At 64.1% G+C, this 55,003-nt stretch carries 58 protein-coding genes and 1 tRNA gene (2 of these 59 running past the window's edge); 37 read left to right on the top strand and 22 right to left on the bottom strand.

The window, feature by feature from the left end:
• The 4 genes from AB7G19_RS36440 to AB7G19_RS36425 form a co-directional block, all read right to left on the bottom strand.
• Positions 1–593 carry the 5' portion of an HAD family hydrolase gene (locus AB7G19_RS36440; protein ID WP_085399298.1) on the bottom strand. It extends 304 nt beyond the left edge of the window, so 593 of the gene's 897 nt are visible here — the first part of the coding sequence; the start codon lies at positions 591–593; its stop codon lies off the left edge, out of view.
• A gap of 104 nt (positions 594–697) precedes the next feature.
• Positions 698–928, bottom strand: coding sequence for a hypothetical protein (locus AB7G19_RS36435; RefSeq protein ID WP_063985544.1), 231 nt, complete (start codon positions 926–928; stop codon positions 698–700).
• A 54-nt stretch (positions 929–982) separates the two neighbouring features.
• Complete coding sequence (locus AB7G19_RS36430; RefSeq protein WP_071909573.1) at positions 983–1,210, bottom strand: hypothetical protein; 228 nt, start codon at positions 1,208–1,210, stop codon at positions 983–985.
• Positions 1,211–1,334: 124 nt separating this feature from the next.
• Positions 1,335–2,252 (bottom strand): LysR substrate-binding domain-containing protein, encoded by a 918-nt coding sequence (locus tag AB7G19_RS36425; protein WP_063985542.1) that lies wholly within the window; start codon positions 2,250–2,252, stop codon positions 1,335–1,337.
• Between the two features lie 307 nt (positions 2,253–2,559).
• On the opposite strand from AB7G19_RS36425, the gene AB7G19_RS36420 reads away from it, so the two are divergent.
• The 3 genes from AB7G19_RS36420 (at position 2,560) to AB7G19_RS36410 (ending at position 4,447) form a co-directional block, all read left to right on the top strand.
• A complete protein-coding gene (locus AB7G19_RS36420; RefSeq protein WP_085399299.1) occupies positions 2,560–3,339 on the top strand; it encodes a sulfite exporter TauE/SafE family protein in 780 nt (259 codons plus the stop codon).
• The gene (locus AB7G19_RS36415) at positions 3,336–3,566 is read left to right on the top strand and encodes a hypothetical protein (protein ID WP_085399300.1); all 231 of its coding nucleotides are present in this window, start codon (positions 3,336–3,338) and stop codon (positions 3,564–3,566) included. The genes AB7G19_RS36420 and AB7G19_RS36415 overlap by 4 nt, the downstream gene beginning before the upstream one ends.
• A 185-nt stretch (positions 3,567–3,751) precedes the next feature.
• On the top strand, positions 3,752–4,447 hold the full coding sequence (locus tag AB7G19_RS36410) for a glutathione S-transferase family protein (RefSeq protein ID WP_063985539.1): 696 nt from the start codon (positions 3,752–3,754) through the stop codon (positions 4,445–4,447).
• Between the two features lie 172 nt (positions 4,448–4,619).
• Here AB7G19_RS36410 and AB7G19_RS36405 read toward each other — a convergent pair whose 3' ends face one another.
• Positions 4,620–4,838, bottom strand: a complete 219-nt coding sequence (locus AB7G19_RS36405; protein WP_085399301.1) for a cysteine-rich CWC family protein — start codon at positions 4,836–4,838, stop codon at positions 4,620–4,622.
• A 114-nt stretch (positions 4,839–4,952) separates the two neighbouring features.
• Between AB7G19_RS36405 and AB7G19_RS36400 the strand changes: the two genes are divergently transcribed.
• The 3 genes from AB7G19_RS36400 to AB7G19_RS36390 all read left to right on the top strand — a co-directional run bounded on the left by AB7G19_RS36400 (position 4,953) and on the right by AB7G19_RS36390 (position 8,139).
• Entirely contained in the window at positions 4,953–6,509 is a 1,557-nt protein-coding gene (locus AB7G19_RS36400; protein WP_135216026.1) for a DUF1800 domain-containing protein, read from the top strand.
• A 2-nt stretch (positions 6,510–6,511) separates the two neighbouring features.
• Positions 6,512–7,729: a DUF1501 domain-containing protein gene (locus tag AB7G19_RS36395; protein WP_167768214.1), complete on the top strand. Its 1,218-nt coding sequence runs from the start codon at positions 6,512–6,514 to the stop codon at positions 7,727–7,729.
• Between the two features lie 86 nt (positions 7,730–7,815).
• Complete coding sequence (locus AB7G19_RS36390) at positions 7,816–8,139, top strand: antibiotic biosynthesis monooxygenase family protein (protein WP_085399303.1); 324 nt, start codon at positions 7,816–7,818, stop codon at positions 8,137–8,139.
• Between the two features lie 18 nt (positions 8,140–8,157).
• Here AB7G19_RS36390 and AB7G19_RS36385 read toward each other — a convergent pair whose 3' ends face one another.
• The 6 genes from AB7G19_RS36385 to AB7G19_RS36360 all read right to left on the bottom strand — a co-directional run bounded on the left by AB7G19_RS36385 (position 8,158) and on the right by AB7G19_RS36360 (position 12,058).
• A complete protein-coding gene (locus tag AB7G19_RS36385) occupies positions 8,158–9,099 on the bottom strand; it encodes an aldo/keto reductase (RefSeq protein ID WP_028151823.1) in 942 nt (313 codons plus the stop codon).
• 263 nt (positions 9,100–9,362) lie between these two features.
• Positions 9,363–9,818 (bottom strand): GNAT family N-acetyltransferase, encoded by a 456-nt coding sequence (locus AB7G19_RS36380; protein WP_085399304.1) that lies wholly within the window; start codon positions 9,816–9,818, stop codon positions 9,363–9,365.
• Positions 9,819–9,905: 87 nt separating this feature from the next.
• The gene (locus AB7G19_RS36375; protein WP_085399305.1) at positions 9,906–10,718 is read right to left on the bottom strand and encodes a PAS-domain containing protein; all 813 of its coding nucleotides are present in this window, start codon (positions 10,716–10,718) and stop codon (positions 9,906–9,908) included.
• Between the two features lie 128 nt (positions 10,719–10,846).
• Positions 10,847–11,005, bottom strand: coding sequence for a hypothetical protein (locus AB7G19_RS36370; RefSeq protein ID WP_085965621.1), 159 nt, complete (start codon positions 11,003–11,005; stop codon positions 10,847–10,849).
• A 73-nt stretch (positions 11,006–11,078) separates the two neighbouring features.
• Positions 11,079–11,255, bottom strand: coding sequence for a hypothetical protein (locus AB7G19_RS36365; RefSeq protein WP_167768215.1), 177 nt, complete (start codon positions 11,253–11,255; stop codon positions 11,079–11,081).
• 152 nt (positions 11,256–11,407) lie between these two features.
• A complete protein-coding gene (locus AB7G19_RS36360) occupies positions 11,408–12,058 on the bottom strand; it encodes a glutathione S-transferase family protein (protein ID WP_071909583.1) in 651 nt (216 codons plus the stop codon).
• A gap of 561 nt (positions 12,059–12,619) precedes the next feature.
• Between AB7G19_RS36360 and AB7G19_RS36355 the strand changes: the two genes are divergently transcribed.
• The 9 genes from AB7G19_RS36355 to AB7G19_RS36315 all read left to right on the top strand — a co-directional run bounded on the left by AB7G19_RS36355 (position 12,620) and on the right by AB7G19_RS36315 (position 22,043).
• Entirely contained in the window at positions 12,620–13,822 is a 1,203-nt protein-coding gene (locus AB7G19_RS36355) for a pyridoxal phosphate-dependent aminotransferase (RefSeq protein ID WP_039157959.1), read from the top strand.
• 172 nt (positions 13,823–13,994) lie between these two features.
• The gene (locus tag AB7G19_RS36350) at positions 13,995–14,477 is read left to right on the top strand and encodes a DUF992 domain-containing protein (protein ID WP_085399306.1); all 483 of its coding nucleotides are present in this window, start codon (positions 13,995–13,997) and stop codon (positions 14,475–14,477) included.
• Positions 14,478–14,630: 153 nt separating this feature from the next.
• Complete coding sequence (locus AB7G19_RS36345) at positions 14,631–16,679, top strand: elongation factor G (protein ID WP_085399307.1); 2,049 nt, start codon at positions 14,631–14,633, stop codon at positions 16,677–16,679.
• Between the two features lie 307 nt (positions 16,680–16,986).
• Positions 16,987–17,259 (top strand): helix-turn-helix domain-containing protein, encoded by a 273-nt coding sequence (locus AB7G19_RS36340; protein ID WP_014492044.1) that lies wholly within the window; start codon positions 16,987–16,989, stop codon positions 17,257–17,259.
• 96 nt (positions 17,260–17,355) lie between these two features.
• On the top strand, positions 17,356–19,110 hold the full coding sequence (locus AB7G19_RS36335; protein WP_085399308.1) for a SulP family inorganic anion transporter: 1,755 nt from the start codon (positions 17,356–17,358) through the stop codon (positions 19,108–19,110).
• Positions 19,111–19,176: 66 nt separating this feature from the next.
• Positions 19,177–19,821 carry a YoaK family protein gene (locus AB7G19_RS36330; protein ID WP_085399309.1) on the top strand — a complete coding sequence of 215 codons (645 nt, stop codon included), beginning with the start codon at positions 19,177–19,179 and terminating at the stop codon, positions 19,819–19,821.
• A gap of 53 nt (positions 19,822–19,874) precedes the next feature.
• Entirely contained in the window at positions 19,875–20,714 is an 840-nt protein-coding gene (locus tag AB7G19_RS36325; protein WP_441268763.1) for a shikimate dehydrogenase, read from the top strand.
• Between the two features lie 67 nt (positions 20,715–20,781).
• Positions 20,782–21,408, top strand: coding sequence for a hypothetical protein (locus AB7G19_RS36320; protein WP_085399311.1), 627 nt, complete (start codon positions 20,782–20,784; stop codon positions 21,406–21,408).
• Between the two features lie 14 nt (positions 21,409–21,422).
• Positions 21,423–22,043: a hypothetical protein gene (locus tag AB7G19_RS36315; protein ID WP_085399319.1), complete on the top strand. Its 621-nt coding sequence runs from the start codon at positions 21,423–21,425 to the stop codon at positions 22,041–22,043.
• 125 nt (positions 22,044–22,168) lie between these two features.
• On the opposite strand, the gene AB7G19_RS36310 is transcribed toward AB7G19_RS36315, so the two are convergent.
• Entirely contained in the window at positions 22,169–23,305 is a 1,137-nt protein-coding gene (locus tag AB7G19_RS36310) for an alpha-hydroxy acid oxidase (RefSeq protein WP_014492050.1), read from the bottom strand.
• Between the two features lie 119 nt (positions 23,306–23,424).
• Between AB7G19_RS36310 and AB7G19_RS36305 the strand changes: the two genes are divergently transcribed.
• The 12 genes from AB7G19_RS36305 to AB7G19_RS36250 all read left to right on the top strand — a co-directional run bounded on the left by AB7G19_RS36305 (position 23,425) and on the right by AB7G19_RS36250 (position 36,537).
• Positions 23,425–23,592 carry a hypothetical protein gene (locus AB7G19_RS36305; protein WP_166103414.1) on the top strand — a complete coding sequence of 56 codons (168 nt, stop codon included), beginning with the start codon at positions 23,425–23,427 and terminating at the stop codon, positions 23,590–23,592.
• A 218-nt stretch (positions 23,593–23,810) separates the two neighbouring features.
• Positions 23,811–25,154 carry a phosphoglucosamine mutase gene (gene glmM / locus AB7G19_RS36300; protein WP_063985528.1) on the top strand — a complete coding sequence of 448 codons (1,344 nt, stop codon included), beginning with the start codon at positions 23,811–23,813 and terminating at the stop codon, positions 25,152–25,154.
• Positions 25,155–25,451: 297 nt separating this feature from the next.
• Positions 25,452–26,702 (top strand): MFS transporter, encoded by a 1,251-nt coding sequence (locus AB7G19_RS36295; protein ID WP_063985527.1) that lies wholly within the window; start codon positions 25,452–25,454, stop codon positions 26,700–26,702.
• A 220-nt stretch (positions 26,703–26,922) separates the two neighbouring features.
• On the top strand, positions 26,923–27,759 hold the full coding sequence (locus AB7G19_RS36290; RefSeq protein WP_028151808.1) for an outer membrane protein: 837 nt from the start codon (positions 26,923–26,925) through the stop codon (positions 27,757–27,759).
• 168 nt (positions 27,760–27,927) lie between these two features.
• Positions 27,928–28,737 (top strand): outer membrane protein, encoded by an 810-nt coding sequence (locus AB7G19_RS36285; protein WP_193560917.1) that lies wholly within the window; start codon positions 27,928–27,930, stop codon positions 28,735–28,737.
• Between the two features lie 72 nt (positions 28,738–28,809).
• On the top strand, positions 28,810–29,400 hold the full coding sequence (locus AB7G19_RS36280) for a glutathione S-transferase family protein (protein ID WP_085399312.1): 591 nt from the start codon (positions 28,810–28,812) through the stop codon (positions 29,398–29,400).
• A gap of 30 nt (positions 29,401–29,430) precedes the next feature.
• Positions 29,431–29,895, top strand: coding sequence for a GNAT family N-acetyltransferase (locus AB7G19_RS36275; protein ID WP_085399313.1), 465 nt, complete (start codon positions 29,431–29,433; stop codon positions 29,893–29,895).
• A gap of 173 nt (positions 29,896–30,068) precedes the next feature.
• A complete protein-coding gene (locus AB7G19_RS36270) occupies positions 30,069–30,260 on the top strand; it encodes a hypothetical protein (protein WP_014492058.1) in 192 nt (63 codons plus the stop codon).
• A 79-nt stretch (positions 30,261–30,339) separates the two neighbouring features.
• Complete coding sequence (locus tag AB7G19_RS36265; RefSeq protein WP_085399314.1) at positions 30,340–31,512, top strand: phosphoserine transaminase; 1,173 nt, start codon at positions 30,340–30,342, stop codon at positions 31,510–31,512.
• A gap of 238 nt (positions 31,513–31,750) precedes the next feature.
• A complete protein-coding gene (gene serA, locus AB7G19_RS36260; RefSeq protein ID WP_085399315.1) occupies positions 31,751–33,340 on the top strand; it encodes a phosphoglycerate dehydrogenase in 1,590 nt (529 codons plus the stop codon).
• A 201-nt stretch (positions 33,341–33,541) separates the two neighbouring features.
• Positions 33,542–34,714: a thiolase family protein gene (locus AB7G19_RS36255; protein WP_085399316.1), complete on the top strand. Its 1,173-nt coding sequence runs from the start codon at positions 33,542–33,544 to the stop codon at positions 34,712–34,714.
• Positions 34,715–34,989: 275 nt separating this feature from the next.
• Positions 34,990–36,537, top strand: a complete 1,548-nt coding sequence (locus tag AB7G19_RS36250; protein WP_085399317.1) for an FAD-dependent monooxygenase — start codon at positions 34,990–34,992, stop codon at positions 36,535–36,537.
• 79 nt (positions 36,538–36,616) lie between these two features.
• Here AB7G19_RS36250 and AB7G19_RS36245 read toward each other — a convergent pair whose 3' ends face one another.
• Positions 36,617–40,069: a PAS domain-containing protein gene (locus AB7G19_RS36245; RefSeq protein ID WP_354080188.1), complete on the bottom strand. Its 3,453-nt coding sequence runs from the start codon at positions 40,067–40,069 to the stop codon at positions 36,617–36,619.
• A 730-nt stretch (positions 40,070–40,799) separates the two neighbouring features.
• Between AB7G19_RS36245 and AB7G19_RS36240 the strand changes: the two genes are divergently transcribed.
• The 7 genes from AB7G19_RS36240 (at position 40,800) to AB7G19_RS36210 (ending at position 46,755) form a co-directional block, all read left to right on the top strand.
• Positions 40,800–41,234 (top strand): phasin, encoded by a 435-nt coding sequence (locus AB7G19_RS36240; protein ID WP_063985516.1) that lies wholly within the window; start codon positions 40,800–40,802, stop codon positions 41,232–41,234.
• Between the two features lie 191 nt (positions 41,235–41,425).
• Positions 41,426–41,502, top strand: a tRNA-His gene (locus AB7G19_RS36235).
• Positions 41,503–41,879: 377 nt separating this feature from the next.
• On the top strand, positions 41,880–42,407 hold the full coding sequence (locus AB7G19_RS36230; protein WP_441268762.1) for a hypothetical protein: 528 nt from the start codon (positions 41,880–41,882) through the stop codon (positions 42,405–42,407).
• 584 nt (positions 42,408–42,991) lie between these two features.
• Entirely contained in the window at positions 42,992–43,429 is a 438-nt protein-coding gene (locus tag AB7G19_RS36225) for a hypothetical protein (protein ID WP_135216032.1), read from the top strand.
• A 36-nt stretch (positions 43,430–43,465) separates the two neighbouring features.
• Positions 43,466–44,932 (top strand): tetratricopeptide repeat protein, encoded by a 1,467-nt coding sequence (locus AB7G19_RS36220; RefSeq protein ID WP_144030685.1) that lies wholly within the window; start codon positions 43,466–43,468, stop codon positions 44,930–44,932.
• Positions 44,933–45,517: 585 nt separating this feature from the next.
• Positions 45,518–46,006 carry a hypothetical protein gene (locus AB7G19_RS36215; protein ID WP_085400403.1) on the top strand — a complete coding sequence of 163 codons (489 nt, stop codon included), beginning with the start codon at positions 45,518–45,520 and terminating at the stop codon, positions 46,004–46,006.
• Positions 46,003–46,755, top strand: a complete 753-nt coding sequence (locus AB7G19_RS36210) for a hypothetical protein (RefSeq protein ID WP_085400405.1) — start codon at positions 46,003–46,005, stop codon at positions 46,753–46,755. The genes AB7G19_RS36215 and AB7G19_RS36210 overlap by 4 nt, the downstream gene beginning before the upstream one ends.
• 170 nt (positions 46,756–46,925) lie before the next feature.
• Here AB7G19_RS36210 and AB7G19_RS36205 read toward each other — a convergent pair whose 3' ends face one another.
• The 4 genes from AB7G19_RS36205 to AB7G19_RS36190 are packed head-to-tail and all read right to left on the bottom strand — an operon-like array spanning position 46,926 to position 48,682.
• On the bottom strand, positions 46,926–47,573 hold the full coding sequence (locus AB7G19_RS36205; RefSeq protein WP_135215184.1) for a hypothetical protein: 648 nt from the start codon (positions 47,571–47,573) through the stop codon (positions 46,926–46,928).
• Positions 47,570–47,788, bottom strand: a complete 219-nt coding sequence (locus tag AB7G19_RS36200; RefSeq protein ID WP_085400407.1) for a hypothetical protein — start codon at positions 47,786–47,788, stop codon at positions 47,570–47,572. The genes AB7G19_RS36205 and AB7G19_RS36200 overlap by 4 nt, the downstream gene beginning before the upstream one ends.
• 51 nt (positions 47,789–47,839) lie before the next feature.
• Entirely contained in the window at positions 47,840–48,244 is a 405-nt protein-coding gene (locus AB7G19_RS36195) for a nuclear transport factor 2 family protein (protein WP_085400409.1), read from the bottom strand.
• A 21-nt stretch (positions 48,245–48,265) separates the two neighbouring features.
• On the bottom strand, positions 48,266–48,682 hold the full coding sequence (locus AB7G19_RS36190) for an AEC family transporter (protein WP_244623201.1): 417 nt from the start codon (positions 48,680–48,682) through the stop codon (positions 48,266–48,268).
• Positions 48,683–48,774: 92 nt separating this feature from the next.
• Between AB7G19_RS36190 and AB7G19_RS36185 the strand changes: the two genes are divergently transcribed.
• Positions 48,775–49,341 carry a DUF4126 domain-containing protein gene (locus AB7G19_RS36185; RefSeq protein WP_441268761.1) on the top strand — a complete coding sequence of 189 codons (567 nt, stop codon included), beginning with the start codon at positions 48,775–48,777 and terminating at the stop codon, positions 49,339–49,341.
• 20 nt (positions 49,342–49,361) lie between these two features.
• Here AB7G19_RS36185 and AB7G19_RS36180 read toward each other — a convergent pair whose 3' ends face one another.
• Positions 49,362–50,306: an AEC family transporter gene (locus tag AB7G19_RS36180; protein WP_038932208.1), complete on the bottom strand. Its 945-nt coding sequence runs from the start codon at positions 50,304–50,306 to the stop codon at positions 49,362–49,364.
• A gap of 372 nt (positions 50,307–50,678) precedes the next feature.
• Between AB7G19_RS36180 and AB7G19_RS36175 the strand changes: the two genes are divergently transcribed.
• Both AB7G19_RS36175 and AB7G19_RS36170 read left to right on the top strand, forming a co-directional pair.
• Complete coding sequence (locus AB7G19_RS36175) at positions 50,679–51,014, top strand: hypothetical protein (RefSeq protein WP_085400415.1); 336 nt, start codon at positions 50,679–50,681, stop codon at positions 51,012–51,014.
• 432 nt (positions 51,015–51,446) lie between these two features.
• Positions 51,447–52,124 (top strand): ParA family protein, encoded by a 678-nt coding sequence (locus tag AB7G19_RS36170; RefSeq protein ID WP_028150667.1) that lies wholly within the window; start codon positions 51,447–51,449, stop codon positions 52,122–52,124.
• A 75-nt stretch (positions 52,125–52,199) separates the two neighbouring features.
• Here the strand turns inward: AB7G19_RS36170 and AB7G19_RS36165 are convergent, their stop codons facing one another.
• From AB7G19_RS36165 to AB7G19_RS36150, 4 genes are all read right to left on the bottom strand, one after another.
• Complete coding sequence (locus tag AB7G19_RS36165) at positions 52,200–52,346, bottom strand: hypothetical protein (protein WP_014492080.1); 147 nt, start codon at positions 52,344–52,346, stop codon at positions 52,200–52,202.
• Positions 52,347–52,640: 294 nt separating this feature from the next.
• Entirely contained in the window at positions 52,641–52,811 is a 171-nt protein-coding gene (locus tag AB7G19_RS36160) for a hypothetical protein (RefSeq protein WP_161495798.1), read from the bottom strand.
• A gap of 115 nt (positions 52,812–52,926) precedes the next feature.
• Positions 52,927–53,835: a 4-hydroxy-tetrahydrodipicolinate synthase family protein gene (locus AB7G19_RS36155; protein WP_085400417.1), complete on the bottom strand. Its 909-nt coding sequence runs from the start codon at positions 53,833–53,835 to the stop codon at positions 52,927–52,929.
• A gap of 463 nt (positions 53,836–54,298) precedes the next feature.
• A protein-coding gene (locus AB7G19_RS36150; protein ID WP_027534296.1) for a LysR family transcriptional regulator crosses the window boundary here: on the bottom strand, positions 54,299–55,003 show its 3' portion. The gene runs 219 nt beyond the window's last position; only the last 705 of its 924 coding nucleotides appear in the window; its start codon lies beyond the right edge, outside the window; it ends in the stop codon at positions 54,299–54,301.

Below are 55,003 nucleotides of genomic sequence, written 5' to 3'. Positions count from 1 at the left end.
CCGCGGAGCTTGTTCGGGCTGAGGTCCTCGATGGATTGAAGCTTCAGGCCACGGTCGGCCAAAGCGGGTCTGAACACCGCTTCGCTGTTCTTGAAACCGGCGGCGCCAATGTCCTGCGAGATCAGCAAGGGGGCCTGCGACCAGGATGTGAAATCGGTGCCATATCGCAGGGTCTTCATCCCAAGTTTGCGGCAGGCCGCTATATGCTCGGCATTTTCCGTGATGAACAGCGCCTGATTCAAGCCGCCATCGACACCGGCGCGCTTAAAGGCTGTCTCGAACACCAAGGCATCGGGCTTTCTCGCGCCGGCATGGGTCGACAGCGTCACGCGTTCCTCGACCGGTTCGAAGAAGCGCCGCAGGCCGGTCCTGTCGAGCAACTCAAGGTATTCGGCAAAGGTCGCAGCGATCGCCCGTGATGTCCGCGGTTCAGGCATCGTGTAGTCCGAGACCAGGCACACGACCAGCGGCGCGTGGTCCGCCGTCTCGAAGGTCTCGATCACGCCGAGCGCGTCCTCGACGCCGGGAAACGGTTTTTCACTGGCGGAGTCGATCAGTGTATCGCCGAGATCGAGCAGCAGAGCCTTGATCATCCGTCATGCCTCGCCTGCGCGCGCGGTTGCTGCGCCAGCATAGCAGTTGCAGGGGCCGGATGGAATTGCGATTGCGAGCGTGCGACCGGATCGCCGGTCGCGCCTTACGCCGCCGGCGGCGGGGCCTCGTCGTCGTTGCTCGCCCGGTGCGGCTCGAGGATGTCGAGATGGATCCCGCCGCAATCGGTGCAGCGCATGGTCCAGTACTCGCACCCGGCGCGGCCGCCGATCACGCGAAGCACCGCGAGATCGCCATCGCATTCGGGACATTTCGACAGCACATTGCGGGCATAGATTCTCGGCCGCGGCGTGTCTTCGAATTCGATGACTGACATGACCGGTTCCCCCTTTATGCTGCGCTGTCCCTTGGTTCGCTTGGAGTCCCGCGCTTATTCGTCGTCGTGGTCGTCGGCCCGCCGGCGGAAGCGGTCGATGTGGTGCTTGGCATCGGCGATCGCCGCGTTCTGATCCGGCCAGGCGAAACCGACTTCCATGGCCGGAAACAGCACGCCGTCGATGGCGAGGGGGCTGAGATCGGCGCGGCGGATGCGGGCATGCCAGAGGCCTTTGCCGGCCTCGAAGGATTCGATGTCAAAGCCGTCGTAGATGGTCGTCATTGTAGTCCCCAAATGTTCCGTAAGTGTCTTGTTGAAGGGTCAGGGGACCACGTTTGGCGGGTTCAGTATGTGAAGCCATTCACAAGCGGCCGGCTTTTTTGCCCAGGGCCTCGTGGAACGGGCGTCAGTTCCGCGGCGCGGCGCGGCCGATCCGCCTGGCGGGGCGTGCGGCGGGCTCCGAGGCCGCCCGCATGATCCAGCGCCGGAACGCGGCGAAGTCGCGCTGCTCGGTCTGAAAACTGCGATACAGCAGGTACCAGCGCATGCCCTTGGGAACCGAGAGATCGAACGGCGCGACCAGCCGGCCGGCGGCGAGATCGTCGTCGATATAGGGCCGGATGCCCATGGCGATGCCGAGGCCGTCGGCGGCGGCCTGGAGCGCCTGGCCGTAGAACTGGAATTCCGGTCCGCGCGCGTTGATGCGGGTGAGGTTCGCCGCCTTGAGCCAGATCGGCCAATCCTCCGGCGAATGCGTGACGCGGATCAGGCCTGGCCCTTTGAGGTCGGCGGGCCGCTTCAGGCCGGTGGCGAGGCGAGGCACGCAGACCGGCGTGAGGTCGCCGGCGAATAGCGGCTCGGCGACCAGGCCGGGCCAGTCGCCGGTGCCGAGCTTGATGCCGCAGCTCCAGTCCTCGCCGAATGGGACCTCGGCACCACCGGTGGTGAAGCGCACCTCGATGTCGGGCTCCTCGCTGCGAAACTCCGACAGGCGCGGGATCAGCCAGCGCATCGCAAAGGTGTGGCCGACGCCGATGGTGAGCACGCGGACGCTGGAGGGCGCCGTCACCTGCGCGGTGAGGCTTGCCAGCGCGTCGAAGATCGGCGTCAGCCCGCCTTGATAGGCGCGGCCTGCCTGCGTCAGCACGAGCTTGTTGGCCTTGCGCTCGAACAGCGCGACGCCAAGACGTTCCTCCAGCAGATGCACCATGCGGCTGACGGCCGCCGCCGACACGCTGAGCTCGAGCCCGGCCGCCGCAAAACTGCCGGTCCGCGCCGCCGCCTCGAATGCCTTGATGCCGTTGAGAAACAGCAGCCGCCGCAAATGACCCACCCTCAGGAAAGCTGATGCAAGGCCAAGATAACTCAGTTTGCGCAGCCGGGGCAAGCGAGGCACAAGAATGAGAGTAATTCCAAGTTGTGTTTCGGGGCCGCCGCCGCGTTCTTCGCCTCTCCCCGCACGCGGGGAGAGGCCGGAGTTTGCGAGAGCAAATTCCGGGTGAGGGGGACTCTCCGCGAGTCCCTCTGCCACCTTCCTTGCGGAGACTCCCCCTCACCCCACCCTCTCCCCGCAAGCTGGGCGAGGGAGTGATGCAGCCTTCGTCCCTTACGTGCTTGCAGGAGAATCTCTCGTGACGCCCATCATGATCGCTGCCCTTGGATTGCTGATGGTCACCACCGCGTTCCTGTCGGGGCTGTTCGGCATGGCGGGCGGGCTGATCCTGATCGGCGTGCTGCTGGCGCTGATGCCGCTGCCGACCGCGATGGTGCTGCATGCGATCACGCAGATGGCCTCGAACGGCTGGCGCGCGTTCCTGTGGCGCGCGCATATCCGCTGGCGGCCGGTCGCGAACTACATGGTCGGCGCTGCCGTCGCGCTCGCGGCCTGGTCGCTCACCCGCTATGTGCCGGACAAGCCGATGGCGCTGCTGCTGCTCGGCATCACCCCGTTCATGGCGCGGCTGCTGCCGTCGAACATCAAGCCGGATCCCGACCGTCTCTGGCAGGGCACCGTCTATGGCACGATCTGCATGGGCTTGATGCTGATGACCGGCGTGTCCGGCCCGTTGCTCGACACCTTCTTCCTCGGCGGCGATTTCGGCCGGCGCGAGAAGGTGGCGACGAAGGCGATGTGCCAGCTCGTCAGCCATTTCACCAAGCTCGTCTATTTCGGCCGCATCATCGACCAGGCCGCGAGCCTCGATCCCGTGCTCGCCGGCGTCGCGATCGCAGCCTCTATGCTCGGCACCACGCTGGCGCGGCGCATCCTCGAAGCCATGACCGACCAGCAATTCGTGGCCTGGTCGAACAAGCTGATCACCACCATCGCTTGCTACTACATCGCCTATGGCGGCTGGCTCCTGCTTCGTACCCCGGTGCTGGCGGCTTTCGACAAGGGAGGTTTGCAATGAGCGAGATGGCCGACCCGCTGGTGCTGGACTTCGTCGAATGGATCGCGCGCGAGCCGCGCGCCTATGCCGAGGTGATCGCGACCTGGAAGACCTCATGCCCGCGTCTCACGATCTGGGAAGACGCCGCCGAGCGCGGCTACGTCACCCGCGAAACGATTGCAGGCGTGGGGCTGATCATCGCGGTGACGACGGACGGCGAGAAGTTGCTGCGCACGAACGGGCGGTGACACACACCTCCGCCGCCACATCGTCATTGCGAGCGCAAGCGAAGCAATCCAGAATGGGAGACCCTCACCCTGAGGAGCGCGCATCTTGCGCGCGTCTCGAAGGGCGAGGCCGAGATCGGGCCTTCATCCTTCGAGACGCGCGTTCCGCGCTCCTCAGGATGAGGCTCTGGCAGGGAAGGCCTTTCATGTCGCTCAAGCTCTTCGAACTCGTCGGTACCGATGCCGCGCGCCCGTTCAGCCCATATTGCTGGCGCACGCGGATGGCGCTGGCGCACAAGGGGCTGTCGGCGGAATCGCTGCCCTGGCGCTTCACCGAGAAGGGCGCGATTTCGCCGCACGGCTCGGAGAAGGTCCCGGTGCTCCTGCATCATGACAAGCCCGTGATCGATTCCTGGGCGATCGCGAACTATCTCGAAGACAATTTTCCAGACCAGCCGTCGCTGTTCGGCGGCGAGGGCGGCCGCGCCATGGCGCGCATGCTCAATGCCTGGGGCGACATCGCCATCGTCGGCGGCCTCTCTCTGCTGATCGTCGCCGACATCCCGAAAAACCTCGGCCAGGTCGACGCCGCCTATTTCCGCCAGTCGCGTGAGGCGCGGTTCGGCAAGCCCCTGGAAGAGGTCCAGGCGAGCCGCGAGACCGGCGTCGTCGCGTTCCGCAAGTCGCTCGAAGTAATGCGGCAGACGTTCAAGACGCAGGCCTATCTCGGCGGCAGCGCGCCGAACTATGCCGACTATATCGTGTTCGGCGGTTTTCAATGGGCGCGTGTGGTGAGCCCGTTCAGGCTGCTGGAAGTGGATGATCCCGTCTATGCGTGGCGCGAAAAACTGCTCGACGCGTTCGACGGCATGGCGCGGAAGTCGCCGGGGCACGCGGTGTAAGGCAGGCTCTCTCGACACCGTCGTCCCTGCGAACGCAGGGACCCATACCGCGTGATCTGAATGTTGCGGATGGTCGCATACCGAACGACGAGTCTTCGCCAAACGCCTTCCTGTGGTTATGGGTCCCTGCGTCCGCAGGGACGACACCGAGGTTGTGGCGATCCTCTCACGCTTAACGAGCCGCGCTCACCGCCTCCGCCGCCGCCTTCCTCAGACACTCCCGGCACAAACAATCCTCGCCCTTGACCGGCATCGGCAGGCGCGCCGTTTCCTCCGCGCACCAGCAGGTGCCCGAGAGATCGCAGCCGAATTCGGTGCCGCAACGGGAGCAGGCGAGGCGGCGCGGTTCCGGCAAGGGAAATTCGGAGGGAAATTCTTTCGGATTTGTCATGATTTGCCCAAAGGCTTCGCCGTCATTTTCATGCCGGGTTCATCTCCCGCTACGGTATATTAGGCGCTGCGCTCAGACTCGGAAAGCGGTTGGCAACGCGCGAAGGACACATCGATGGCCCGCGATTCGCAAGCTGCCCTCGTCGCGCTCAACCGTTTCGGTTTCGGAGCGCGCGGCGGGGCGTCCGGCGATCTCATCAACGCGGCCTCCGATCCGCGCGGCTTCGTGAAGGCGGAACTCGCGCGCCCCAACGGCGTGCTGCTGGAGGCGCCGGGCCTGCAATCGACACCGCAGCTGGGCCAGGCCGTGTTCGCCTATCAGGACCAGGTCAAGCAGGCGCGCGAGGCCGCAAAGGCTGCTGCGCCCGCTGAAGGGGCGCAGCAGGCACCGGCCGATCCGAAGCCGGGGCTGCGCCGCAATCTCTCGCTCAATGCGGCCGCGACCGAGATCGCCGGCCAGATGGCGGAGGCCAAGCCCGCCGACAATGCGGCGAAACCGGACGCCATGCAGCCCAACGCTGCCGCGCCCCCTGCCGCCAAGCCCGCGCCGCAGCCGCTCAACGTGATCCAGAAAACCTTTCGTGCCGAGGCGCTGGCGCGGTTGCAGCGCGCGACGCTGGTCGAGTGCGGCTTCACCGAGCGGCTGGTGGTGTTCTGGTCCAACCATTTCTGCATCTCCGCGAGCAAGGGCGAGCTGGCGCGGATCTGGGCCGGCGCGTTCGAGCGCGAGGCGATCCGGCCGCATGTGCTCGGGCGCTTCGCCGACATGCTGAGGGCGGTCGAGCAGCATCCGGCGATGCTGTTCTTCCTCGACAACCAGCAATCGCTCGGGCCGGACTCGCGCGCCGGGCAAAACCGCAAGCGCGGGCTGAACGAAAATCTCGCGCGCGAGATCATGGAGCTGCATACGCTCGGCGTCGGCGGCGGCTACACACAGGACGACGTCACCTCGCTCGCGCGCATCATCACCGGCTGGACCTTTGCCGGAAGGCAGGGGCAGCTCGGCACGCCCGGCTCCTTCGCGTTCAACGCCAACGCGCATCAGCCCGGGCCGCAGATGTTGCTCGGCAAGACCTACGAGCCGACCGGACTCGCGCAAGGCGAGGCCGCGCTCGCCGACATCGCGCGCCACCCTTCGACCGCCAATTTCATCGCCACCAAATTCGTCCGCCATTTCGTTGCCGACGATCCGCCGCCGGCCCTCGTGGCGCGATTGCGCGACGTCTTCGTCAAGACCGACGGTGATCTCAAGGCGATGGCGACGGCGCTCGTCGATTCCGACGAAGCGTGGAAGGCGCCGCTGACCAAGATGCGCTCGCCCTACGACTTCGTGGTCGCGAGTGGCCGGCTGCTCGCGCGCGTGCCGGAGGATCCCGGCGGCTATCTCAACAATCTCAATCTGCTCGGCCAGCCACTGTGGTCGCCGGCCGGTCCCAATGGCTTCCCGGATACCAGCGCGGCCTGGGCCGCACCCGAAGGCATCAAGCTCCGGCTCGACATCGCGGCACAAATGGGCGCGCGGCTTGGGCCCAATATCGATCCGCTCGACTTGCTCGAATTCGCCGCCGCTGATGCGGCGTCCATCGAGACGCGCAAAACCATCGAACGGGCGGAATCGCGCCAACAGGCATTGGCGCTGCTGCTGATGTCGCCGGAAATGCAGAGGAGATGATGATGATCGACTGCGTCGAGAACCGGCTCCTCACCTCGCGCCGCGGCCTCCTGCTCGGCGGCGCATCCTTCGCGGCATGGGCTTATTTGCCGAAATTCGCGCGCGCGGCCGGCGGGCGCGATCCGCGCTTGATCGTGGTGATCCTGCGCGGCGCGCTCGACGGGCTCTCGACCGTCGCGCCGCTCGGTGACCCCGATTATGCCGGCCTGCACGGCTCGATCGCGCTTGCCGCCGACGGCGCGCATCCCGCCATCATGCTCGATCCTTTCTTCGCGCTGCATCCGGCGATGCCGGAATTCGCGCGCATGTATCGCGACATGCATGCCGCGGTGATCCATGCTGTTGCGACGCCCTATCGCGACCGCTCGCATTTCGATGGCCAGGACGTGCTCGAAAGCGGCTATACCGGCCCCGGCCGCGTGCAATCCGGCTGGCTCAATCGCGCGCTCGAAGCGCTGCCGCGCGGCGAGCGTGTGTCGAGCGGGCTCGCGGTCGGGCCGACCACGCCACTGGTGCTGCGCGGCAATGCGCCGACCGTCGGCTGGGCGCCGGTGGCGCTGCCGCAAGCCGACGACGACACCGCGATGCGGCTGGTCGATCTCTATCGCCACCGCGATCCCGCGCTGGCTTCCGCGCTGTCGCAGGGCCTCCAGCTAGAGAAGGCCGCGAGTGGCGACGACATGAAGCCGAAGCCCGGCAATCAGGTCGCGCAGATGCGCCAGGTCGCGCGCGGCGCCGCAAAACTGATGGCGGCCGACGACGGCCCTCGCATTGCCGCGCTCGCCTTCGACGGCTGGGACACGCATGCCAATGAAGGCGGTCCGGTCGGGCGTCTGGCCTTCCTGCTCGGCGGCCTCGATGGCGCGCTTGCCGAGTTCGAAAGCGGCCTCGGCGAGCGCTGGCGCGACACCGCAATCGTCGTCGCCACCGAGTTCGGCCGCACCGCGCGCATCAACGGCACCGACGGCACCGATCACGGCACCGGAACGATCGCGCTGCTCGCCGGCGGCGCAGTGAAAGGCGGCCGCGTCATCTCCGACTGGCCCGGCCTCAAGCTCGCCAACCTCTACGAAGGCCGCGACCTCAAGCCGACCACGGATTTGCGCTCGGTAATCAAGGGCGTGCTGCAGGGACAGTTCGGCCTGTCCGATCGCGTGCTGGCGGAGACGGTGTTCCCGGACAGCGCCGCTGCGCGGCCGATGAAGGGACTGGTGGTGTAATAACAGCCACCGTCATTCCGGGCCCGCGCCTTGCGGTGTGTCCCGGAATGACGACATGATGAGCCGAGCATCAGGAGATCACCCCCATGTACATCGCCATGAACCGCTTCCGCGTCACCAAGGGCTCTGAAACCGCTTTCGAACAGGTCTGGCTCTCGCGCGACACGTTTCTCGACGGGGTGCCGGGCTTCGTCGAATTCCATTTGCTGCGCGGCCCCGAGCTCGAGGACCACACGCTTTATGCCTCACACACGATCTGGGCGAACCACGCCGCGTTCGAGGCCTGGACCAAGTCGGAGGCGTTTCGCGCGGCGCATCAGCGCGCTGGCGATAACAAGCCACTCTATCTCGGCCATCCCCAGTTCGAAGGCTTTGAGGTGATGCAGACGGTGGGACGCGGCGCGAAGTAACGCGCCGCGCTTTAAACATCAGCCCTGCGTGATCTTGTCGATCTCCGCCATCTCATCGGCGCTGAGCTTCCACGCGATCGCCTTGACGTTCTGCTCGATCTGCTCGACGCGGGTGGCGCCCGCGATGACGCTCGAGACCTGCGGGCGGCCGGCGAGCCACGAGAAGGCGAGCTCGAGCATCGAGTGTCCGCGCGCTTGCGCAAAGGCCTGCAGCTTCTCGACGATCGCCTCGTTGCGCGGGGTGACGTAGCGGTCGCGCAGTCGCGGAGTTTGGCCAAAGCGGGTGTCGCCGGGTGCGGACTCACCCTTTTTGTATTTGCCAGTCAGAAGTCCGCTTGCGAGCGGGAAGAACGGCAACAGGCCGAGCTTGTATTCCGTTGCTGCCGGCAGCAGGTCCTTCTCGATGTCGCGCACGACCAGGGAATATTCGTCCTGGCAGGAGACGAAGCGGCTGACATTCATCGCGCGCGCGACGTACTCGGCCTCGGCGATCCGCCACGCGGGAAAGTTCGAATTGCCGATGTAGCGGACCTTGCCCTGGCGGACGAGATCGTCGAGCGCGCGGAGACTCTCCTCGATCGGCGTCAGCGGGTCATAATCGTGCTGCTGGTAGAGATCGATGTAATCGGTCTTCAGCCGCTTCAGGCTCGCGTCCACGGCCGCCATGATGTAGCGGCGCGAAGCGCCCTGCTTGGTTCCGTCCTCCGCCATCGGCTTCGAGTATTTCGTCGCCAGCACGATGTCCTTGCGGCGATCGCCCAACACGGCGCCGAGCACGTTTTCCGAGCCGCCCATGGCCGAATAGATGTCGGCGGTGTCGAACAGCGTGATGCCGAGATCGAGCGCGCGATGGATCACCTTGCGCGAGGCCTCCAGGTCGATGCGCTGGCCAAAATTGTTGCAGCCGAGCCCGACCGCGGACACGCGCAGGCCGGAGGCGCCGAGATTACGAATTTCCATGGGAGGTCCTGTCAGGAGAAAGCGGGCCATTGTGGCTGCGCTGCCCGCTAGCGGCAAGGCGTCGCCTTGCGTTGCTGCCATGCTGCCGGGAACTGAAGCCAAAAAAAATGCGGCCCCTGTCAGACGCGGCGACTGACGGGGACCGCTTTGGGGCGCTTGATCGGTGACGGGGGGCCTGATCAGACGCAGGTGCAACGTAGTCCCGCTATGTTACGCGCGGGTGACAGGCAGAGTTATCCACAGGGACTGCGCGACTGCCGCGATCAGAAGATCTTGCGATAGACGATGAAGCCGGAGCGCTCGGCGACCTTGTCGTACAGGCTCTGCGCCGTGACGTTGGTCTCGTGCGTCTGCCAGTAGACCCGCGGGGACCCCGCGAGCTTTGCGCGCTCGTAGACGTCGTAGATCAGCGCCGAGGCGACGCCCTTGCCGCGCGAGGCCTCCAGCGTGAACAGGTCCTGCAGATAGCAGGACGGTTCGATCGCCGTGGTGCTGCGGTGAAACAGATAGTTCGTCATGCCGAGCAGCTTGCCGTCGCTCTCGGCGACCAGCCCATGCACCGGTTCATAGCCATCGAAGAAGCGCTGCCACGTCATCCGCGTGATTTCGGGGGCCAGCGCGGTCGGGCCGGAGCGGCCGTAGAAAGCGTTATAGCCATCCCACAACGGCAGCCATTGATCGTAGTCCTGTTTCGTGACGGAGCGAATGGTGAGCGACATGTGGGTTTCCGCGATCTCGGAGGACGCAAGGCGATGAAGCGTCCTTCATACGTGATGATCGCACTGCCGATCAATCGCGCCGTCGCATCACTCCGCGACGCGCAAGTACCGCATCAGCCTGCGGCCCGCGGGATCGCGCAGCGAGCGGTAGTACTCGGCGCGCGCGGGCGGGTCGGTGTGGCGCACGAGGTCGGTCACGGGCGTGTAGCCCAGCATGCGCCCGCCATCGGGCAGGACGGCGCAGACGAAGCGCAGCACCTCGCCATTGCGCAAGGCGATGTTGATCGGCGTGGCATCGCCGATCCGCACCATTTGCATCCGCTGCGCGATGAAGGTGCCGAGCTCATCCTCGGGCAGCTCGAACGCGCCGGTGTCGCGACCGTGATACATCAGCGCAATGAAGGGCGGCTTGCCGTCGGCCACTTCGTCCGGCAGCGCAAAATAGTCGCGAAATGCGCGGTTGATGAATTCGGCACGCGTTTCGGCGTCGAGCAGCACGATGCCGATATCGACCTGGTCGAGCGCGGCCGACAGCCGCGCGGCGGTGGCGTGGCTCTGGCGCTCGGCGGCGAATGTGCCGAGCAGCCGCTCGCGCATCAGGCCGGTGATTGCGGCCGTGCCGGCAGTCGTCACGGCGAGGAGGCCGAGCCGGACCAGATCCGCCGCCGCATAGCCCGGCAGGGCCCGATGGGCCAGAAAGAACAACGCCGCGCCGATCACCGCGACGGCGGCGCTGGTCATGGCGGAAGCGAGACCCGACAGTGAGCCGGCGAGCGCCACGATGCAGACGAACAGGGGCGCAGGCGAGGGAACATGGATATAGCGATCGAGCAGGATCGCCAGCAGCGCAATTGCCGCTGTCAGCGCCGGACCGGAGATCGCACGCCATCCGAACCGCATGGGCCAGTCTCGCTCCTCCCGAACGAGGTAAGGCCGCAACACTGGCCGATCGTTGCGCCCATGCGATGCGATTTCATGCGGTGCGCTTAAGGAGCACTTGCCGGCAAGGGCAAAGCTTTCGGATGATTTTAGGCCAAATGCGCGTGCCTGAGGCGCTGCTGCTGCGCCGGCGCATTCAGCGTCGACGTCCCCGAGCTCTTGCGCACGCCGGTGAAAATCAACAGCGATGCCGCGACCAGGATGGCCGCAGTCAGGGTGATTGCAACGACTACCACAGGCGATTTCATCGGTGTCCTGTCGCGATGCCGGTCGGCGCGGGCCGCGTGGCACCTTGAAGGCGGGTCCGGGATGAAACGGGGATCAGACCGGCAGACCCATCGCCATGGTCGCCTTGGTCGACAGCACAGTCAGGGTGACGATCAGGCACAGCGAGAGCGCGGCGACGGCGAGCGAGGCCACGACCGCGTTGGTCAGCCGGGAAGACGAAACGGTAGCGGTTTGGCCCCGAAAGCCTGCCGTGCCGGACGCCCGAATCATGGTCTAAATCCTTCAACGTGCGAGCGAATCACCCGCGACTCGAACAATTTCCCCGTTTCAACCGGCAATATTGGGGCGGCCATAGCGTCGAAAATGGCGAGAATGCGGCATAGGCTGTCCTTATGCCCGCTATTCCCGGAGCCAGCGCGCCGTCAGGCGCCCGCCGCGATACTGGCGGGGTCGTCGACGTCGGCGGGCCGCCAGTCCATCGCCACGAAGCCGGGTGCAGCTTCCACGCGCTTCAGCCAGTCCCGGATCGCCGGGAAGGTCGAGAGGTCGTAGTCGCAGCGCTCGGCGAGGTGGGTGTAGCCGTAGAGCGCGATGTCGGCGACCGTGAGCTGGCGGGCGGCGAAATAGGCGTTGGTCTTGAGGTGGTTCTCCATCACCTGGAGCGCGCCATAGCCGCGCTCCATCCAGTCTTCCAGGGAGTGGGTCTGGAGATCGCGGCCGCCCTTGACCAGCGACAGCCAGAAATAGGCGGCGCCGATGTTCGGCTCGAGCGCGTGCTGCTCGAAGAACATCCATTGCAGCGCCTCGGCGCGGTCAATGCGGTTCTCGGGCGCAAGCGGCGTGCCGACCGCGACGTACCAGAGGATGGCGTTGGACTCGGCGAGATAGCGGTCGTCGCCGACCTCGAGCAGCGGCACCTGTCCCGACGGGTTCTTGGTCAGAAAGTCGGGCGTGCGACTCTCGCCGCGCAGAATGTCCACCTCGACTGCTTCGTAAGGCACGCTCAACAGGGCCAGCGCAAGGCGGACCTTGTAGCTGTTGCCGGAGCGTTGCATCGAATAGAGCTTGTACATTCTGGAGTTCGTTCCGAGGACGGGAAGGCGCGGTGTTCGTTGCCCCGCACCGCGGCTAAACAATGATGCCGTTGCGAATCCGCCGCAAGACCCGCGCCATAGAAAAACTCGAAAACCCTACCGCACCGCAATGCCGCGAAAGATCATTTTCGTGCGACGCTGCAAATCAGATCACGCTTGCGTTAGCGCGCGGCCGCACGTTCGTGCGGGACGGTTGAACGATCGTGATCGCCTCGGCCGCTGACGGCCAAAGTCTTTCAAAGCAAATCGCTCAAAGGTTGTCTCAAGCGTCCTGTCGAGCGTCAGACTGCCGTCAGCTTCATGGCGGCGCGCAACGCGCAAAATTGCTCCGAGGACAGGCCTTGCCGGATATGAGGGATTCCGGCGGCAAAGTTACGGAAAATTGCGGGAAATCGCGCCTTGAAACGCTCCAGATCCGTAAACTTTTTCGAGATCGGACCGAAGTTTCTTGCAGCGCAGCGGCACACGTTTTAGGGTGGCTCATTCCCACAATCGGAGTCGTGAGGCCAAAGGGTTCACGACGCTTGTCAGGAGATGACGATGTCCTTCCTTGCCGCTGCGCTCGACCGTGTGAAGCCGTCCGCGACCATCGCGGTCACGGATAAAGCACGTGCGCTGAAAGCGGCGGGCCGCAACGTCATCGGCCTCGGCGCCGGCGAGCCCGACTTCGACACGCCCGCCAACATCAAGCTGGCTGCGATCCATGCCATCGAAGCCGGCAAGACCAAGTACACCGCCGTCGACGGCATTCCCGAGCTGAAGGAAGCCATCATCGGCAAGTTTCAGCGCGAGAACGGCGTGGCCTACAAGCCGAACCAGATCATCGTCGGCACCGGCGGCAAGCAGGTGCTGTACAACGCGCTGATGGCGACCATCAATCCGGGCGACGAGGTGATCATCCCCGCGCCGTACTGGGTCAGCTATCCCGAGATGGTGGCGCTCGCCGGCGGCGAGCCGGTGCCGGTGGTCTGCACCGCCGCGACCGGCTTCAAGCTGCAGGCCGAGGCGCTCGAGCGCGCGATCACGCCGAAGACCAAATGGGTGATCCTGTGCTCGCCGTCGAACCCGACCGGCGCGGCCTACACCAGGACCGAGCTGAAGGCGCTCACCGACGTGCTGGTCAGGCATCCGCATGTGTGGGTGATGACCGACGACATGTACGAGCACCTCGTCTATGACGACTTCCAGTTCACCACGGTCGCGCAGGTCGAGCCGAAACTCTACGACCGCACGCTCACCGTGAACGGCGTGTCGAAGGCCTATTGCATGACCGGCTGGCGCATCGGTTACGCCGGCGGTCCGGCGCAGCTGATCAAGGCGATGTCGACGATCCAGTCGCAGTCGACCTCGAACCCGTCGTCGATCGCACAATGGGCCGCGGTGGAAGCGCTGAACGGTCCGCAGGACTTCATCCCCGCCAACAACAAGGTGTTCAAGGAGCGCCGCGACCTCGTGGTCTCCATGCTCAACCAGGCCAAGGGCATCGAGTGCCCGCGTCCCGAAGGCGCGTTCTACGTCTATCCCTCCTGCGCCGGCACCATCGGCAAGACCGCACCGTCGGGCAAGGTGATCGACAATGACGAGACCTTCGTGACCGAGTTGCTGGAGACCGAAGGCGTCGCCGTGGTGCAGGGTTCGGCCTTCGGCCTCGGCCCGGCGTTCCGCATCTCCTACGCGACCAAGACCTCGGATCTCGAAGACGCCTGCAAGCGCATCCAGCGCTTCTGCGGTAATCTCCGCTGAGCCTGTCGCGAATACCTATCGAAAAGGCCCGCCTCCGGCGGGCCTTTTTATTGTTTGCACGCTTATCGTCACGCGTGATCTGGCACCACCACGGCTGTTGTGGCATAGACCATCGCGCAACACGGGTGGGGCGCTCTCTCTGCTCGCATCACATTCATCGCCGGAGATATTCATGCGCCGTTCGTTCATCCTCGCCGGGCTCGCCGCGGCCAGCCTCGTTGCCTCCGTCGCAAACAGCAGCGCGCAGCAGCAGCGGATGGTCCGGGTCGGCGTGCTCGAATGCCGCGGCGGCGCCAGCGTCGGCTTCATCGTGGGATCGGTGACCCATCTCGGCTGCGTCCTGCGTGCCGACGGTTTGCCGGAGGATCGCTACGTCGCGACCATCCGTAAAGTGGGCCTCGACATCGGCATCACCCAGGAGACCACGCTTGCATGGGGCGTGTTCGCGCCGGTCGATCGGCTCGGCCCCGGTGATCTCTCGGGCAACTATGCCGGCGCGCAGGGCAGCGCCTCAGTCGGCGTCGGTATCGGTGGCAACGCGCTGGTCGGTGGCTCCAACAATTCGATCGCGCTCCAGCCGCTCAGCGTACAGGGCCAGGTCGGCCTCAACGTCGCCGCCGGCCTCGAGAGTCTGGAACTCCGTCCGGGTCGTTGACAATTTCGCGTGTGCAGATCGCGTCGGTCCGACGCGATCTCGGCAACGACGCACCGCAGCGATTTTTGATGCTTGCCAAATCTCGGGGACGGGCAGAGCATCGGCGTTTGCCGACCCAATCATGGGCCGAGCTCCACACCAAGGAGGCGGCGAATGGGACAAGACGTCAGAAGTCCCCGAGGTCCACGGTGCATCGCACTGGTGGGCCCATTCCAAAGCGGTAAAACCACACTTCTCGAAGCAATACTGGCGCGAACGGGCGCAATCCCCCGCGCCGGCAGCGTCGACGCCGGAACATCCGTCGGCGACGCCTTCCCGGAGGCCCGTCATCACAAGATGACCGTCGGCCTGACTGCCGCCACCACGAGTTTCATGGGCGACAGCTACACCTTCCTCGATTGTCCCGGTTCCGTTGAGTTCGCCCACGACATGCGCGCAGCGCTTCCCGCTGTCGACGCCGCGGTCGTGGTCTGCGAGGCCGACGAGAAGAAGCTGCCGCAGCTTCAGATCATCCTGCGCGAGCTTGAGGAGCTGAAGATCCCGCGTTTCCTGTTCCTCAACAAGATCGACCGCGCCAACAAGCGCATCCGCGAGACGCTGGCGACACTCCAGCCCGCCTCGCGCGTACCGCTGGTGCTGCGCCAGATCCCGATCTGGAAGGGTGAGCTGATCGAGGGCTTCGTCGATCTCGCGCTGGAACGTGCGTTCGTCTACCGCGAGCACAAGGCCTCCGAGGTGGTCGCGCTCGAAGGCGGAGATCTCGATCGTGAGAAGGAGGCCCGCTTCTCGATGCTGGAGAAGCTCGCCGATCACGACGACGCGCTGATGGAGCAACTGCTCGAGGACATCCAGCCCCCGCGCGATGCGGTGTTCGACGATCTCGCCCGCGAATTGCGCGAGGGGCAGATCTGCCCCGTGCTGCTGGGTGCCGCCGCGCGCGAAAACGGCGTGCTGCGCCTGATGAAGGCCCTGCGCCACGAGGCGCCCGGCATCGAGGAGACTGCAAAGCGTCTCGGTGTGCCGGCCAGCAAGGAGGCGCTCGGCTACGTCTTCAAGACGCTGCATTCGCAGCACGGCGGAAAGCTGTCGCTGACGCGATTGCTCGCCGGCCATCTCGACGACGGAGCCACGCTGCAATCCGCCTCCGGCGGGAGCGGTCGCATCTCCGGCATCCTCGCCGTCAACGGCGCCTACGATACCAAGCGTGCCGCGGCCGAAGCCGGCGACACGGTTGCGCTCGCCAAGGTCGACCCGATCAAGACCGGCGACACGGTCTCGAGCGGCAAGTCCCCGCCGGCTGCGCTGTTCGCCCCGGAGCCGACGCCGCCGGTGCTCGCGATCTCGGTCGCCGCTACCGATCGCAAGGACGACGTCAAGCTCGGCCAGGCCCTTGCCCGGCTGCATGAGGAGGATCCTTCGCTCGGCGTCGTGATGAACGCCCAGACCCACGACACCGTGCTGTGGGGCCAGGGCGAAATGCATCTGCGCGTGGCGAGCGAGCGGCTGCGCGACCGCTTCGGCGTCAAGATCACCTCGCATCCACCCGCGATCGGCTACCAGGAGACCATCCGCAAGCCGATCGTTCAGCGCGGCCGCCACAAGAAGCAGTCCGGCGGTCACGGTCAGTTCGGCGATGTCGTGCTCGACATCAAGCCGCTGCCGCGCGGCGAGGGCTTCAAGTTCACCGAGAAGGTGGTCGGCGGCGCGGTGCCGCGCAACTATATCGGCGCGGTGGAAGAGGGTGTTGTCGACGGGCTCACACGCGGCCCACTCGGTTTCCCCGTCACCGATCTGCAGGTGACGCTGACCGACGGCTCCTATCACAGCGTCGACTCCTCCGACCTCGCCTTCCGGACGGCGGCGCGGGTCGGACTCAACGAAGGCCTGCCGCAATGCCAGTCGGTGCTGCTGGAGCCGATCCACGTGGTCGAGATCGTCTGCCCGACCGACGCCACCGCCAAGATCAACGCGATCCTGTCGGCGCGGCGCGGCCAGATCCTCGGCTTCGACACCCGTGACGGCTGGAGCGGATGGGACTGCGTCCGCGCCATGATGCCAGAAGCGGAGATCGGCGAGCTGATCGTCGAGCTGCGTTCGGCCACGGCTGGAGCCGGCAGCTTCACCCGTCAGTTCGACCACATGGCCGAGGTGACCGGCCGCGCCGCCGACCAGATCATCGCCGCGCATCAGCACGCGGCGTGATGTAAGGGAAGCACGGCTCTCTCACTCCCTCTCCCCGTTCTTTACGGGGAGAGGGGCTGTTTCCGCGCGCACCGTGAAAACTGGACTCACACAGCCTCCTCCTCTCCGTCATTGCGAGCGCAGCGAAGCAATCCAGAGTCTTTCCGCGGAGGGATTCTGGATTGCTTCGTCGCTTCGCTCCTCGCAATGACGGTGGAGACGGACGGGTCGTACGGCAAACTCCCTTGCGTTCGCCTTGCAATGATGTATTTTACATCATTGTACATGCTCCAGATATCACTTATAAACTCTGATACGTGAGGCCACGGTGATCACGTCGTTCCAGATGCGGGCAGCCCGCGCGCTGCTTGGCATTGACCAGAAAGCCCTGGCCGAGCTCGCCGGCGTTTCGCTGCCGACCATCCAGCGGATGGAGGCCAGCACCGGCAATGTGCGCGGAGTGGTCGAGACCTTGATCAAGGTGGTCGAGGCGTTCGACCGGGCCGGCGTCGAGCTGATCGGCGAGCAGGCCCGCAGCGACAGCGGCGGGCGGGGCGTTCGCCTGAAGGAGCCGGGACCGCCGCGCCGCGTGGGAGCATGATCGCGTTGATCGTGCTCGGGATGAGCTAGCGCATCGTCGCACGCGCGCGCTGCACGATGCACCGGAGCATTGTGGGCAGCGGAGCACTCTGCGGACATGAGCATCACTGGCGAACACGCAGGCAAGCTGCATCAGCTGCGTCGACCGACCTTTGCCGAACTCTATCTCCCCAAGCTCGTCACCGTCTGGCGCGAAGGCTACGGCCTCGCGGATCTCCGCGCCGATGTGTTCGCGGGCCTGACGGTTGCCATCGTCGCGCTGCCGCTGTCGATGGCGATCGCAATCGCCTCGGGCGTGACGCCGGACCGCGGGCTCTACACCGCTGTCGTCGGTGGCTTCATCGTGTCGCTGCTCGGCGGCAGTCGCTTCCAGATCGGCGGGCCCGCCGGCGCCTTCATCGTGCTGGTCGCGGTCACCGCGGAGCGGCACGGCGTCGACGGCGTCATCCTCGCCACCCTGATGGCGGGCATGGTCCTGATCGCCGCGGGCCTGTTGCGGATCGGCACCTACATCAAGTTCATTCCCTACCCCGTCACGGTCGGCTTCACCGCGGGCATCGCCGTGATCATCTTCGCCAGCCAGCTCCGCGATCTCGGCGGGATCACGCTGGCCGGGAAAGAGCCCAGCGAATTCGTGCCGAAACTCGTTGCGCTCGCCGCAGGCCTGCACACGATCAATCCCTCCGCCGTCGCGGTCGCGATCGTCAGCATTGCCGTCATCGCCGGCCTGCGGCGCTGGCGGCCGTCCTGGCCCGGCATCCTGATCGCGGTCGTGCTCGCGGCGGTCGCGACTGCCGTGCTGTCGCTGCCGGTCGAAACCATCGGCAGCCGGTTCGGCGGCATTCCGCGCGAATTGCCGTCGCCGGCTCTGCCGGCGTTCTCGTTTGCGAAGGCGATGGCCGTGCTGCCGGATGCGATCTCGTTCGCGCTGCTCGCCGCCATCGAATCGCTGCTGTCGGCGGTGGTGGCCGACGGCATGACCGGTCGCCGCCACCGCTCCAATTGCGAGCTGGTGGCGCAAGGCGCGGCCAACATCGGCTCGGCGTTGTTCGGCGGCATCTGCGTCACCGGCCTGATCGCGCGCACCGCCACCAACATCCGCGCCGGCGGACGCGGGCCGCTCGCGGGCATGCTGCATTCGGTCTTCCTGCTGCTGTTCATGCTGATCGCAGCGCCGCTCGCGAGCTACATCCCGCTGGCCGCGCTGGCCGCCGTGCTCGTCGTCGTCGCCTGGACCATGGCGGAGAAGCACGAATTCGCAACGCTCTTGCGCTCATCTTGGGGCGATGCCGTCGTACTGCTTGCGACCTTCCTGCTCACCATCTTCCGCGACCTGACCGAAGGCATCCTGGTCGGGTTCGCGCTCGGCGCGGTGCTGTTCATCCACCGCATGGCGGAGATGACGGGCATCGAGGAGCGCTCCCCGCTGGTGGCCGCCGATCGTCCCGATGACGGCAATGGCGAGCGCGTGCCTTACGATCCCGCGCTCGCCATCGATCGCGACGTGCTGGTCTACCGCATCACCGGCGCGTTCTTCTTCGGTGCCGCCTCGGCAATCGGAAACGTGCTCGACGGCATCGCCGACCAGCGCAAGGGTCTTGTGGTCGATTTCGCCGCGGTGCCGTTCCTGGATTCGACGGCCGCCAACGTGCTCGGTCGCGTCGCCGTCAAGGCGCACCGCCACGGCATCCGGCTGTTCATCACGGGGGCGTCGCCCGCGGTTCGCCGCGCGCTGCTCACCCACGGCGTGACGCCGCCGCGTGCGCGCTATCGCGCGACGATCGCGCGTGCCGTCGCCGACATCAAGGGAGGCGCGGCGCGGCCCGTGGCCGATGACGCGGCCGCGACCTGACGGCAGCGCACTTCTCAAGCCGGCCGATTTGATCGAGACTGCCGCGTCACGGCGGTGGTGCAGGGAATGCTGGATTCGCGTCGCAATATTGCGCTGGCCTGCACGCTCAGCATGCTGGCGGGCTATGTCGACGGCATCGGCTTCCTGCATCTCGGCGGCCTGTTCGTCTCGTTCATGAGCGGCAACTCCACGCGTCTCGGCGTCAGCCTTGCCGAAGCGCAGTGGTGGCAGGCCGCCAGCGCCCTGGGCCTGATCGCGCTGTTCGTGGCCGGAGCTGCGGCCGGCAGCCTCGTCGTGCTCGGCGGCGGGGCCGAGCGGCAGCCCTGGCTGCTCCTCATTGAAACCGGGCTGCTTGCGGGTGCCGGACTTTGCCATGCCTACGGCCTGTCGAACCTCGCGATCGCGGCCATCGTGCTCGCGATGGGCCTGGAGAACGCCGTGTTCCAGATCGACGGCGGCGCGGGCCTCGGCCTCACCTACGTCACGGGCGCGCTGGTCAAGGTCGGCCAGTTCCTCGCGGTAAGCCTCACCGGCGGGCCGCGCTGGAATTGGGCGCCGAACCTGCTGTTGTGGGCGGCGCTCGTTGCGGGCTCGGCGAGCGGCGCGCTCGGCTATGCCTGGATCAACCTCGCCGCGATCTGGTTCGCCGCCGCCGCGGCGCTGGCTTTGGCTGCGATCGCGGCCGCGGCGATGCGGCGGCCGCGCGCTTGACAGAGCCGGCGGGACGCGAAATGGATCGGCCTCGAACACGACCCGAGGGACAGATGACCGCGCTCAGGACTCCCGCAGCCTGTTTGATCGGATGGCCGGCCGCGCATTCGCGCTCGCCGCTGATCCATCGTTACTGGCTGCGCACGCTCGGGATCGAGGGAGGCTACGTCATCGAGGCGGTCCCGCCCGAGGATCTGCGCGACTTCGTGCTGCGGCTGTCGCTGCGCGGCTTCGTCGGCGCCAACGTCACCATCCCGCACAAGGAAGACGTGCTGGCGCTGTCCACGCCCGATGCGCGTGCCAGGGCCGTCGGCGCTGCGAACACGCTTTGGTTTGCCGACGGCGAGCTGCGCTCGACCAATACCGATGTCGAAGGCTTCATCGGCAATCTCGATGCCGGAGCGGCCGGTTGGGACGGCGCGGAAGAGGCATTGGTGCTCGGGGCCGGCGGTTCCTCGCGCGCGGTCGTGTTCGGCCTGCTCGAACGCGGCATCAAGCGCATCCACCTCGCCAACCGCACCGTCGCGCGCGCCGAGACGCTGGCAAAGCAATTCGGGCCGAACGTGCATCCGATTCCCTGGGACGGCATCAACGACGTGCTGCCGCGCGCAAGACTTCTCGTCAACACGACCTCGCTCGGCATGCACGGCCAGCCTTCACTCGATGTCGACGTGGCGCGCCTGCCGGACGGGGCGGTCGTCGCCGACCTCGTCTATGTTCCCCTGGTGACGCCGCTGCTGGCGGCTGCGAAGGCGCGCGGCCTGAACACCGCCGACGGTCTCGGCATGCTCCTGCATCAGGCGGTGCGCGGCTTCGAGCTGTGGTTCGGCCAAAGGCCTGCTGTCACGGCCGAGCTGCGTGCACTGGTCGAGGCCGATCTCACAAAGACTTGAAAGGGTAACGGCGAATAGCACCCCACCTCCGGAGTTCTATCCCCGTGGGGACAATCCGGAGACCGTCATGCCTGTTCAACGTGCAACTTTCACACGTCCGCTCATCGCCGTCGCGATGGTGGCCGCTTCCACCCTCTATGCCGTCGCGCAGAGGGCGCCGGTGCCGACGCGCGTGCGCGGCACGATCGAGAGCGTCAATGGCGACACCATGCAGGTCAAGTCGCGCAGCGGCGAGGACGTCAAGCTTCGCATCGCCTCTGACGTGAATGTGTCGGGCGTTACCAAAATTTCACTCGCCGACATCAAGGTCGGCTCCTTCGTCGGCGCCACCACGGTGCCGGGTCCGGACGGCGGCCAGAACGCGGTCGAGGTCCACGTGTTTCCGGAGAGCATGCGCGGCACCGGCGAGGGCTCGCGGCCCTATGACCTCAAGCCGAACTCCACCATGACCAACGCCACGGTGTCGGAGAGCGTGGTCGGCAATGACGGCCATACGCTGCTGGTGAAATACAAGGACGGCGAGAAGAAGGTGTTCGTGGCCGACAACACGCCGGTCGTGACCTTCGTGCCCGGCGACAAATCCGAGCTGAAGGCCGGGGCAAAAGTCGTCGCCTTCATGAAGCAGCTGCCGGACGGCTCGTTTGAAACCAACCGCGTCAGTGTCGGCCTCGACGGCCTGACACCGCCGATGTGAAGGAGAATCGCAACATGTCGAAATCAAGCTGGATGCCGCGCCTGTTCGTAGCGGCGTTCGCCGTCGCTTCCATGTTCTCCGCCTCGGCGCAGCAGTCGCCGACGGTCCGCATCCGCGGCACCATCGAGAGCGTCGACGGCAACACCCTCGGCATCAAGACGCGCGAAGGCAGCGACGTCAAGGTGCGCATGACCGACAACGTCGCGGTCTTCGCCGTGGTGAAGACCTCACTGTCGGAGATCAAGGAAGGCTCCTATATCGGCGTCACCGGCATGCCCCAGCCCGACGGCACGCAGAAGGCGATCGCGGTGCACATCTTCCCCGAGAACCAGCGCGGCGCGGCCGAAGGTTTTCGTCCCTGGGATGCGCGCGCCAACTCGACCATGACCAACGCGACCGTGGCGCAGACGGTGGAAGGCACCGACGGCCAGAACATCACCGTCAAGTACAAGGACGGCGAGAAGAAAGTGGTGGTGCCGCCGGATACGCCGATCGTCACCTTTGTCGCCAGCGACAAATCCGAGATCAAGCCCGGCGCCAAGCTGATCATCTTCGGCGCGGCGAAGAAGGAGGACGGCTCGCTCGAGGCCAACCGGGTCAATGTCGGTCGCGACGGGATTACGCCGCCGATGTGAGGGACTAGCGCTGAACTCGTAGGGTGGGCAAAGGCGCACTTGCGCCGTGCCCACCACTTTCCCGCGTTTCGCGAAATTGGTGGGCACGCTTCGCTTTGCCCACCCTACGGCGCTGCCGCTACGCCTCACACCGCAATGATGTGATCGTCGATCTCGTCGATCCTGTTGACGCCGCACAGGCCCATGGTCGTGAGCAGCTCCTTCTGGATGATGTCGATCGCCTTGGCGACGCCGGCCTGGCCGCCGGCACCGAGGCCATGGGCGTAGGCGCGGCCGATCATGCAGGACTTTGCGCCGAGCGCGAGCGCGCGCATCACGTCCTGGCCGGAGCGGACACCGCCGTCGAACATGATCTCCATCTGCGAGCCGACTGCGTCGACGATCTCCGGCAGCGCCTCGATCGAGGACGGTGCGCCGTCGAGCTGACGGCCGCCATGGTTGGAGACGACCAGCGCCTGGGCGCCCGTCTTCGCAGCGAGCTCGGCGTCCTCGACGTCGAGGATGCCCTTCAGGATCAGCTTGCCCGGCCAGATGCTGCGGATCCACTCGATGTCGTTCCAGTTCAGCGAGGTGTCGAACTGCGAGTTGATCCAGGTCGACAGCGAGGTGATGTCGTCGCTGACCTTCAGATGACCGGCGAGATTGCCGAAGGTGCGGCGCTTGCCCTGCAGCACGCCCGACACCCAGGCCGGCTTGGTGGCGAAATCGATCAGCTTCGACAGCGACCATTCCGGCGGCACCGTCATGCCGTTCTTGATGTCCTGGTGGCGCTGGCCGATCACCTGGAGATCGACGGTCAGCACGAGCGCGCTGCATTTCGCCGCCATCGCGCGCTGGATCAATTCCTTGATGAAGCCGCGGTCCTTCATCACGTAGAGCTGGAACCAGAACGGCTTCTCGACATTGGCGGCGATGTCCTCGATCGAGCAGATCGACATCGTCGACTGCGTGAACGGGATGCCGGCGGCCTGCGCGGCGCGGCAGGCGTGAATCTCGCCGTCGCCATGCTGCATGCCCAGGAGGCCGACGGGCGCCAATATCAACGGCATGGTCGAGGACTCGCCGAGGATCATGGTCGAGGTGTCGCGCCTGGAGACGTCGACAAGGACGCGCTGGCGGAACTTGATCGCCTGCATGTCCTCGCGGTTGGCGCGCAGCGTTTCCTCGGCATAGGAGCCGCGGTCGCAATAGTCGAAGAACGCCTTCGGCACGCGGCGCTGATGCAGCGTGCGAAGATCGTCGATACAGGTGATGTGCTTCATGAACGTTTCCCCGGCCCGTCTTGCATCAGAAGTCTTGCTTCAGAAGTCTTGCATCGGAAGATCGAGGGGTCATCTAGCATGGTTGGATGCACAGCCAAATCGTTTGGGAGGAGGGCGCCATGAGCAAACCGCGCGGCCAGCCGACACCGGAAGAGATCAAGGAGAAGCAGGATCTCGACGACGCGCTGGAGGAGGGTCTGGAAGAGACCTTCCCGGGGTCCGATCCCGTCAACGTCACCCAGCCGGCGCCGAGCCGCCAGGACGGCCATGTGAAGCGCTCCGACTAGGGGCGGGTTCCGCTCCGTTCCGCCCTGTCGGCCGGAAATATAGTGCTAACAATAAGTTACCGGGGCGCCTTGGGCCCGGTCCCGTAATGATTAATCACATTTTTTGAAGCCAAGTTGGCCGCGAAGGCATTATAACGTCTCAGCAAATCAGGGATGCGGGTCCCTTTCGGGCATCCCGTAGTTGTAGAGGGGTCCCTGGTTGTTGCGTGGGGGACGATATGAGCCGCAAATATTTCGGGACGGACGGGATCCGGGGCCGCGCCAACGGACTGATCACGCCGGAGCTCGCGCTCAAGGTCGGCCAGGCCGCAGGCCTTGCGTTTCAGCGTGGTGACCATCGCCACCGGGTCGTGATCGGCAAGGACACGCGTCTGTCCGGCTACATGATCGAATATGCGATGGTCGCGGGTTTTACCTCGGTCGGCATGGACGTGCTGCTGGTCGGCCCGATGCCGACGCCGGCGGTGGCGATGCTGACCAAGTCGATGCGCGCCGATCTCGGCGTGATGATCTCGGCCTCGCACAATCTGTTCGAGGACAACGGCATCAAGCTGTTCGGCCCGCAGGGCTTCAAGCTCTCCGACGACGTCGAGAAGCAGATCGAGCAGCTGCTCGACGAATCCCTCGACAAGCGGCTCGCTCAGAGCGCGAGCCTCGGCCGCGCCCGCCGTATCGACGGCGTGCATGACCGCTACATCGAATTCGCCAAGCGCACGCTGCCGCGCGATCTCTCGCTCGACGGCCTGCGCGTCGTGGTCGATTGCGCCAACGGCGCCGCTTACAGGGTGGTGCCGGAAGCGCTGTGGGAATTGGGCGCCGACGTCGTGCCGATCGGCGTCGAGCCCGACGGTTTCAACATCAACAAGGAATGCGGCTCGACCTCGCCGGAAACGCTGTCGAAGAAGGTGCGCGAGATGCGCGCCGACATCGGCATCGCGCTCGATGGCGACGCCGATCGCGTCATCCTGGTCGACGAGCGCGGCCACACCGTCGACGGCGACCAGCTGCTCGCGGTGATCGCGCAGAGCTGGAAGGAAGACGGCCGGCTGTCGCGGCCGGGCATCGTCGCCACCGTGATGTCCAATCTCGGCCTCGAACGCTTCCTCAAGGGGCAGGGGCTCGATCTCGTGCGCACGCCGGTCGGCGACCGCTACGTGCTCGAGCAGATGCTGAAAGGCGGCTACAATCTCGGCGGCGAGCAGTCCGGCCACATCATCCTGTCCGACTATGCCACCACCGGCGACGGCTTCGTTGCGGCGCTGCAGGTGCTGGCCGTGGTGCAGAAGCTGCGCCGGCCGGTGTCGGAGGTCTGCCACCGTTTCGACCCGCTGCCGCAGATCCTGAAGAACGTCCGCTACAAGAGCGGCAAGCCGCTCGAGGATTCCGACGTCAAATCGGCGATCTCCGACGGCGAGAAGCGGCTCAACGGCCACGGCCGCCTTCTGATCCGCTCGTCCGGCACCGAGCCCGTGATCCGCGTCATGGGCGAGGGCGAGGACCGCCTGCTGGTCGAGGACGTCGTCGACACCATCGTCTCCGCGCTCGGACAGGCGGCGGCCTGAGGCGCATCGCTACGCGAAGCACGATCGTAGCCCGGATGGAGCGCAGCGAAATCCGGGGATCGCGCCCGCGGACATAGACGTCCCGGATTACGCTTCGCTCCATCCGGGCTACGAAATCCCCGGACCCTGATGGTGAGGAGCCCGCCAACGGCGGGCGTCTCGAACCAAGCGGGGCGTGTCGCCTCGCAGTGAAACCGGCACGTGCATTCCAGCCATCGACGATTGGCGGTGGTTCGACTGCAGAGAGCATCGTAGTTAGGCGGTGCGGCAATCTGCCGTGCCCGCCGGGATGCTCCATTGAACAAGCCTGTCGTCGTCTCCGAGGAAACGCTGACCGAACCGGTCGTCGTCAGCGACGTGGCGCCCGCCGCCCGGGCTGCCGCCGGGCCGGCCTATGTCGTGCTTGCCGGCATCAGCTTCTCGCACTTCCTCAACGACACCATGCAATCGCTGATCGCCTCGGTGTATCCGATCCTGAAGGACACCTACGCGCTCGACTTCGCGCAGATCGGCATGATCACGCTGGCCTTCCAGTTCACGGCCTCGCTGCTCCAGCCGGTGGTCGGGCACTACACCGACAAGAAGGCGCAGCCCTATTCGCTGTCGATCGGCATGGCCTCGACCTTCTTCGGCCTGCTGCTGCTCAGCGCCGCGCACCAATATCTCGTCATCCTGATTGCTGCCGCGCTGGTCGGCCTCGGCTCGGCGGTGTTTCATCCTGAATCCGCGCGCATCGCGCGGCTCGCCTCCGGCGGTCGCTACGGTTTTGCGCAATCGGTGTTCCAGCTCGGCGGCAGCTTCGGCACGTCGATGGGACCGGTGCTGGCGGCGCTGATCGTGGTGCCGTTCGGGCAGGGCAGCATCGCATGGTTCTCCTCGATCGCGTTCCTCGCGATCCTCATCCTCTGGCGCATCGGCCGCTGGTACGAGCCGCAGATCAAGGCGAAGAAGACGGCGACGGTTCAGGCCCATCCCGACGCGCCGAGCTCGCGCCGCGTCGCGGTCGCGCTTGCCGTGCTGGTGGCGCTCTTGTTCTCGAAGCAGCTCTACGTCTCGAGCCTGTCGAGCTACTACATCTTCTATCTGATCGACCGCTTCGGCGTGTCGACGCAGGCGGCGCAGATCTATCTCTTCATCTTCCTCGCCGCGAATGCGGTCGGCGCGTTCTTCGGCGGTCCGCTGGGCGATCGCTTCGGCCGCAAGATCGTGATCTGGATCTCGATCCTCGGCGCGCTGCCGTTCACGCTGGCGCTGCCTTATGCCGGGCTCTATGCGAGCGCGGTGCTGTCGGTGATCATCGGCCTGATCATCTCCTCGACGACGTCGTCGATCATCGTGTTCGCACAGGAGCTGGTGCCGCACCGCTTCGGCATGATCTCGGGCGTGTTCTTCGGTGTTGCCTTCGGCATCGGCGGCTTGGGTGCCGCCGTGCTCGGCAAGCTCGCCGATCACACCTCGATCGAGTTCGTCTACCAGGTCTGTGCCTGGCTGCCGGCGATCGGCCTGCTTGCGGTGTTCCTGCCCAAGCTGCCGCGGCACCTGCGTTAACAAATCCTGTCTCCGGCTTCATCAATCGTTAGCAATTGGGGGCGCCGGGGCGCCGCATTTTTGCAACGCTTCTGCTGCATGCGCGCGAGTGGTGAGAAAAAATCAACCTTAAAAATTAGGGTTAAGTGGCGCTTAAACATTTGGTGCCATCGTCCTCCCGTGAGTTTCCAGAACGTGGGGCGTCAGCATTTTGCCTCACCGGCCATAAGGACGAAGCCAAATGCGTAGCGTTAAGTCTCTCCTTGCCGCAGGTGCGGCGACCCTCATCTCGTCGATGGCGTTCGCCGCCGATATGCCGATCGCCGCTCCGCCTCCCATGTACGCGCCGCCGGCTCCGCCCGCCGACTTCGGCGGCTGGTATCTCCGCGGCGACATCGGCATGACCAACCAGAGCGCCAAGCGGATCGACAGCGCGACCGCGCAGACGTTCCCGACCCAGACCGTGGGCCTCGGCTTCGACAGCTCGCCGCTGTTCGACCTCGGCGTTGGTTATCGCTTCAACAACTGGTTCCGCACCGACGTGATCGGCCAGTATCGCGGCAAGGCCAATCTGCACGGTTCGGACAATGTCACGCTCAGCGCGACCGACTTCGAAGCCAACAACTACTCCGGCAGCAAGTCCGAGTGGGTCGTCATGGCCAACGCCTATGTCGATCTCGGCACCTGGTGGTGCATCACCCCCTTCATCGGCGCCGGTGTCGGCGGTTCCTACAACAAGCTCAGCGGCTTCCGTGACGACGGCACCCGGATCAATCCCGGCGGGCTCTCCAACAGCGTGACCTACTTCGCCGACAACGGTAAGTGGAATTTCGCCTGGGCCGCCCATGCCGGTCTCGCCTACAAGGTCAGCCCCGGCCTCACCGTCGAACTCGCCTACAGCTACATGGATCTCGGCGACGCCAATCCCGGCAACTTCCGCGCCTACGACAACAGCATCTCGGGCCCGTCGACGATCAAGGTCAAGGACATCACCTCGCATGACGTGAAGCTCGGCGTGCGTTGGGATCTGAGCAGCCCGCCGGCCTACATGCCGCCGCCGCTCGTCACCAAGGGCTGATCGTCAGCTCCATCGCTTAACGTCTCTTAACGGCGCGGGATCATCCCGCGCCGTTTTGCTTTGCATATTTTTCATGGCGGGCGGCGACGAAAACGTCAGACGCAACCATTGGTTAAGGTTAACGAGCCATGATCACGAGTGAAAGTTCGAGTTCGATGGAGCGTTGCAATGCGTAGGCTGATGTTGGCGGCGGCGATGTTGGGGACGGCGTCTGCCGCGCAAGCGGCCGACATGCCGGATCTGCCCATCCTGCGCGGCTCGTTCACCGACGGCCTGACCAACTCGCGGCCGAATTGGGAGGGCGGCTACGTCGGCGCCCAGGCCGGTTACGGGGCCTCCGACGAGAACTTCAACGGTTCGACCAACAACATGATGGCGGCGCTGCTGGCCGACACGTTGATCGAGTCGGAAATGGGTGTCTCGCAGTGGAATCTGGGCCTCGGCAAGGCCTCCCGCCGCACCACCGGATACGGCTTCTTCGCCGGCTACAATGCCCAGTGGGACGATGTCGTCCTCAGCCTGGAAGCAAGCTACCTCCACGGCTCCTTCGGCGGATCGGCCACGGCCAGCGAAGCCCGCAGCAACCAATTGTCCGACGGTAACGTGCACTCGGTCACGGCGAGCTCGACGTCTTCGATCGCGATCAAGGATATGGCAACATTCCGCGGCAGGGCCGGTTATGCGTGGGGATGCTTCCTGCCCTACATGTTCGCCGGACTCGCGCTCGGAAATGCCGACATCACGCGGTCTGTGAGTGCGCAGGATTTCGTGACCCCGGCCGGCGTTCTGCAGGGGCCGATCTCCTCGACCGACGTGCAGCACAACCATCTGATCTACGGCTACAGCGCCGGTCTCGGCGTGGACATCAATCTCGTGGGCGGTCTCTTCATGCGCGCCGAGTGGGAATATATCCGCTTCGCCGCCCAAGTGGACACCAACATCAACACCGTTCGCGCGGGCCTCGGCTACAAGTTCTGATCTTGTGCGCCGGGGCAATTGACAGGCCCGGTCAGTCCTGATGCTCTGTCGCTCCAAAACGGGGCGACGGCGATGAAGATCTACGGCGACACGAATTCCGGCAATTGCCTCAAGGTGAAGTGGGTCTGCGACAAGCTCGCGCTGCCTTACCAATGGATCGAGATCGACACCCGCAAGGGCGAGACGCGCACGCCGCAATTCCTTAAAATGAACGGCGCCGGCCAGGTGCCGACCGTCGAACTCGACGACGGCCGCACGCTGGCGCAGTCCAATGCCATCATCCGCTATCTCGCCCGCGACAGCGCGCTCGTTCCGCGCGATGCCTTCACTGCGGCCAAGATGGACGAATGGCTGTTCTGGGAACAGTACAGCCACGAGCCCTATATCGCGGTGTGCCGCTTCCAGCTGGTCTATCTCGGCAAGGATGCGTCCGAGCTCGATCCTGACAAGGTCAAGCGCGGCTATGCGGCGCTCGACCGCATGGAGCAGCATCTTGCGGCGAGCCGCTTCCTCGCCGGCGACCTGATTTCGCTCGCCGACGTCTCGCTGCTCGCCTATACCCGCCTCGCGCATGAAGGTGGCTTCGATCTCGGCCGCCATGCCGCCATCCGCCGCTGGATCGGCGAGGCCGAAGCCTGGCTCGGCCTTCCACCGGCGCGCTGAGAGTCGCGCTGATTCTTGGAGTTTCCCGACATGAACGAGAAGTCCGTCTCCATCCGTCCCGCGCGCCGCGAGGACGTTGCGGCGATCGTCGCCATGCTTGCCGACGATCATCTCGGGCGTGCCCGCGAGCGCGTCGAGGATCCCTTGCCTGAGTCCTATTACCAGGCGTTCGAGCAGGTCGCGCGCGATCAAAATCTCACGCTCGTGGTGGCAGAGAGCGAGGGCAGGGTGGTCGGCTGCCTGCAGCTCGCGATCTTGCCGGGCATCAGCACGCAAGGCGGCATCCGCGGTCTGCTCGAAGATGTCCGCGTTGCTTCCGATTGTCGCAGCCGCGGCATCGGCGAGCAGCTGGTGCAATGGGCGGTCGCGGAAGCGAAAGCGCGCGGCTGCAATCTGGTCGAACTGCTGACGCATCAGACGCGAACAGATGCGCAGCGCTTCTACAAGCGGCTCGGGTTCGCTGCGAGTCACGTCGGCATGACTGTCCGCTTTTGACGCAGCTCGTCGCGAGCCTTGCGCGATCAGCAAATTCGGATCGCGCATTCGTTCATATTAAGAGCCGGTAAACTACCCAGCCGTCGTTCACGTTGAGCCGGGAACGAACGGTGCTACGGCAGCGTCAGACACCGGGCTCGGTCGGTTCGGGGATTTCGATGACAAGCTATTCCATGATCAAGGTCGGCAACGATTACGTCGTGCAGGCCAATGACAAATGCATTTTGAAAGTCGGCAGCCGCCGTCGTGCAGCGCAATTGATCAGCGATGCCACGGACTTGCTGAACGCGCTTGCCGTGGTGGAATCCCCCAAGATTGCGCCGGAAGCGCCTTCACTCCAGCGTGAGACGCCGGAACTTCCTTGACGACTCTTCCCGTTTCCCGTATCAGCCGCGGCGGGACACCTCCCCCCAACGGGAGGCTTACTATCTGGAAGGGTAGATCATGACTGTAGCGAAGCCCGCTTCGCGGCCGAACGTGCCGCATTTCTCCTCCGGCCCCTGCGCCAAGCGCCCCGGCTGGAACGCCCAAAATCTCAAGGACGCAGCGCTCGGCCGCTCGCATCGCGCGAAGGTCGGCAAGACCAAGCTCAAGCTCGCGATCGATCTGACGCGCGAAGTGCTTGAAGTGCCCGCCGATTATCGCATCGGCATCGTGCCGGCCTCCGACACCGGCGCGGTCGAGATGGCGCTGTGGTCGCTGCTCGGTGCACGGCCCGTCACCACGCTCGCCTGGGAATCCTTCGGCGAAGGTTGGGTCAGCGACATCGTCAAGGAATTGAAGCTTAAGGACGTCACCAAGCTCAACGCTGCTTACGGTGAGATCCCCGATCTCTCGAAGGTCGATCCCAACAGCGACGTCGTCTTCACCTGGAACGGCACCACCTCCGGCGTACGCGTGCCGAACGCCAACTGGATCAGCGCGACCCGCGAAGGCCTGACCATTTGCGACGCGACCTCGGCCGCGTTTGCGCAGCCGCTCGACTGGGCCAAGCTCGATGTCGTCACCTTCTCCTGGCAGAAGGCGCTCGGCGGTGAAGCCGCGCACGGCATGCTGATCCTGTCGCCCCGCGCAGTGGAGCGGCTCGAGACCTACAAGCCGGCCTGGCCGCTGCCAAAAATCTTCCGCATGACCAAGGGCGGCAAGATCAACGAAGGCATCTTCGTCGGCGAGACCATCAACACGCCGTCGATGCTGTGCGTCGAGGACTATCTCGATGCGCTGAACTGGGCCAAGTCGATCGGCGGCCTGAAGGCGCTGATCGCGCGCGCCGATGCCAACACCAAGGTGCTGGCCGACTGGAAGGCGAAGACGCCCTGGATCGACTTCCTGGCCAAGGACGCCGCCATCCGCTCCAACACCTCGGTGTGCCTGAAGTTCACCGATCCCGCGATCACCTCGCTCTCCGAGGACGCGCAGGCCGACTTCTCCAAGAAGCTGGTCGCGCTGGTCGAGAAGGAAGGCGCGGGCTACGACTTCGCCTACTACCGCGATGCACCGGCCGGCCTGCGCATCTGGTGCGGCGCCACCGTCGAGGCGAAGGACGTCGAGCTGCTCACGCAGTGGATCGACTGGGCGTTTGCCGAGACCAAGGCGCAGCTCGCCAAGGCGGCTTAGTTTTTTTCACCTCTCCCCGTTCTTGCGGGGAGAGGTCGGATCGCGCCTGGCGATGCGAACCATCGTCCAGCAGCAGTCCGGGTGAGGAGCTCTCTCCGCTTGCACCTTCGCCTGTGGCTGCCGCTCACCCCAACCCTCTCCCCGTAAGAACGGGGAGAGCGGGAAGACAAAGCTTCTTCACTCAATTCCGGCCGTCGCAGGCCGATCCTCCCGTTAGGGAAGGCGAAGGATCATCCCCATGACCAAACCCAAAGTTCTCATTTCCGACGCGCTCTCTCCCGCTGCCGTGCAGATCTTTAGGGATCGCGGCGTCGAGGTCGACTTCCAGCCCAATCTCGGCAAGGACAAGGACAAGCTTGCCGAGATCATCGGCAATTACGACGGTCTCGCGATCCGCTCCGCGACCAAGGCGACCGCAAAAATCCTGGAGAAGGCGACCAACCTCAAGGTGATCGGCCGCGCCGGCATCGGCGTCGACAATGTCGAGATTCCCGCCGCCACGGCCAAGGGCATCATCGTGATGAACACGCCGTTCGGCAATTCGATCACGACCGCCGAGCACGCCATCACGCTGATGCTGGCGCTCGCCCGCGAGATCCCGCAGGCCGACGCTTCGACCCAGGCCGGCAAGTGGGAGAAGAACCGCTTCATGGGCGTCGAGATCACCGGCAAGGTGCTCGGCGTCGTCGGTTGCGGCAACATCGGCTCGATCGTCGCCGACCGCGCGCTCGGCCTCCGCATGAAGGTCGTCGCCTTCGATCCGTTCCTGTCGCCGGAGCGCGCCAAGGACATCGGTGTCGAGAAGGTCGAGCTCGACGATCTCTTGAAGCGCGCCGATTTCATCACGCTGCACACCCCGCTCACCGAGAAGACCAAGAACATCATCGACGCATCCGCGATCGCCAAGATGAAGAAGGGCGTGCGCCTGATCAACTGTGCCCGCGGCGGCCTCGTCGACGAGCAGGCGGTGGTCGATGCGCTCAATTCCAAGCACATCGCGGGCGCCGCCTTCGACGTCTTCGTCGAGGAGCCCGCCAACGCGAACGTGCTGTTCGGCCATCCCAACGTGATCTGCACGCCGCATCTCGGCGCCTCCACCACGGAAGCGCAGGAGAACGTCGCGCTCCAGGTCGCCGAGCAGATGTCGGATTACCTGCTCACCGGCGCGATCTCGAACGCCGTCAACTTCCCGTCGATCACGGCGGAAGAGGCGCCGAAGCTGAAGCCGTTCATCTCGCTCGCCGAGAAGCTCGGCTCGTTCGCCGGCCAGCTCACCGAATCCGGCATCCTCAAGGTGCAGATCACCTATGAGGGCCACGTCGCCGAGATGAAGATCAAGGCGATCACCTCGGCCGTGCTGTCGGGCCTGCTGCGGCCGATGCTCGGCGAGGTCAACGTGGTGTCGGCCCCCGTCGTCGCCAAGGAGCGCGGCATGGTGGTGGACGAGATCGTGCGCGCCGCCCAGAGCGACTATGAGAGCCTGATTACCGTCACGGTGGCAACGGAGCGCCAAGAGCGCTCGGTCTCCGGCACCGTGTATCATGACGGCAAGCCGCGCCTCGTCGACGTCAAGGGCATCCGCGTCGACGCCGAGTTCGGCAAGTCGATGATCTACGTGACCAACGAGGACAAGCCGGGCTTCATCGGCAAGTTCGCGAGCCTCCTCGGCGACGCCAAGATCAACATCGCAACCTTCCATCTCGGCCGCGTCGCGCCGGGCTCCGATGCCATCGCGCTGATCGAGGTCGACGGCGTCGTGCCGCCCGATCTGCTCGCCAAGGTGCAGGCCCTGCCGCAGGTCAAGCAGGTCAAGGCACTGACGTTCTGAGGCGCTCGCGCGCCACGGAATGACGGCCGTCATATATTCCGACCTGCGGAACAACCACGCCGCCCTCCCGAGAGGGCGGCGTTTTTGTTGATGCTGCGGCCCGCTTTATTTCTCCCAAGCCAGTCGAACTTTGTGTACCAATGGCGCCCAAGAACGCCTCGTACCAACGCCTCCGTACCATTGTTCGAAAGGGAGAAAACAATGCGTGAAGCCGTCATCGTTTCCTATGCACGCACGGGCCTCGCCAAGTCCGGCCGCGGCGGGTTCAACATCACGCCGCCGATGTCGCTGGCCGCGCATGCCATTCATCACGCGGTCGACCGCGCCGGCGTCGAGAAGGACTATGTCGAGGATTGCTATCTCGGCAATTGCGCCCATGGCGCGCCGAACATCGGCCGCCAGGCCGCGCTGCTCGCCGGCCTGCCTACGACTACGGCCGGCGTTTCCGTGAACCGCTTCTGCTCGTCGGGCCTGCAGACCATCGCGATGGCCGCCAACTCGATCCGCTCCGACGGCGCCGACTGCATCGTTGCCGGCGGCGTCGAGAGCATCTCGATTCCGGGCGGCGGCTCGCCGAAGGAATCGATCGATCCGGAGTTGCTCAAGGTCGCGCCCGATATCTTCATGGCGATGATCGACACCGCTGACATCGTCGCCGAGCGCTACAAGCTCAGCCGCGAATACCAGGACGAGTTCTCGCTGGAATCGCAGCGCCGCATGGCCGCGGCCCAGCAGGCGAACAAGTTCAAGGACGAGATCGTCCCGATGAAGACCAGGATGAAGGTCGTCGACAAGCAGACCAAGGCGGAATCGATCGTCGACTACGTCGTCGATCGCGACGAGTGCAATCGCCCCGAGACCACGCTGGAAGGCCTCGCCAAGCTCGAGCCGGTGAAGGGCCCCGGTAAGTTCGTCACCGCCGGCAATGCCAGCCAACTCTCGGACGGCGCCGCCGCGGTGGTGCTGATGGAAGCCAAGGATGCCGAGAAGCGCGGCCTCAAGCCGCTCGGCCGGTTCGTCGCCTGGGCAACGGCCGGCTGCGAGCCCGACGAGATGGGCATCGGCCCGGTGTTCGCGATCCCGAAGCTGCTGAAGCGCACCGGCCTGAAGATCGACGACATCGATCTGTGGGAGCTCAACGAGGCCTTCGCCAGCCAGTGCCTCTACTCGCGCGACAAGCTCGGCATCGATCCCGCCAAGTACAACGTCAATGGCGGCTCGATCGCGATCGGTCATCCCTTCGGCATGACCGGCGCGCGTCTCACTGGCCACATCCTCCAGGAAGGTGCGCGCCGCAAGGCCAAGTGGGGCGTCGTGACCATGTGCATCGGCGGCGGCCAGGGCGGCGCCGGCCTGTTCGAGATCTACAGCTGAGATAAGCCACATGAATGTGAAAAGGCACGGCGCCGCAAGCGCCGTGCCTTTTTCGTTGCGGATCGATCGTCACGAAACTATACAGTTCGTGTCGGAAAAGGCAGATTTGGTCTGGTAAGCCCAAATCCTTTCGGTAACGAAAGCTCTGGTCTTTGGCCTTGTGCACGAGATCCCCGCGACGAACATCGGACGCCACCAGGGCGCCCAATCGTTCGTCCGTGTGATTCTCAAGCCCAGGGAACGCTCCGGTCGAACATCGACCTCAGGAGCGTCCCATGCACGATCAATCTTCGAATCCATACGACGTCGTCATTGCCGGTGCCGGTCCCGTCGGCCTGTTTCTCGCGTGCGAGTTGCGGCTCGCTGGTCTCCAGGTTCTGGTGCTGGAGCAATCGCAAGATTCGCATTCGGCCCTGAAGCAACTCCCGTTTGGCCTGCGCGGTCTTTCGCTCCCCACACTCGAGGCCTTTCACCGGCGCGGCCTGCTGGAACAGATTGTGGCCGCGCAGCAGCTTGCCTCAGGCGCGATCAAGAGCTCAGCCCACTGGATGCAGCAGACGCGACGGCCCGCGGGTCATTTCGCCGGCATCCAGTTCTATCAGGACAACATCGATGTCACGAAGTGGTCCTGGCGTCTGCCAACGTCGGCCGATGCCAACCTTGCCGTCGATATGGAAACGCTCGAATCCGTTCTGGCTGCGCGCGCATGCAGCATGGGCGTCGAGATCCGGCGCGGTTTTGGCGTGAATGCCGTTGTCGCCTCGAGCAAAGACGTGACAGTGCAGGCGGCCGGCGAGACCTTCCGGGCACGCTGGCTCGTCGGATGCGACGGCGCCCGCAGCACGGTACGCAAGACTGGCGGCTTTGACTTCGTCGGCACCGACCCCGAGTTCACGGGCTATTCCATCGATGTCGAGCTGGCCGATCCGGACAAGCTTCGTCACGGCCGCAACTACACGCTCGCCGGCATGTATACCTATGCGCAGCCCGGGACGATCGCGATGGTCGATTTCGACGGCGGAGCTTTCCACCGGACCGAGCCGATCACGCGCGAGCATGTGCAGAGCGTCCTGCGTCGCGTCTCCTGCACCGACGTCACCGTCACGGCGCTTCGGCTCGCCGCCACCTGGACGGATCGGGCCCATCAGGCAACCACGTATCGCAGAGGGCGGGTGCTCCTCGCGGGCGACGCTGCTCACATCCATTCGCCGCTGGGCGGCCAGGGCCTCAATCTCGGTCTCGGCGATGCGATGAACCTGGGCTGGAAACTGGCGGCGACGATCCGCAGGCAAGCACCGGCCGATCTCCTCGACAGCTATTCGCGCGAGCGGCATCCTGTGGGCGCGCAAATCCTCGACTGGTCGCGCGCGCAGGTCGCGATCATGCGGCCGACGCCGAGCGCCCGCGCACTTCAGGCCATCATTCGCGATCTCGTCGAGACCCGCGACGGTGCCACCTATTTCGCCGAGCGCGTGCGCGGCGTTTCGCTCCGCTACGATCTCGGTGGCAGCCATCCGCTTGTCGGCCGGAGTGCTCCCGATTTCGAATTGCGCGACGGGACGACGGTTGGAGAACGCCTCAGGACGTCGAAAGGCCTGCTGCTGGATTTCGACGCGCGTTCACCGCTTCAGGCGCTGGCAAGTCGCTGGGGCGACCGGATCACCTATGTCGCGAGCGAGGCGAGGGATCGGCTGGGTCTGAGCGCCGTGCTGCTGCGTCCCGATGGCTTCGTCGCGTGGGCCAGTGACGGCATATCCGACGATAAGGAGGCTGCTCAGGCGGCGGCGAGATGGTTCGGTGACCCCACGATCACGTCTGCGTAGCCCGCATGCGCGGAGCGATATGCGGGACCTTCCCGGGTATCGCTTCGCTCACCTCGGCTACGTAGCTGTTCCGCCGCCCCTACGCCCCCACCGCCGCCGGTGCGAACACCACCTCGATCAGCGTGCCGGAATTGGCCGCGCTCTTGATGTTGAACCTGGCGCGGTTGGCTTCGACCAGGGCCTTGGTCAGTGACAGGCTGAGCGCCGAACTGTCCGCGGCATCGCCGGGCGGTGGCGTCCGGAACGGCTCCATCGCGGCGGCGACCTCGCGCTCGCTCAGGCCGTGGCCGGTGTCGCGGATGCGCAGGGCAATCTCGCCGCGGTCGGTGAGCGCGGTCGAGACGATGACCTGGCCGCCGGCGCTGGCGAGCCGGATCGAGTTCGAGATCAGGTTCATGGTGATCTGCCGCATCGCGCGCGCGTCCACGCTCACCTGCGGCAACGCATGCCCGAGCGAGGTACGGATGATGATGCGCTCGCGGTTGGCCTGCGGCTGCATCACCGTGACACAGGCTTCGACGAGATCGTTGAGATTGAGGTTGGCGAAATTGAGATCGAGCTTGCCGGTCTCGATCCGCGACAGCTCCAGGAGATCGTTGATGATGGTGATGACGCGCTCGCCGGAGGCGCGGATGTCCTTCATGTATTCGCCGTAGCGCTCGTTGCCGAGGGTGCCGAAGCGCTCGGAGATCATCACCTCGGCAAAGCCGATGATGGCGTTGAGCGGCGTGCGGATCTCGTGGCTGATCCGCGCCAGCATGTCGGCCTTGGCATTCGCCGCGCCGTCGGCGAGACGGCGGGCGTTCTTGAGCTCGCTCTCGCCCTTCTTGCTCTGCGAGAGGTCGCGGAACACGGCGAAGAAGTTCGGGCCGTCGGGCCTGGTGCGGCCCATGATCATGGCGAGCGGAATGACGCCGCCCTTCTTCTCGCGCCCCAGCACCTCGCGGCCGTGGTCGAGCAGGCTCGCGATGTCCTGGCTCTTGAGGCTTTCGAGATAGTCGACCACGATTTGCTGGCTCTCCGGCGCGAACAGCGTCACCAGGTTCCGCTGCATCAGCGCTTCGCCGTCATAGCCGAACAGCGCTTCCGCGCTGCGGTTGCAGGCGTGGATGTTGCCTTCGGCATCGAACATGACGATGCCCTCGGCGGTGGTGTCGAGGATCGCGGCGAGATCCTGGGCGTCGGCATCGCCGGCCTCGGGCTCGAGTTCGGGCGCGTAGGGGAAGGATTCCGCGACGACGGGTTCGACGACGACAGGCGGCACGATGACTGGCGCAGCAACGACGGGCGCCGCTTGCGGCAGCGCGCAGATCAGCGCATGCGCGCTCGCGCCGTCCCAGTCGATCGTGTGCAGATGCGCTTCGGTGGTCGGAAGCGGCTCTTCGCCGTTCGCCACCGTCGCGCTGATCGTCACCGGCGTGCCGGCTTGCGACGTGCTGCTCGCCGACGATACGCCGGGCTCGACGTAGAGCGCATCGAGCCCGCCGGCATCCTCGAGCGCGCCCAGGCTGGAATAGCCCATGCGCGCGAGGAAGGCGGGGTTGGCGTAGAGCAGCCGGTCGAGCCGGTAGATCAAAATGCCCGTCGGCAGCAAATCGAGCAGCGCGCGGTCGCGCATGCTGTGGCCCTGCGCGGGCGGCGCCGGTTCAGTCAGCCATTCGGCTGGCACGTGCGGCGCCTCGGGCTCCGGCATCGAAGGTTCGGGCGCGGTTCCCGCCATCGGCGGCTCGGCCGTGACGGCGGCGATGGTCTCGCGTTCGCGTTCGAGCCGCTCGGACAATTGCCGGGCGAGCTCGTTGAACGCGCTGTTCTCGACCGGAGTCAGCGTCGGCGATCGCGCATCGCCGGGCGGGCGGAACGGCACGACATTGGGAGGCGTTTCCACTGATGTTTCCGGATCGGTTGGATGTGAATTCGCGTCGGCTACGGGTTCGGGCAGTTCGGGTTCAGGTGTTGGCTCAGGCTCAGGCTCGGGTGCGGGCGGCTCGATTGGCGGAGGCGGTGCCTCCGCCACGGGCTCCGGCTCGGGATCGGGATCGAGTTCGACGACGTCGGCAGAGAGGCCGTGCTGTGCGGGCGGCGCGGCGAGCAGCTCAAAGCGCCTGAGCGCATCGAGCCGGTTCAGTCCGTCGAGATCGCGACAGACGCCAAAACCCCTAAAGCCCGCGAAATTGCGCTCGCGGTCGTAGACCGGCAGGCCCGCGAGTTCGACCGGCAGATGCTCGCCGCCATCGGCCGGCCAGTTCACGGTGATCCCGGCCCAGGTGTCGTGGCTTGCAAGCGCCTGCGCCACGCGGCCATCAGGGTCGAGTGCAAACTCGTCGGCGATCTCGCGCCAGGGGCGGCCGAAGCCGGCGGCGGTGTGCGCGCCGATCAGGTGGATGAACTCGTCTGAGCCGAGCACAAAGCGCCCCTCCGCATCCACCTGCCACAGGAAGCGCAGCGGATGCTGACGCGGTGCGGACGGCTCCGCTGGCGGCGGTTCGACCATGTGTGAGGTGATCGGCGCGGCCTGCGGCGACACAATGGCCTCTCGCGGGTTTTCAACCGGAGTTTTGGGCGCGGCGTCGATCGCTTCGCTGACAGTGTCCTGGACAGGCGCTTCGGCCGCCTCCGGGATCGTGACGACCTCCGGCATCGCGTCGCTCGCGGCGTGCGCGTCCGCGATCGCCGCTGATGGCGGGACGGTCTCGGCCGGAGCCGGCGTTTCGACCGGCTCGGCGAATGCGTCGAACAGCGCGATTTCGGATGCGGCCTCGTTCGGCCGCGCAGGCTGCGCATGGTCTGGCACCGCAGCCGGAGGGACCGGCGGAGCGTCGGGCGCGGGCTGAGCATCTTGTTCGCGCGCGCTATTCCCTTCGACAGCGGGCGCCGCCGGCCGGGCGGCCGGCTCGATCAGCGCGACCAGGCCGACATCAGCGCCGATGCCGACCCGTTGCAGCACCATCTGGCCGATGCCGATCGGCGTCTCGGCGCGGCCTTTCGCCAGCGCATCGCTGCGGGCCTGGTCAAGACCGGCATCGCCGAGATCGCGGAAGCCGAGCAGGGAGCGGGCGGCTTCGCTGGCGCCGACGAACAGGCCGTCGGGCGCGAACGCCGCCATCGGCACCCTGGCGCCCTCGACGAGACGATGCAGGCGTTCGACCAGTGGCATGGAGCGCAGCGTCGGATCCATCGCGGTGACGAGCACGCCGGAGCTTCCATCGGCGAAGTCGAGACGGGCGCAGGCGCAGGTCATCAGCATGCCCAAGCGGGCGCCGAAGCCGTGCAGCCGTTCCAGCCTGATCGCGCCGTTCGGCGCCAGCCGGCGCGCGAGCCGGGCGACCTGGCGGCGATGGCTGTCGGCCGGGCCGAAGGTCCTGTCCGCGAGCGCTGTGCCATGGGCCGCGCCGAACAGCCTTGCGCCGACCGGATTGGCCCAGAGCACGCGCGTGCCGTCGATCGACCAGAGCCAGGCGGGCAACGGAGAGGTCGCGTGCACGGCCAGCCGGGGATCGCCCACGCCTCGCAACTGGAAATCCGAACTCGTCATCCGACCGGCTTCAAGTCTCGCTTGTCAACATCAGGGTGCAAGGCTGCCGGAATGACAGCCTTAAGAAAGGGTTAGTATCGCGCGCAGGCGCAGGCAGGTCCACGGCTCCGGTCTACACGGCCAAGCCTAAAGCCGCGATAACCTTAATGTAGCCGCCCCCGCAAGCTGCAGCCCAACGGCATCCGCAGGATTCGCGGGCGGGCTGCGCGGCGATGGATGCGGCCAAGCCCAAGCCCTGAGACTTTGCCGAAAGAGCAGGCTGGCGCGGCATCACAGGTGCCCATCCTCCCCTGGAGGGGGAGGATCGGTTCGCATGCAGCGAAGCGCAATGCGAACCGAGGTGGGGTGACAGCCTCTCAATGGAGGCGGTGCTCGAGTGGAGAGATCACCCCACCCCGCTCGCGCTTCGCGCGATCGACCCCCGAGCGAGCTCCGCTCGTCTCGACCCCTCCAGGGGAGGGTAAGAGAGCGGCCACAGCAGGCACCAGACTACCTCAACCCAGGGTTCCCTCATGCGGAACCCTCATCCTGACCGCGATTAAATTTCGCGGCGCAGCCCGGATCACGTTTGCGTTGCACAATGTTGACATCTTAGGCGGCGATAGTGATGGGCGCTGGGCGAGCCATCTTTTTGTTCCAGTGTTCGTTCCCGCTGAATTTGAGGCCTAGGTCGGGGCCGGCGGGCGCGCCAGAAGGCTCACTCCATTTTTTCTTTATCGTGAGGGACATCATGACAGGTGCGACTGATCCGTTTTCTGCCTCGATCATTCCGTTCGAGGTTCCCGAGCAGATGCGTGCGTTCGCCGAAAAGGGCGTGTCGCAGGCCCGCGAGAGCTACGCCAAGTTCAAGGACGCGGCCGAGACCCACAACGGCACCGTTGAGGCCGTGTTCACCTCCGCCAACAAGGGCGCGAGCGAGTACACCGCCAAGCTGGTGGAGTTCATGAAGGCCAACACCAGCGCCCAGCTGGACTTCGCCCAGCAGCTGTTCGGCCTCAAGTCGCCGGCGGAAGCGCTGGAGCTGTGGACCGGCCACACCCGCACCCAGCTCGAGACCTTCCAGTCCCAGGCCAAGGAGCTGGCCGAGCTGACCCAGCGCGTCGCCGCCGAGACCGTCGAGCCGATCAAGGCCTCTGCCTCGAAGTTCTACAAGCCCGCCGCCTGATTAGGCCGGCTGGTTTAAATTAAGAAACCCGGGCCTAGAGCCCGGGTTTTGCTTTGGAAATAACCTCGTCGGAAGCGCGATTCTCGGGTTTTGCGGCCTTGCCAAAAACGCCCGTTGCACCTAGTTTCCGCCCCGTCCAGCCCCCCTTAGGTCGACGGCCCGTCCAGGCGCCCAAGGCGGCTCGCAAGGATGCAGTTGTAGCTCAGTTGGTTAGAGCGCCTGTCTGTGGAACAGGAGGTCGGTGGTTCGAGCCCACCCAACTGTACCAAGATTGCGGATAACACCGCGTTCCCAGCATCTTACTGATAGACCAGCAGGATTTGCGCCGCCTAAAATACAAAAGGCTGCACAAATGGCGTTGCGAATGGTCGCGTTGAATCGAGCCGCAGATGGTCGGTGGTTCGCCCGTAAGGGCATCCCCGAGGATTACGCGAGGACTACCAACGGCTCTATGGGCACAAGCGCGAGGCGCACCTCAAGCTTCCGGCCGGTACGCCTAAGCACGAAGCCAAGGCCCGCCTCGGAGAGTGGGAGGCCGAGGTCGAAACCCGCATCGCGACCCTGCGAGCCCAAAGGAATGGCGAGGGTCAACCACTCACCAAGCTCAACGCAATCGCGCTTGCGGGCCGTTGGTACAACTGGTTCGTGAAGCTGCACGAGGCCGATCCAGGGAAGCCAAAGTACTGGCGGGACTTCAGCGATCACGTCGTGTGGAATGTGATCCGCCCAGAGGCGCCTGACGAGTACGAAGAGGATCCAGGGTCCGACCCTCACGCAGATTGGCAATATGACCCAGAGGTGCGGGAAGCCGTGAGGCCGCAGATTGCCGAATTGGCGCGGGTCGCAACCTTCCTCGCCAACGAGGGGAAGGCGTTGAACCTTACCGCGCATGCGCTGTTCGTGGACGCTGTCAGCGACAATCTGTTGCCCGCAATCCAGCTATTGGAGAAGCGCGCGAATGGCGACTACGCCCGTGACGAGAGGCCCGATACCTTCCCGTCGTTCGCAGACGGGGCGCCGCGCTCGCCCAGTGTGAGTTGCTGGGAGCTTTTTGAGGCTTTCGTGCTTGCAACAAAGCCGGCGCCGAAGACGGTGACCCGTTGGCGGGCCGTTTTCCTTGAGATGCAGCGAGAGTGGTCCCTCCGACCTAGCTCCGGAAGGCCTAGCATGTAGAACGCCGGGCGCACGTTTTAAGGCCGCTAGACCCCTTCCGCCCTCGGCGAAATCATCACCGATACGAGTTTCGAAACGTGTATCCGGGTTGTGGTGGATCAGTTGCTGACCTTGATTGCTGATGATGATCGAAGTGTGCTCAATTGAAAACGCGCTTTGCCATTTCATCGAATGGGACAGCAGTGCTCGCTTGAAGAGCATCGCCGCCAGTCACATCTCATAGGGATCGGGGATCGTTGGCCCGGCACACTGGCAACGCACCCACCGGCCCTCATTGAAGGTCGCGTGCGTCCAATAAGAGCGAGTACGGGCTGCGTTCGAGCACCGCTCGACACAGTACCTCTACGCAAACGCAACGGCACGAGCCGTCGAGGGAGACCTTGGCGGCTTTTGCGTGTGGCAGGCCTCCTGTGATTGACAGTTGAGCGAACCCGTGTCGACCCTTCGGCGCTGTCTGTGGGAACAGGAGGTCGGTGGTTCGAGCCCACCCAACTGTACCACCGTTGCGGATAAGTCCGCTTTCCCAGCAACTTACTGATAGGCCTGATGTATTTGCGCCGCCTAAAATACAAAAGGCGCTACAAATGGCATTGCGGATGGTTGAGTTAGTTCGAGCGAAGGGTGGCGGCTTTATCGCTCGAAAAGGTATCCCGGCCGATGTGCGCGACGACTATGGGCGCTTGTATGGGGTGCGCTGGGAAGCTCAGCTTCGGATACCGAGCGGGACGCCAATCCCCTTTGCGAAGTCACAGCACGGCGAGTGGTTAGCTGAGATTGAGACCCGTATCGCTGCATTACGGGCGCATAGGAATGGCGAAGGCCAGCCTCTCACCCGGCTTAACGCTATAGCGCTCGCTGGGCGCTGGTACGTTTGGTTCGTGAAGCAGCACGAGGCCAATCCTGGTCCCGCGAAATACTGGCGGGAGTTCGGTGACCATCTCGTGTGGAAGGTCATCTACCCCGAGGCGCCCGATAGCTACCACGAAGGCCCTTATATGGACAGCTTTGCAACCTGGTTGTAACTTTCCAAAGGTTGACGTTCGGAGGAACGGTGGACGGTGGCAGACACGCCCCTAAACGACGCTCCGAAGTTGAACGATAGCAAATCCGCATCGTTCTCCACTCGTCTGCGTCTTCGCCTTGGGAAACTCGGCGCGATCATTGCGTCCGTTGCTGCGGTTGGTGCTGTGGTCGGCGGGCTCGCGGGCTACTGGCACGCGTGGGACATTTTGCACAGCCACGTCGGCAGAGATACGACCACGACCACGACTGCCGCGTCCACCGGTCTGATCGTCTCGAAGGGGCCTTCAGTAGCTGTATTGCCTGTTTCGAGCCCCATTGCCGCGCCGGGGCTTGGTTCGTTTGCCGACAGGGTAACCCAACAACTTGCATCCTCCCTCGGGAGGTTCAGCACTTTGCGAGTGATACCGCGCGCAACCGCTGCAAACTTTCTAAAGGAAGGTGATGATGCCATCAAAGCGGCCCGGAAGGCGCAAGTCGACTATCTGGTGAGCGGTGAGGTTCACCCATTGGGCGGCGGTGCTCGCGCGAATATCCACGTTTCGGACCTGCGCACTGGTACAGAGATTTGGTCGAAGTCCTTCGATGCGAATGCCGAAGGCGTGCAAACGGAAACGTCCGCGTACGAAATTGGCGACGCCGCCGCCGTGCAGATTGGGGGCTACCCCGGCGCAATTATGAACGCAGATTACTCGCAATCCCAGAACAAGCCGGTCTTCGAACTCAGTCCATATGAATGTATTGTTCATGCGGTAGTCGGGTCTGTACGTGGATTGTCATCCGCAATTCTGAAAGCGTTAGAGTGCTCCAAGCGACTTACCGAGCGACAGCCGAATAACGCATTCGCGTGGTCAGCACGCGCCACTGTTCTTTTTAACCAAAGAAGCATGGGGATCGGTCTACCTTCCGACCAAATTCAACACACCGATAAGCGTCTGTATTTGAACGAGGAAATCTTACGGGGCGCGACACGCGCCGTTGAGCTTGCACCCGACGATGCGTTCGCTCAAAGAACCTACGCTCTGGCGATGAGTACCAAATGTCAAATCCACCTGTACCGACAAGAATTGGAAAAGGCCCTCGCGCTCAATTCCAACGATGCGCGAACCCTCTCAGGAGGTATGTGGCTCGCCTTCATGGGGGACTGGGATGACGGGACCGCAATGGCCGAAAAGGCCATTCGCTTGGCGGGTCCCAATGCCTCGTTTGCTTGGTGGTTAGCGCCCGCAAAGCGACACTGGTGGAAAGGCGAATATCAACAGGCGCTTGAGGATTTCCGGCACGCCTACCTTGAGGGTTTTTGGCTCAGTCATCTCGATCAGGCGTACGCGCTGCCGTTTCTCGGTCGGTTCGACGAGGCCAAGGCGGAGGTCGGAAAGCTGCTGAAATTGCGCCCGGATTTCACCATTCGCGAGGCCGACAGTTATTATCGAATGTTCTGCTTTCAGCCCGAATACATCGAGAAGATGAACAGCGCGCTACGGCAGGCAGGGCTGCCAGAATAGAGAGGAAGCTCTGGGAGCCGGCGCACAGCAGGCAAGTGCCTTCCCTATTAGATGGTCGTGAAGCTTCAGTGCCAGTCGTGCTCCGGCTACGTCGAGCTGCTCAAGAATACAAAAACACGCTACAAAAGCCGATCTTTGGCGAGCAAAAAAGCTAGGTTTATCAAAGACAAAGTTGAGCGGCGGCAGTACCCACCCAACTGTACCAGTGATTTCAGTTGGTTATTCCAGGATCGTTGAACCGGTGCACTGGGGCGGCTTTTGGTTCGTCTTTCCGGGCGGCCAGTTGCAGCCCTCGCCCGATTAGCTCTGCAAAGATCTCTTCCGCTCATCGAGTACCCTTGCTTGCAGAGAGCCTTCGTCTGCCCTCCATCGGCCTCTCGGATTGCATCGGGCAAATTTTTGAAGCAGCGGTCTCCAGCTCAAAGCATCCGTTCGACGCTTCTTCTCAGCCTCCGTTGTCGCTGTGGCTCTCTTGGCAATGCGGCGATGCACAATCGACTTTTTGTCGGGGATAGGCGGAACTCAATCGTTGCCCGCTTTGCCGCTTTCATGTCTTGTTCCTCTTTTCAACCTTTGGGTGACGGAATGGTAGGCGAGAAGCAAGCCTATAAGCTGACCGTGGCCGGGCCTGGCCACAATTTCGAGCGTGAGATCGACGAAGCGCTCGCAAGCCAAATTATTTCACTCACAATGACTGGCAAAATGTCCGCCGAGCCGGCTGCATTTCGCGCCGGGGATACCGGCGGGGGAAGCGGATCGCACACCAATCCGAATGGATCGACACCGAAAGTTGGTGGCTCGTTAGCGAGCTACATAAAGGCAAAGAAGGCTGAGAAGAATCAGGTCCGCCGATTTCTCGTTACAGCCTATTGGCTCTCTGGACGTACGACTGAGGCGCTCACTGCGAGTGTTGTCACAAAGGCTTTGCTGGATAATCATCAAAAGCGACTGGCCAATTCGGCTGATTGCCTAAACAAAAATGTTAGCAAGGGGTTTTGTGAGAAGACGAAAGGAGGGGCATTCTTCATCACTCCGGAGGGACTTGAGGCGATTGAAAGTGCGCCTGCTGAATGAGCGTCCAGAGTGCGCTATCAGCGATTCCGGACGGATTGCGTCTACCGTTATTGTCCGAGTACCAGTCGATCGTACAGAATTTCGCTGAGCATCGATGGTCGCCTTCGGAGCTCAGCGGCGGCAAGTTTTGCGAGATCGTGTTCACGATCTTAGACGGCTACGCGAAAGGCATTTACTCAATTTCGCCGAAGAAACCGCGTGCCTTCGACCAAGCGTGCAAGCTGCTCGAAAACAATAGCCAGGTCCCACGCAGCTTCCAGATTTTGATCCCGCGACTTTTGCCTGCGCTCTTTGAGGTCCGAAACAATCGGGGCGTGGGGCATGCAGGCGGTGATGTCGATCCCAATCATATGGATGCAGTATTCGTCCTTTCTAGCTGCACTTGGGTCATGGCGGAATTGGTCAGGGTCTTTCACAATGTCTCAATTCTCGACGCGCAGGATATTGTCGATAAATTAGCCGAGCGGCGAATGCCATTGCTTTGGATCGGCGACGGTATGCGGCGCGTGCTCGATCCCAAGATGGGTTTGCGAGAGCAAATTTTGTTGTTGCTCTGCACATCGCCTGGCAAAATCGCGACCGCAGAACTGAAGAATTGGACTGGCTACAAGAATAATACCTACTTTAGGAAGCTTCTTCGCGAGATGCACGAAGAGCGTCAGATCGAATTGGACAGCGATGGCAGCGCGGCGCTCATTTTGCCACCCGGGGACAAGATCGCTTCGGAAATTATAGCGAAGCGAGTTTGATAAATGTCCGATTGGATAACGGCAGTGCATCTGCGCCGAAATAGCGGACGGCATCTACCTACTGCATCTCCATAATGCCAAAGCAGTGCGAGCACTCGATCCGCAATGAAAGACGCTGAATGTCAGCAACGTTAATGGATTGGCGCCTTGGGCTTCCATAACGGACGACCCTATGGACTGATTGCTAAGAGCAGATTGTCGAGGTCTCGTGGCGACATTCTAATCCCAAAGCGAGATTCGCAATACGACCTCAGCGTGACGCATTTCAGGACAAATACCCTATAAGTTGGATCGCAGTCGTATTGTGTTTTCTCGTCTGCGCTTTCGGGAAAGGAAAGTGATCGGATGCCCCGGTTCGCACGAGAATCATAGATGAAGAAAAGAGTTGGTACGTGGAAGTGGAGATATTTTGAGGCGAGAGATCGCTTGTTGAGTTCGGTAATTTGGCCGAATAAGTCTGTTGTGCGCTTATGAATCTCCAGCATCACTGGAAGCGCAGATGAGCCATAGGGGGCCACTGACTTGGCTTGGCTTATCCACTTGTCCAGCCCAGACTTCATTATCGCGGGTGCCACTCGCTCAAGGTAAAATTTGTCGTTTGTCTCACCGGGCGAGACGACCTTGCGCCGCTCTATTGCTGCTGCATAGACGCGACCGATGATGTTTAGCTTTGCCAAGATTACTTGCTCGTCCGTGTGATACGGATGTTCGCGACAGAGTCGATAAAGGATTTCATTTGTTAGACTCCAAGGCGTCGTCTCTCTAGCGCTTTCGGCTTGTTTGCGCGTTACGCAACTGATTGACCTGAGTTCTTTCATCGCTCAGCTATCCTTACCCCGCAACGATCACCACCAACCACCGGCAACGTCACCGCGGCCAGCAATGTCGCCAGCGTCACCGTGCCCGACACCGGGTTCACCAGCCGCCGATACTGAACCGCAAAGATATACGCGTTCGCGCCGGTCGGCAGCGCCGCGAACAGCACGACGACGCCAGCCGCAAGCAGGGGCAAGTTCAGGCGCTTTGCGAGCACGAAGGCCTCACGCCCTCCTCAACGCGCGATCCAATCCCGTCTCATCGCGCGTCAGGAGACGATGGCCTTGATTTGCGCAGTGTCCGCGAATTCAATCAGCTCAATGATTTTGCCATCCTGAAATTTGAAGAGGTCCAGGACTTCCGTGCTGAAGACTTTCCCGCTTGGACGGTATCGGATGACAAGGCGGGACCGTATTGCAGCACAATTCCCTTCAACCAATTCGCTCAGGATCTCGCGCTTTTCGAAGTCGAAATGGTCAATGAATTGACCGAAGGCGCCACGCAGTGGTTCGTGCCCCTGCACACTTCCTGTCAGGTGCAGTGCGCTTTTGTCGCCCACCAGGTTGAACAGGCCCTCGGGATGAAAAGCGGCCACCAGGCCTGCCGCGTCACCATCACCGCGCGCGGCGTAAGCGCGCTTGATCACGTCGAGCATTTCCTCGCGATGTCCCATATCCGCCTCCTGCTATGGGTATCATCGCAGGATAGCTACCTTTGCGTGCAAAGGCAAAATTAAAACCACCACCATCACCGGCAACGTCACCGCCGCCAGCAGCGTCCCCAGCGCCACCGCGCCCGACACCGGGTTCACCAGCCGCTGATACTGGGCCGCGAAGATGTACGCGTTGGCGCCGGTCGGCATCGCTGCGAACAGCACGATCACGCCGGCTGCGACCGGAGGCAGACCGAGCAGCTTGGCCAGCACGAACGCGGCCGCCGGCGTCGCCAGAAGCTTGAGCGCGCCCATCACTGCGATGCTCCTCGCCTTTGATCTCGAAGCGGAAGAAATGCGCAGAGTGATCGGCTGCGTCAACATTTCTGGCTTGGTTTGCTCATCCTCGGCGATGTAGCCTGATTGCGCATTGCGATCTGCGTCGATGGCCGTACGCATCCCAATGACCTCGGCCGCATCACGTCTGGCCTTTCCGAGGAAATTCGAGCGCAACAATCGTTGGAGATCTCATGTCGAACTCCGATCTCGCGTTGTCGATTGCGCTCGGTGTCGGTCTTGCGGCCGCGACGGGCTTCCGGGTGTTCCTGCCGATGCTGGTTGCCAGCGTGGCCGCTTACTCGGGTTCGCTTCCTTTGGGCGACGGTTTCGCATGGCTTGGAACACCTGCTGCAATGCTCATGCTTGGCGTGGCCGCGCTCCTGGAGGTTGGTGCGTATTTCATTCCCGGCGTGGACAATTTGCTCGATGTCATCGCCGCGCCTGTCACCGTGATCGCCGGAGCCATCCTGTCAGCGGCGACCATGGCAGATCTTCCACCGATGATGAAATGGACGGCCGCCATCGTCGCGGGCGGCGGCGCGGCCGGCATCGTGCATGGCGTCACCGCGGCCGTGCGGGCCAAATCGACGGTCCTGACGGCTGGCCTCGGCAACTCAACGGTTGCGACCGCCGAACTGGGCGGTGCACTCCTCGTATCGCTTCTTGCCCTGGCTGCGCCGGTTGCCGCCTTCGTGCTCGTCGTTCTGATGCTCTGGCTGGCGATACGTTTGATCCTGCGCTTGCGGAGGTCAGCTCCTCGCGCGGATCTACCGGAATGACCGCGTGACTGCTCGTGCGGCTACCTCGCCCCCGCCACGATCACCACCACCACCGGCAACGTCACCGCAGCCAGCAGCGTCCCCAGCGCCACCGCCCCCGACACCGGGTTCACCAGCCGCTGATACTGGGCCGCGAAGATGTACGCGTTGGCGCCGGTCGGCATCGCCGCGAACAGCACGATCACGCCGGCTGCGACCGGAGGCAAACCGAGCAGTTTTGCCAGCACGAACGCCACCGCCGGCATCGCCAGCAGCTTGAGCGCGCTCATCGCGGCGACGCTCAGCATCTCGCCTTTGACCTCAAATCGAAACAGGTTGATGCCGAGCGCGATCAGCGCTGCCGGCGATCCGGCCTGTGCAAGCAGCTCGATCGTCCGGTCGACGACGGGGTTGAGGCCGAGTCCCGTAAAGCGCCAGACCACGCCAAAGCCGATCGCCAGCATCAGCGGATTGCGCGCGAGATCCGCGAGCACGGGGCGGATGACCGACAGGACCGAACCTGTCCGCTTGCGGCTGACAAGCTCCATCTGCAGGATGCCGCAGAGCCAGAGCAACGGCGTGTTCACCGACAGGATCAGCGACATCGGCCCCGCGGCCTCGTTGCCCAGCGCCGAGAGCACCAGCGGAATGCCGAGCATCACGATGTTGCCGTAGACCGAGCCGATCGCGAACACGACGCCGTCCTCGCGGTCCTCGCGCCGTTCGCGCAAGCATGCCGAGAGCGCCAGCGCCGCGATCCAGGTGATGGCGAGCGCGCCGTAATAGGCGCCCCACATCCGGTAGGGGCTGACATCGGGGAATTCGGACACGACGATGGTGCGGAACAGCAGCGCCGGGATCGCGATGCTGAAGGCGAATTCGGAGATGCCCTTGTGCGCGGTCTCGGAGACGAAGCGAAACAGCACCGACGCATAGCCGGCCGCGATCAGGGCGAACACCGGCGCGACGATCAATACTGTGGCCATGCGCCCCTCATCTCACGGGGACATCACACGACCACCCCACGTCCTCGATCATGCCATCATGCCGCTGTTTTGCCCGACGAGTCAAATCGATTTCGTAAAATCCGTAACTGGCCGCCGTGGCCTGGCTACTGTGCATGGGGTTGTTTTCGCGTTTTTTTGTTGGACCGAAGCTGAAGCCGCGCGCGGACCCGATCTCGCCAGCCCTGCCAAGGGCTTAGCCTGATAGCGCGACATCGTGCCCGGGATGGGACCGCGCCGGGCCGACCGGCCTGTTGCCCGGAGCGCACAGGTGGCCGTTTTCGCTTCAGGCCTCGTTGCCAACGAACGCCCGTTCACCCACTATTCGCTCTGACTCGACATGTGGGGGGATCGATGCCGGCGCTCCGTTTCAAAAAATCCTTGGCTGCTGCGATCTCGGGCATTGCGCTCGCCGTCCTGGTCCATCCCGGCGCCGGCTTCGCCTACACGCAGGAGGAGCAGCAGGCCTGCTCGCCGGACGCGATGCGGCTGTGCGGCGAGTTCGTTCCGAACGTTGATGCCATCACCGCCTGCATGATCCAGAAGAAATCGCAGCTCTCGCCGCAGTGCAAAGTGTTCTTCCGCCAGGGACCCGAGCCCGGCGAGGCCCGCGCCGGTAAGCCGACGGCCAAGAAGAGCACCAAGCCTTCGCAGAAGGCGGCCAAGAAGAAGAAATCCAGCGAAAGCTGAGCGCGGGGCTAGCGTTCTTTCTTTGAAGCTCGTCGCGTCAGGGCAACAGCGCGAAGCGTCTTCGCGTCGGTGTCCCCTGCATGTGTGTTGCCGGCATCAGCTGCGCGCCAGCCTCCGGACTCCTTTTGTTCGCCTCGCCGTGCGGACGCCTGCGACAATTACCAGCGCGTTCGACGGAAAAGAGTCGCGAGAGGGTTTGCGCGGCGAGGTTGCATTCCGTTTTTCCCGCGTTGCTGCCGAAAAAGCGTGGGATTGCCGGCGTGAAGGGCGTTTCGTTGCGATTGGTATCCTGGTCGCGCGAAGCAGTGTGACTCAAAAGCCAACACGTCTTGTTATTTCGTGGCTCTGAGGCAACTGCCGGTAAATTTTTCTTTCCCGAATCAGCGCGGTGATTCATTTTCGTGATCTGGGGTCAATCTGGAGGCCAGAGGTATGAACGTAATTGTTTTTGCATCGCGTAAAGGCGGCTCGGGCAAGAGTACCCTGGCCGCACATCTCGCCGCGCAGATCAAGGCGAGCAAGCAGGTGATGCTCGTGGACGCGGATCCGCAGGGCTCGCTCACGCTGTGGCACAAGCTGCGCGGCACCAACGAGCCGCCGATCAAGGCTGCGGTGAACTCGGTCAGCGGCATCGTCTCCGCTGCCAAGCGCGACGGTTATGAATGGGTGTTGATCGACACGCCGCCGAATCTGTCGGCCGTCGTCGACGACGCGATCAAGAACGCGACCATGGTGGTCATTCCGGCACGTCCCGGCGTGTTCGACGTCAACGCGGTGCAGGAAACCATCCAGATGTGCCGCGCGGCGCGCAAGCCCTACGCGGTCGTGCTCAACGGTGCGCCGGCGCGCCGCGACGAGTCCGAAAGCCCGATCGTTACCATCGCCCGCGAGGCGCTGGCGAAATTCCGCGCGCCGGTGTGGGGCGGCCAGATCACCAACCGTTCGGATTTGCTGATGGCGCTCAGCCACGGCGAAGGCGCGCGCGAGTATCAGGCCGAGAGTCGTGCGGCCCAGGAAATCGCAAGGCTGTGGGCGGCGATCGAGCGTTCAGTGAAGGCTATTCGCGGCACGGCGTCGGCATCCGGCGCAATGCACAAGCAGGCGGCATAATTTTCATAAATCATTCCCCGGACGGAAAGCGCGCGGAAGTCCGCGCGTTTTGCGTTTCGGCCCGGTGGAGACGCGTTATGCCACCATCAGCATGTAGAACACGATGACCGGCGACAGCGTCAGGATCACCGACCAGATGCCGGCGGCCCAGAGAATGTCCTCGGTGGTAAAGCTCTGCTGTCCGGCGTCGTAATGCGACGCCACTTCATTCTGGATATTCACAAAACGCCCCCGCGATTTCTTCGCTTATGGGCGCCAGTGATAGCCGGGATGTTTTAAGAATCCGGGTCGCAATTTCGGGCGCATTCGAACACAGGTGCTACCACGGATTAACCATGCCGGCGCAGTGCGCGCGTTCGCGCGGGGTTAAGCACGGGGCACGTTCTTACCCTCCCCTGGAGGGGGAGGGTCGCTGGGCATTGCGCGAAGCGAAATGCCTAGCGGGGTGGGGTGACAGTCTCTCCGCATCGAATAGTGCCCGAGTGGAGAGATCACCCCACCCCGCTCGCGCCGCCGCTAAACCCACTCACTGTATTTCCTTCTGATCTCGTCGATGTAGTCCGCGCGCGATTTCACCTCATCCGCGGTCAATCCGATATCGCGCCGCAGCCAGTCGGATAACTCGCTCGCATATGAAACGCGTTCCCATGCCGCCTTCAGCGCATCGCGCCATTGACGAATGTCCATAGGTCGATCTCTTTTCCGGATTGAGATGGTGTCGAGCGGACACGACGCTGCCTTCCCTCTCCCGCACGGGGAGAAGGGGGTGGCGGCGTGCGTGTGAAGAGAGGAAGCGGAGGCGCTACGCGGCGACTTTCATCCGTCGCTCGATCTCGCGGTCGATCTGGGCTGCGAGCTCGCTGCTCACTTCGACCATCGGCAGGCGCACTTCGGGGCTGTCGATCAGGCCGCACCGCCACAGCCAGTACTTCGCCGGCGCCGGGCTCGGCTCGGTGAACAACAAGCGCGTCAGCTCGGCGACCTCGTGCCAGCGCGCCTGCGCCGCGTCGTGGTTGCCTCGCTTCACCTCGGCATACACGGCGGCAAACGTCGCGGTCTCGACATGGGCGGACAGCACGATGCCGCCGTCGGCGCCGTCGGTGAGCGCCTCAAGGTAGTTCGCGTCCTCGCCGGTGAGCACGCGAAAGCCCTTCGGCCTGTCGCGCAGGAGCGCGATGGATTGCTCGCGGTTCGCGCCGCAATCCTTCAGCCCGACGATGTTCCGATGCTCGGCAAGCCGCAGCAGCGTCTGGTTGGTGATGTTGACCGAGGTGCGATAGGGGATGTTGTAGAGCGCGATCGGCCACGCCGCGTGATCGGCAAGGGCTTCGAAATGAGCCAGGAGCCCGCGCTGCGAGGGCCGCACATAATAGGGGCTCGCGATCAGATAACCGTCGATCGGCCAGTCCGCGGTCTCGTCGAGGCGTTCCTTCAGCCGCGAAGTGTCCGCGCCCGACAGTCCGAGGCAGATCGGCGGCGTGCGGCGCCCCGCCGCCATCTCGTCGCGCACGATGGCGACGAGGCGCTCGAGCTCGGTCTCGCGCAGCGTCATGCCTTCGCCTGAGGTCGCCCCCAGGATGAAGCCGTCGACGGCCTGCCCGCTGTAATGTCGCGTCAGCCGCCGCAGCGACCTCTCGTCGAGAGCGCCGTCGCGAAACGGCGTCACCAGCGGCAGCCAGAGTCCGTGCAAATGATCTTGTAGACCGGTCATGTTCCATCTCCTTCTCGGGAAAAAAACCTGAGACGGAGGGCACATGAAAAAACCCCGTCCAGGCGGCGGGGTTTCGGGATTTGCTTGCGATGACGAAGCTGTGTTAGCGCGCGCAAAAATCCGAGGTCCCCGGATGGGGGCCTTTTTTCGAGGCGACTGCCTTGAACGAGATTGCGCACGACTTCGTGATCATTCGCAAATGATGCGGGGTGTACGTGGAACTGTCAATACACGCGGAACGTGAAACCCGATGGGACAGAAAAAAAGCCGGGCTCAAGTGAGCCCGGCTTAAGGTATTGGCCACGTGAGGCCGACACAATCACCTTCCAAGAGGGATTACTGAACTCCCGCGCCACTGGAGGAGGGGGACAAATGCGCAACGAGAAGGCTCAGCGTGGAAACATTATGGGCTTGCCAAGCGCCATGCAGCAACCGTTCAGGTCGCATGTCAGACATGCGGAAATCAGGAAGGCCAGCGCTGCGCCTTGCTCACCACGAAGTCGCGGAACACCTGCACACGCGCGACCGTCTTCAACTCCTCGGGATAGACGAAATAAGTGTCGAGCTGGATCGAATCCGATTCTCCGAACAGCTGCACCAGGCGGCTCTGTTCCTCGATCAGATAGTCCGGCAGCGCCGCGATGCCGAGGCCCTGCTGACAGGCGCGGACGAGGCCGAGGATGTTGTTCACTCTGAAATAAGCCTCGCGCGGACCAGAGCCGTTGCGGCCGGCTTCGACCAGCCAGTTACGGTTCTGAAGATGCGGCGCGAAGTTGCCGTCGGAGAGCGTGATGATGCGGTGGGAGTCGAGCTCCTCGAGCGTGCGCGGCGTGCCGAAGCGCTTGATGTAATCCGGCGAGCAATAGGCGTGGAAGCCCATCGCGAACAGCTTGCGCTGGATGAGATCCGGCTGCGTCGGCTTGCGGGTGCGGATCGCGACGTCCGCCTCGCGCATCGACAGGTCGAGCTCCTCGTCGGTGACGATCAGCGAGATCCGGATCTCCGGATAGAGCGCAGTGAACTCGCCGAGCCGCGGGATCAGCCAGTTGATGCCGACGCCGGGCGTGGTGGTGATCTTGAGATCGCCGCTCGGCCGCTCGCGGCTGTCGGTCAGCTTGGCGCGCGCCGCCTGCAGCTGCATGAACACGTCATGCGCGGTGCGGAAGAG

Origin of the sequence: Bradyrhizobium sp. 215_C5_N1_1, from assembly GCF_052075935.1 — a bacterium.
Taxonomy (GTDB): Bacteria; Pseudomonadota; Alphaproteobacteria; order Rhizobiales; family Xanthobacteraceae; genus Bradyrhizobium; species Bradyrhizobium barranii.
This window is presented reverse-complemented; position numbering and strand designations above follow the sequence as displayed.

Bases quoted from the DNA above. Each gene is read 5' to 3' on its own strand.
- AB7G19_RS36435 (WP_063985544.1), bottom strand. From the start codon at position 928: ATGTCAGTCATCGAATTCGAAGACACGCCGCGGCCGAGAATCTATGCC.
- AB7G19_RS36430 (WP_071909573.1), bottom strand. From the start codon at position 1,210: ATGACGACCATCTACGACGGCTTTGACATCGAATCCTTCGAGGCCGGC.
- AB7G19_RS36415 (WP_085399300.1), top strand. From the start codon at position 3,336: ATGAGCGAGATGGCCGACCCGCTGGTGCTGGACTTCGTCGAATGGATC.
- AB7G19_RS36410 (WP_063985539.1), top strand. From the start codon at position 3,752: ATGTCGCTCAAGCTCTTCGAACTCGTCGGTACCGATGCCGCGCGCCCG.
- AB7G19_RS36405 (WP_085399301.1), bottom strand. From the start codon at position 4,838: ATGACAAATCCGAAAGAATTTCCCTCCGAATTTCCCTTGCCGGAACCG.
- AB7G19_RS36400 (WP_135216026.1), top strand. From the start codon at position 4,953: ATGGCCCGCGATTCGCAAGCTGCCCTCGTCGCGCTCAACCGTTTCGGT.
- AB7G19_RS36395 (WP_167768214.1), top strand. From the start codon at position 6,512: ATGATCGACTGCGTCGAGAACCGGCTCCTCACCTCGCGCCGCGGCCTC.
- AB7G19_RS36390 (WP_085399303.1), top strand. From the start codon at position 7,816: ATGTACATCGCCATGAACCGCTTCCGCGTCACCAAGGGCTCTGAAACC.
- AB7G19_RS36385 (WP_028151823.1), bottom strand. From the start codon at position 9,099: ATGGAAATTCGTAATCTCGGCGCCTCCGGCCTGCGCGTGTCCGCGGTC.
- AB7G19_RS36380 (WP_085399304.1), bottom strand. From the start codon at position 9,818: ATGTCGCTCACCATTCGCTCCGTCACGAAACAGGACTACGATCAATGG.
- AB7G19_RS36375 (WP_085399305.1), bottom strand. From the start codon at position 10,718: ATGCGGTTCGGATGGCGTGCGATCTCCGGTCCGGCGCTGACAGCGGCA.
- AB7G19_RS36370 (WP_085965621.1), bottom strand. From the start codon at position 11,005: ATGAAATCGCCTGTGGTAGTCGTTGCAATCACCCTGACTGCGGCCATC.
- AB7G19_RS36365 (WP_167768215.1), bottom strand. From the start codon at position 11,255: ATGATTCGGGCGTCCGGCACGGCAGGCTTTCGGGGCCAAACCGCTACC.
- AB7G19_RS36360 (WP_071909583.1), bottom strand. From the start codon at position 12,058: ATGTACAAGCTCTATTCGATGCAACGCTCCGGCAACAGCTACAAGGTC.
- AB7G19_RS36355 (WP_039157959.1), top strand. From the start codon at position 12,620: ATGTCCTTCCTTGCCGCTGCGCTCGACCGTGTGAAGCCGTCCGCGACC.
- AB7G19_RS36350 (WP_085399306.1), top strand. From the start codon at position 13,995: ATGCGCCGTTCGTTCATCCTCGCCGGGCTCGCCGCGGCCAGCCTCGTT.
- AB7G19_RS36345 (WP_085399307.1), top strand. From the start codon at position 14,631: ATGGGACAAGACGTCAGAAGTCCCCGAGGTCCACGGTGCATCGCACTG.
- AB7G19_RS36335 (WP_085399308.1), top strand. From the start codon at position 17,356: ATGAGCATCACTGGCGAACACGCAGGCAAGCTGCATCAGCTGCGTCGA.
- AB7G19_RS36330 (WP_085399309.1), top strand. From the start codon at position 19,177: ATGCTGGATTCGCGTCGCAATATTGCGCTGGCCTGCACGCTCAGCATG.
- AB7G19_RS36325 (WP_441268763.1), top strand. From the start codon at position 19,875: ATGACCGCGCTCAGGACTCCCGCAGCCTGTTTGATCGGATGGCCGGCC.
- AB7G19_RS36320 (WP_085399311.1), top strand. From the start codon at position 20,782: ATGCCTGTTCAACGTGCAACTTTCACACGTCCGCTCATCGCCGTCGCG.
- AB7G19_RS36315 (WP_085399319.1), top strand. From the start codon at position 21,423: ATGTCGAAATCAAGCTGGATGCCGCGCCTGTTCGTAGCGGCGTTCGCC.
- AB7G19_RS36310 (WP_014492050.1), bottom strand. From the start codon at position 23,305: ATGAAGCACATCACCTGTATCGACGATCTTCGCACGCTGCATCAGCGC.
- AB7G19_RS36305 (WP_166103414.1), top strand. From the start codon at position 23,425: ATGAGCAAACCGCGCGGCCAGCCGACACCGGAAGAGATCAAGGAGAAG.
- glmM (WP_063985528.1), top strand. From the start codon at position 23,811: ATGAGCCGCAAATATTTCGGGACGGACGGGATCCGGGGCCGCGCCAAC.
- AB7G19_RS36290 (WP_028151808.1), top strand. From the start codon at position 26,923: ATGCGTAGCGTTAAGTCTCTCCTTGCCGCAGGTGCGGCGACCCTCATC.
- AB7G19_RS36285 (WP_193560917.1), top strand. From the start codon at position 27,928: ATGCGTAGGCTGATGTTGGCGGCGGCGATGTTGGGGACGGCGTCTGCC.
- AB7G19_RS36280 (WP_085399312.1), top strand. From the start codon at position 28,810: ATGAAGATCTACGGCGACACGAATTCCGGCAATTGCCTCAAGGTGAAG.
- AB7G19_RS36275 (WP_085399313.1), top strand. From the start codon at position 29,431: ATGAACGAGAAGTCCGTCTCCATCCGTCCCGCGCGCCGCGAGGACGTT.
- AB7G19_RS36270 (WP_014492058.1), top strand. From the start codon at position 30,069: ATGATCAAGGTCGGCAACGATTACGTCGTGCAGGCCAATGACAAATGC.
- AB7G19_RS36265 (WP_085399314.1), top strand. From the start codon at position 30,340: ATGACTGTAGCGAAGCCCGCTTCGCGGCCGAACGTGCCGCATTTCTCC.
- serA (WP_085399315.1), top strand. From the start codon at position 31,751: ATGACCAAACCCAAAGTTCTCATTTCCGACGCGCTCTCTCCCGCTGCC.
- AB7G19_RS36255 (WP_085399316.1), top strand. From the start codon at position 33,542: ATGCGTGAAGCCGTCATCGTTTCCTATGCACGCACGGGCCTCGCCAAG.
- AB7G19_RS36250 (WP_085399317.1), top strand. From the start codon at position 34,990: ATGCACGATCAATCTTCGAATCCATACGACGTCGTCATTGCCGGTGCC.
- AB7G19_RS36245 (WP_354080188.1), bottom strand. From the start codon at position 40,069: ATGACGAGTTCGGATTTCCAGTTGCGAGGCGTGGGCGATCCCCGGCTG.
- AB7G19_RS36240 (WP_063985516.1), top strand. From the start codon at position 40,800: ATGACAGGTGCGACTGATCCGTTTTCTGCCTCGATCATTCCGTTCGAG.
- AB7G19_RS36225 (WP_135216032.1), top strand. From the start codon at position 42,992: ATGGCATTGCGGATGGTTGAGTTAGTTCGAGCGAAGGGTGGCGGCTTT.
- AB7G19_RS36215 (WP_085400403.1), top strand. From the start codon at position 45,518: ATGGTAGGCGAGAAGCAAGCCTATAAGCTGACCGTGGCCGGGCCTGGC.
- AB7G19_RS36210 (WP_085400405.1), top strand. From the start codon at position 46,003: ATGAGCGTCCAGAGTGCGCTATCAGCGATTCCGGACGGATTGCGTCTA.
- AB7G19_RS36205 (WP_135215184.1), bottom strand. From the start codon at position 47,573: ATGAAAGAACTCAGGTCAATCAGTTGCGTAACGCGCAAACAAGCCGAA.
- AB7G19_RS36195 (WP_085400409.1), bottom strand. From the start codon at position 48,244: ATGGGACATCGCGAGGAAATGCTCGACGTGATCAAGCGCGCTTACGCC.
- AB7G19_RS36190 (WP_244623201.1), bottom strand. From the start codon at position 48,682: ATGCGTACGGCCATCGACGCAGATCGCAATGCGCAATCAGGCTACATC.
- AB7G19_RS36180 (WP_038932208.1), bottom strand. From the start codon at position 50,306: ATGGCCACAGTATTGATCGTCGCGCCGGTGTTCGCCCTGATCGCGGCC.
- AB7G19_RS36175 (WP_085400415.1), top strand. From the start codon at position 50,679: ATGCCGGCGCTCCGTTTCAAAAAATCCTTGGCTGCTGCGATCTCGGGC.
- AB7G19_RS36170 (WP_028150667.1), top strand. From the start codon at position 51,447: ATGAACGTAATTGTTTTTGCATCGCGTAAAGGCGGCTCGGGCAAGAGT.
- AB7G19_RS36160 (WP_161495798.1), bottom strand. From the start codon at position 52,811: ATGGACATTCGTCAATGGCGCGATGCGCTGAAGGCGGCATGGGAACGC.
- AB7G19_RS36155 (WP_085400417.1), bottom strand. From the start codon at position 53,835: ATGACCGGTCTACAAGATCATTTGCACGGACTCTGGCTGCCGCTGGTG.